This is a genomic window from Aeromicrobium piscarium, from assembly GCF_007421815.1.
Lineage (GTDB): Bacteria > Actinomycetota > Actinomycetes > Propionibacteriales > Nocardioidaceae > Aeromicrobium > Aeromicrobium piscarium.
Genome location: NZ_VLNT01000007.1, coordinates 115,251 through 172,066 on the forward strand (window position 1 = coordinate 115,251; position 56,816 = coordinate 172,066).

Annotated in this window: 55 protein-coding genes and 1 other RNA gene (2 of these 56 cut by a window edge); 32 read left to right on the top strand and 24 right to left on the bottom strand. The window is 68.8% G+C overall.

Features of this window, described 5'->3' with window-relative positions:
* Positions 1-122 carry the final stretch of a hypothetical protein gene (locus FNM00_RS10515; RefSeq protein ID WP_143913392.1) on the top strand. Its footprint begins 202 nt before the window's first position, so 122 of the gene's 324 nt are visible here — the last part of the coding sequence; its start codon lies beyond the left edge, outside the window; the stop codon is at positions 120-122.
* A gap of 62 nt (positions 123-184) precedes the next feature.
* Here the strand turns inward: FNM00_RS10515 and FNM00_RS10520 are convergent, their stop codons facing one another.
* Together FNM00_RS10520 and FNM00_RS10525 are read right to left on the bottom strand one after the other, a co-directional pair.
* Positions 185-2,209: a YhgE/Pip domain-containing protein gene (locus tag FNM00_RS10520; RefSeq protein WP_143913394.1), complete on the bottom strand. Its 2,025-nt coding sequence runs from the start codon at positions 2,207-2,209 to the stop codon at positions 185-187.
* Positions 2,206-4,977, bottom strand: a complete 2,772-nt coding sequence (locus tag FNM00_RS10525) for an MMPL family transporter (protein ID WP_185973095.1) — start codon at positions 4,975-4,977, stop codon at positions 2,206-2,208. Before FNM00_RS10525 ends, FNM00_RS10520 begins: the two co-directional genes overlap by 4 nt.
* A 186-nt stretch (positions 4,978-5,163) precedes the next feature.
* Between FNM00_RS10525 and FNM00_RS10530 the strand changes: the two genes are divergently transcribed.
* The 4 genes from FNM00_RS10530 to FNM00_RS10545 all read left to right on the top strand — a co-directional run bounded on the left by FNM00_RS10530 (position 5,164) and on the right by FNM00_RS10545 (position 8,450).
* Positions 5,164-5,784 carry a TetR/AcrR family transcriptional regulator gene (locus tag FNM00_RS10530; protein WP_143913399.1) on the top strand — a complete coding sequence of 207 codons (621 nt, stop codon included), beginning with the start codon at positions 5,164-5,166 and terminating at the stop codon, positions 5,782-5,784.
* Positions 5,785-5,900: 116 nt separating this feature from the next.
* Positions 5,901-7,025: a Nif3-like dinuclear metal center hexameric protein gene (locus tag FNM00_RS10535; protein ID WP_143913401.1), complete on the top strand. Its 1,125-nt coding sequence runs from the start codon at positions 5,901-5,903 to the stop codon at positions 7,023-7,025.
* A gap of 49 nt (positions 7,026-7,074) precedes the next feature.
* On the top strand, positions 7,075-7,779 hold the full coding sequence (locus FNM00_RS10540; protein ID WP_425456807.1) for a zinc ribbon domain-containing protein: 705 nt from the start codon (positions 7,075-7,077) through the stop codon (positions 7,777-7,779).
* Positions 7,776-8,450 (top strand): histidine phosphatase family protein, encoded by a 675-nt coding sequence (locus tag FNM00_RS10545; protein WP_221933681.1) that lies wholly within the window; start codon positions 7,776-7,778, stop codon positions 8,448-8,450. Before FNM00_RS10540 ends, FNM00_RS10545 begins: the two co-directional genes overlap by 4 nt.
* Before the next feature lie 3 nt (positions 8,451-8,453).
* On the opposite strand, the gene FNM00_RS10550 is transcribed toward FNM00_RS10545, so the two are convergent.
* On the bottom strand, positions 8,454-9,212 hold the full coding sequence (locus FNM00_RS10550) for a YaaA family protein (RefSeq protein ID WP_143913407.1): 759 nt from the start codon (positions 9,210-9,212) through the stop codon (positions 8,454-8,456).
* Between the two features lie 196 nt (positions 9,213-9,408).
* Positions 9,409-9,990 (bottom strand): TMEM165/GDT1 family protein, encoded by a 582-nt coding sequence (locus FNM00_RS10555; RefSeq protein ID WP_143913409.1) that lies wholly within the window; start codon positions 9,988-9,990, stop codon positions 9,409-9,411.
* A 252-nt stretch (positions 9,991-10,242) separates the two neighbouring features.
* Here FNM00_RS10555 and rnpB point away from each other — a divergent pair.
* An RNA gene (gene rnpB, locus FNM00_RS10560) (RNase P RNA component class A) lies at positions 10,243-10,630 on the top strand.
* Positions 10,631-10,700: 70 nt separating this feature from the next.
* On the opposite strand, the gene FNM00_RS10565 is transcribed toward rnpB, so the two are convergent.
* Positions 10,701-11,852, bottom strand: coding sequence for a site-specific integrase (locus FNM00_RS10565; protein ID WP_143913412.1), 1,152 nt, complete (start codon positions 11,850-11,852; stop codon positions 10,701-10,703).
* The gene (locus FNM00_RS10570; RefSeq protein ID WP_143913413.1) at positions 11,852-12,634 is read right to left on the bottom strand and encodes a hypothetical protein; all 783 of its coding nucleotides are present in this window, start codon (positions 12,632-12,634) and stop codon (positions 11,852-11,854) included. The genes FNM00_RS10565 and FNM00_RS10570 overlap by 1 nt, the downstream gene beginning before the upstream one ends.
* A gap of 133 nt (positions 12,635-12,767) precedes the next feature.
* Between FNM00_RS10570 and FNM00_RS10575 the strand changes: the two genes are divergently transcribed.
* The 7 genes from FNM00_RS10575 (at position 12,768) to FNM00_RS10605 (ending at position 17,995) form a co-directional block, all read left to right on the top strand.
* Complete coding sequence (locus FNM00_RS10575; protein ID WP_143913416.1) at positions 12,768-12,953, top strand: helix-turn-helix domain-containing protein; 186 nt, start codon at positions 12,768-12,770, stop codon at positions 12,951-12,953.
* A complete protein-coding gene (locus FNM00_RS10580; RefSeq protein ID WP_143913418.1) occupies positions 12,950-13,402 on the top strand; it encodes a hypothetical protein in 453 nt (150 codons plus the stop codon). Before FNM00_RS10575 ends, FNM00_RS10580 begins: the two co-directional genes overlap by 4 nt.
* Positions 13,399-14,715, top strand: a complete 1,317-nt coding sequence (locus tag FNM00_RS10585) for an AAA family ATPase (protein WP_143913419.1) — start codon at positions 13,399-13,401, stop codon at positions 14,713-14,715. The genes FNM00_RS10580 and FNM00_RS10585 overlap by 4 nt, the downstream gene beginning before the upstream one ends.
* 229 nt (positions 14,716-14,944) lie before the next feature.
* Positions 14,945-15,142 carry a WhiB family transcriptional regulator gene (locus FNM00_RS19540; RefSeq protein WP_425456808.1) on the top strand — a complete coding sequence of 66 codons (198 nt, stop codon included), beginning with the start codon at positions 14,945-14,947 and terminating at the stop codon, positions 15,140-15,142.
* A 199-nt stretch (positions 15,143-15,341) separates the two neighbouring features.
* A complete protein-coding gene (locus FNM00_RS10595) occupies positions 15,342-15,605 on the top strand; it encodes a hypothetical protein (protein WP_143913423.1) in 264 nt (87 codons plus the stop codon).
* 455 nt (positions 15,606-16,060) lie between these two features.
* Positions 16,061-17,239: a phage major capsid protein gene (locus FNM00_RS10600; protein ID WP_185973096.1), complete on the top strand. Its 1,179-nt coding sequence runs from the start codon at positions 16,061-16,063 to the stop codon at positions 17,237-17,239.
* A 342-nt stretch (positions 17,240-17,581) separates the two neighbouring features.
* Positions 17,582-17,995 carry a hypothetical protein gene (locus FNM00_RS10605; protein WP_143913427.1) on the top strand — a complete coding sequence of 138 codons (414 nt, stop codon included), beginning with the start codon at positions 17,582-17,584 and terminating at the stop codon, positions 17,993-17,995.
* A 106-nt stretch (positions 17,996-18,101) separates the two neighbouring features.
* Here FNM00_RS10605 and FNM00_RS10610 read toward each other — a convergent pair whose 3' ends face one another.
* The 5 genes from FNM00_RS10610 to FNM00_RS10630 form a co-directional block, all read right to left on the bottom strand.
* Positions 18,102-18,326 (bottom strand): DUF2188 domain-containing protein, encoded by a 225-nt coding sequence (locus FNM00_RS10610; RefSeq protein ID WP_143913429.1) that lies wholly within the window; start codon positions 18,324-18,326, stop codon positions 18,102-18,104.
* Between the two features lie 317 nt (positions 18,327-18,643).
* Positions 18,644-18,874, bottom strand: a complete 231-nt coding sequence (locus tag FNM00_RS19545) for a DUF3039 domain-containing protein (protein ID WP_143913431.1) — start codon at positions 18,872-18,874, stop codon at positions 18,644-18,646.
* Complete coding sequence (locus FNM00_RS10620) at positions 18,871-19,137, bottom strand: XRE family transcriptional regulator (protein WP_143913433.1); 267 nt, start codon at positions 19,135-19,137, stop codon at positions 18,871-18,873. The genes FNM00_RS19545 and FNM00_RS10620 overlap by 4 nt, the downstream gene beginning before the upstream one ends.
* Complete coding sequence (locus tag FNM00_RS10625; RefSeq protein WP_143913435.1) at positions 19,134-19,406, bottom strand: hypothetical protein; 273 nt, start codon at positions 19,404-19,406, stop codon at positions 19,134-19,136. The genes FNM00_RS10620 and FNM00_RS10625 overlap by 4 nt, the downstream gene beginning before the upstream one ends.
* Before the next feature lie 620 nt (positions 19,407-20,026).
* Positions 20,027-21,274 (bottom strand): ankyrin repeat domain-containing protein, encoded by a 1,248-nt coding sequence (locus FNM00_RS10630; RefSeq protein ID WP_143913437.1) that lies wholly within the window; start codon positions 21,272-21,274, stop codon positions 20,027-20,029.
* 108 nt (positions 21,275-21,382) lie between these two features.
* Here FNM00_RS10630 and FNM00_RS10635 point away from each other — a divergent pair, with 108 nt between their 5' ends.
* The 3 genes from FNM00_RS10635 (at position 21,383) to FNM00_RS10645 (ending at position 24,095) form a co-directional block, all read left to right on the top strand.
* On the top strand, positions 21,383-22,552 hold the full coding sequence (locus FNM00_RS10635; RefSeq protein ID WP_143913439.1) for a sensor histidine kinase: 1,170 nt from the start codon (positions 21,383-21,385) through the stop codon (positions 22,550-22,552).
* Positions 22,549-23,178 (top strand): response regulator, encoded by a 630-nt coding sequence (locus FNM00_RS10640; protein WP_143913441.1) that lies wholly within the window; start codon positions 22,549-22,551, stop codon positions 23,176-23,178. Before FNM00_RS10635 ends, FNM00_RS10640 begins: the two co-directional genes overlap by 4 nt.
* Positions 23,179-23,258: 80 nt before the next feature.
* The gene (locus tag FNM00_RS10645) at positions 23,259-24,095 is read left to right on the top strand and encodes an aldo/keto reductase (RefSeq protein WP_143913443.1); all 837 of its coding nucleotides are present in this window, start codon (positions 23,259-23,261) and stop codon (positions 24,093-24,095) included.
* Between the two features lie 95 nt (positions 24,096-24,190).
* On the opposite strand, the gene map is transcribed toward FNM00_RS10645, so the two are convergent.
* Entirely contained in the window at positions 24,191-25,045 is an 855-nt protein-coding gene (gene map, locus FNM00_RS10650) for a type I methionyl aminopeptidase (RefSeq protein ID WP_143913445.1), read from the bottom strand.
* Positions 25,046-25,109: 64 nt separating this feature from the next.
* Between map and FNM00_RS10655 the strand changes: the two genes are divergently transcribed.
* Entirely contained in the window at positions 25,110-25,922 is an 813-nt protein-coding gene (locus FNM00_RS10655; protein ID WP_143913447.1) for an ion transporter, read from the top strand.
* 4 nt (positions 25,923-25,926) lie between these two features.
* Positions 25,927-26,121 (top strand): hypothetical protein, encoded by a 195-nt coding sequence (locus tag FNM00_RS10660; RefSeq protein WP_143913449.1) that lies wholly within the window; start codon positions 25,927-25,929, stop codon positions 26,119-26,121.
* Between the two features lie 97 nt (positions 26,122-26,218).
* Here FNM00_RS10660 and panB read toward each other — a convergent pair whose 3' ends face one another.
* Positions 26,219-27,088: a 3-methyl-2-oxobutanoate hydroxymethyltransferase gene (panB, locus tag FNM00_RS10665; RefSeq protein ID WP_143913451.1), complete on the bottom strand. Its 870-nt coding sequence runs from the start codon at positions 27,086-27,088 to the stop codon at positions 26,219-26,221.
* A 52-nt stretch (positions 27,089-27,140) separates the two neighbouring features.
* Positions 27,141-28,907, bottom strand: a complete 1,767-nt coding sequence (locus tag FNM00_RS10670) for an NAD+ synthase (protein ID WP_143913453.1) — start codon at positions 28,905-28,907, stop codon at positions 27,141-27,143.
* Positions 28,908-29,122: 215 nt separating this feature from the next.
* On the opposite strand from FNM00_RS10670, the gene FNM00_RS10675 reads away from it, so the two are divergent.
* From FNM00_RS10675 to FNM00_RS10685, 3 genes are read left to right on the top strand one after another with little or no spacing between them, the layout of a single operon-like run.
* The gene (locus FNM00_RS10675; RefSeq protein WP_143913455.1) at positions 29,123-30,460 is read left to right on the top strand and encodes a glutamine synthetase family protein; all 1,338 of its coding nucleotides are present in this window, start codon (positions 29,123-29,125) and stop codon (positions 30,458-30,460) included.
* Positions 30,461-30,464: 4 nt separating this feature from the next.
* Entirely contained in the window at positions 30,465-33,365 is a 2,901-nt protein-coding gene (locus FNM00_RS10680; protein WP_143913457.1) for a bifunctional [glutamine synthetase] adenylyltransferase/[glutamine synthetase]-adenylyl-L-tyrosine phosphorylase, read from the top strand.
* Entirely contained in the window at positions 33,362-33,772 is a 411-nt protein-coding gene (locus FNM00_RS10685; protein WP_221933682.1) for a PaaI family thioesterase, read from the top strand. The genes FNM00_RS10680 and FNM00_RS10685 overlap by 4 nt, the downstream gene beginning before the upstream one ends.
* 199 nt (positions 33,773-33,971) lie before the next feature.
* On the opposite strand, the gene FNM00_RS10690 is transcribed toward FNM00_RS10685, so the two are convergent.
* Genes FNM00_RS10690 through FNM00_RS10710 form a run of 5 tightly spaced genes read right to left on the bottom strand, consistent with a single transcriptional unit; the run spans position 33,972 to position 39,648 of the window.
* Positions 33,972-35,198 carry an SAM-dependent methyltransferase gene (locus tag FNM00_RS10690; protein ID WP_143913459.1) on the bottom strand — a complete coding sequence of 409 codons (1,227 nt, stop codon included), beginning with the start codon at positions 35,196-35,198 and terminating at the stop codon, positions 33,972-33,974.
* Positions 35,195-35,941 (bottom strand): DUF1365 domain-containing protein, encoded by a 747-nt coding sequence (locus tag FNM00_RS10695; RefSeq protein WP_246065152.1) that lies wholly within the window; start codon positions 35,939-35,941, stop codon positions 35,195-35,197. Before FNM00_RS10695 ends, FNM00_RS10690 begins: the two co-directional genes overlap by 4 nt.
* On the bottom strand, positions 35,938-37,218 hold the full coding sequence (locus FNM00_RS10700) for an NAD(P)/FAD-dependent oxidoreductase (protein WP_246065153.1): 1,281 nt from the start codon (positions 37,216-37,218) through the stop codon (positions 35,938-35,940). Before FNM00_RS10700 ends, FNM00_RS10695 begins: the two co-directional genes overlap by 4 nt.
* Complete coding sequence (locus tag FNM00_RS10705) at positions 37,215-38,546, bottom strand: fatty acid desaturase family protein (protein WP_143913463.1); 1,332 nt, start codon at positions 38,544-38,546, stop codon at positions 37,215-37,217. Before FNM00_RS10705 ends, FNM00_RS10700 begins: the two co-directional genes overlap by 4 nt.
* Positions 38,547-38,556: 10 nt before the next feature.
* The gene (locus FNM00_RS10710; protein WP_221933684.1) at positions 38,557-39,648 is read right to left on the bottom strand and encodes a ferredoxin reductase; all 1,092 of its coding nucleotides are present in this window, start codon (positions 39,646-39,648) and stop codon (positions 38,557-38,559) included.
* A 240-nt stretch (positions 39,649-39,888) separates the two neighbouring features.
* Here FNM00_RS10710 and FNM00_RS10715 point away from each other — a divergent pair, with 240 nt between their 5' ends.
* From FNM00_RS10715 to alr, 3 genes are all read left to right on the top strand, one after another.
* A complete protein-coding gene (locus tag FNM00_RS10715; RefSeq protein ID WP_143913465.1) occupies positions 39,889-41,079 on the top strand; it encodes a PucR family transcriptional regulator in 1,191 nt (396 codons plus the stop codon).
* 92 nt (positions 41,080-41,171) lie between these two features.
* Complete coding sequence (locus tag FNM00_RS10720) at positions 41,172-42,407, top strand: NAD(P)/FAD-dependent oxidoreductase (RefSeq protein WP_143913467.1); 1,236 nt, start codon at positions 41,172-41,174, stop codon at positions 42,405-42,407.
* Positions 42,404-43,543: an alanine racemase gene (gene alr, locus FNM00_RS10725; RefSeq protein ID WP_143913468.1), complete on the top strand. Its 1,140-nt coding sequence runs from the start codon at positions 42,404-42,406 to the stop codon at positions 43,541-43,543. Before FNM00_RS10720 ends, alr begins: the two co-directional genes overlap by 4 nt.
* Positions 43,544-43,675: 132 nt before the next feature.
* Here the strand turns inward: alr and dmpG are convergent, their stop codons facing one another.
* The 3 genes from dmpG to FNM00_RS10740 are packed head-to-tail and all read right to left on the bottom strand — an operon-like array spanning position 43,676 to position 46,442.
* On the bottom strand, positions 43,676-44,686 hold the full coding sequence (gene dmpG, locus FNM00_RS10730) for a 4-hydroxy-2-oxovalerate aldolase (RefSeq protein WP_143913470.1): 1,011 nt from the start codon (positions 44,684-44,686) through the stop codon (positions 43,676-43,678).
* Positions 44,683-45,627: an acetaldehyde dehydrogenase (acetylating) gene (locus FNM00_RS10735; RefSeq protein ID WP_143913472.1), complete on the bottom strand. Its 945-nt coding sequence runs from the start codon at positions 45,625-45,627 to the stop codon at positions 44,683-44,685. The genes dmpG and FNM00_RS10735 overlap by 4 nt, the downstream gene beginning before the upstream one ends.
* Positions 45,628-45,635: 8 nt before the next feature.
* Positions 45,636-46,442, bottom strand: a complete 807-nt coding sequence (locus FNM00_RS10740; RefSeq protein ID WP_143913474.1) for a 2-keto-4-pentenoate hydratase — start codon at positions 46,440-46,442, stop codon at positions 45,636-45,638.
* Between the two features lie 70 nt (positions 46,443-46,512).
* Here FNM00_RS10740 and FNM00_RS10745 point away from each other — a divergent pair, with 70 nt between their 5' ends.
* The 6 genes from FNM00_RS10745 (at position 46,513) to FNM00_RS10770 (ending at position 53,049) form a co-directional block, all read left to right on the top strand.
* Positions 46,513-47,283 carry an IclR family transcriptional regulator gene (locus FNM00_RS10745; protein ID WP_143913476.1) on the top strand — a complete coding sequence of 257 codons (771 nt, stop codon included), beginning with the start codon at positions 46,513-46,515 and terminating at the stop codon, positions 47,281-47,283.
* Positions 47,284-47,706: 423 nt separating this feature from the next.
* Positions 47,707-48,336 carry a TetR family transcriptional regulator gene (locus FNM00_RS10750; RefSeq protein WP_143913478.1) on the top strand — a complete coding sequence of 210 codons (630 nt, stop codon included), beginning with the start codon at positions 47,707-47,709 and terminating at the stop codon, positions 48,334-48,336.
* A 189-nt stretch (positions 48,337-48,525) separates the two neighbouring features.
* The gene (locus FNM00_RS10755; protein WP_143913480.1) at positions 48,526-49,827 is read left to right on the top strand and encodes a sensor histidine kinase; all 1,302 of its coding nucleotides are present in this window, start codon (positions 48,526-48,528) and stop codon (positions 49,825-49,827) included.
* Positions 49,824-50,462, top strand: a complete 639-nt coding sequence (locus FNM00_RS10760; protein ID WP_143913482.1) for a LuxR C-terminal-related transcriptional regulator — start codon at positions 49,824-49,826, stop codon at positions 50,460-50,462. Before FNM00_RS10755 ends, FNM00_RS10760 begins: the two co-directional genes overlap by 4 nt.
* Positions 50,463-50,555: 93 nt before the next feature.
* The gene (locus FNM00_RS10765; protein WP_143913484.1) at positions 50,556-51,536 is read left to right on the top strand and encodes a phosphotriesterase family protein; all 981 of its coding nucleotides are present in this window, start codon (positions 50,556-50,558) and stop codon (positions 51,534-51,536) included.
* Between the two features lie 4 nt (positions 51,537-51,540).
* Positions 51,541-53,049, top strand: a complete 1,509-nt coding sequence (locus FNM00_RS10770) for a long-chain-fatty-acid--CoA ligase (RefSeq protein WP_143913486.1) — start codon at positions 51,541-51,543, stop codon at positions 53,047-53,049.
* A 71-nt stretch (positions 53,050-53,120) separates the two neighbouring features.
* Here the strand turns inward: FNM00_RS10770 and FNM00_RS10775 are convergent, their stop codons facing one another.
* Positions 53,121-53,861, bottom strand: coding sequence for an alpha/beta fold hydrolase (locus tag FNM00_RS10775; protein WP_143913487.1), 741 nt, complete (start codon positions 53,859-53,861; stop codon positions 53,121-53,123).
* A 73-nt stretch (positions 53,862-53,934) separates the two neighbouring features.
* Between FNM00_RS10775 and FNM00_RS10780 the strand changes: the two genes are divergently transcribed.
* Positions 53,935-54,624, top strand: a complete 690-nt coding sequence (locus FNM00_RS10780) for a helix-turn-helix transcriptional regulator (protein WP_143913489.1) — start codon at positions 53,935-53,937, stop codon at positions 54,622-54,624.
* A gap of 7 nt (positions 54,625-54,631) precedes the next feature.
* On the opposite strand, the gene FNM00_RS10785 is transcribed toward FNM00_RS10780, so the two are convergent.
* Positions 54,632-56,554, bottom strand: a complete 1,923-nt coding sequence (locus FNM00_RS10785) for an MFS transporter (protein WP_221933686.1) — start codon at positions 56,552-56,554, stop codon at positions 54,632-54,634.
* 198 nt (positions 56,555-56,752) lie between these two features.
* Here FNM00_RS10785 and FNM00_RS10790 point away from each other — a divergent pair, with 198 nt between their 5' ends.
* Positions 56,753-56,816 carry the 5' portion of a substrate-binding domain-containing protein gene (locus FNM00_RS10790; protein WP_143913491.1) on the top strand. It continues 920 nt past the right edge of the window, so 64 of the gene's 984 nt are visible here — the first part of the coding sequence; the start codon lies at positions 56,753-56,755; its stop codon lies off the right edge, out of view.

Consider the following 56,816-nt stretch of genomic DNA (forward strand, 5'->3'; position numbering starts at 1 on the left):
CCGACGATTCCCGCGATCGTTGCGCTGGCGGCGGGCCGCTGACCCCACCGTCTAACGGTGGCCCGGTGCGCGAGCCGATGGCGGTAGGCCTTCAACCCTTCGTCGCGAGTGGGGGGGGGTAGGTCAGCAACGTTATCGAGCCGTCATGGGGTTGATGGTCTACCTCCATCGAGGGGGGACCGAGTCAGGCCGGTCGCAGGAGCCAGCTGGCGACATCGGAACGACGTCGCTGAGCTGCCCAAGCCGACAGGCCGAGACCGACGAGACCCCAGGCGACGAGGGCGAGGGGAGCTTCGAGCGATGCCGTGCCGGTCTGCTCCGCTCGCAATCCCTCCAGGAGCGGGGTGAGCGGTGAGATCGTGTACAGCAGGCGCACACCCTCGCTCGCCGCCTCGGGGACGCGGACGGCCAGGGTAGCGACGGCGGCGAGCAGGGCGATCGCCGCCGCGCCGAGCCGGCCGACGGCGGCCGTGAGTCCCTGCCCGAGGGCGGTCAGAGCGAGGGTCCCGAGGATCGCCAGAGCGATGAAACGGGCCGAGGAGGCAGCGCCGAGGCCGTTCGTGAGGGCCAGCGCCACCAGAGCCGCACTCACCGCCGTCACGGTGAGGACGGCCGCCGGCAGGAGACGGCTGCCGACGATCTGCCGCAACGGCGAACCGGCCAGCAGGGTTTCGCGGCCGAGGGGTGCGCGGAAGGACCACACCAGAGCCGCGGCGGCGAGCGCCGCGACGACGATCGCGGACGGCACCGGCAGGGCGGCCGGGGAGATCCGATGGCTGGTGGCGCTCTCCGCGGTCACCGGTCGCGCTGCGACCCGGCTGAGCTGCTCGCGTTCGTCATCGGAATAGGCGGGAAGCTGCTCGACGCCCTCATCGAGACCGTCCGCGAGCTCACGGCCTCCGGCCGCCAGCTGCTCACTGCCGTCGGCGAGCTCCCCGCTTCCCGCACGCGCCTGGCCAGCTCCCTCGCGGAGCTGGACGGCACCGTCGGCGGCGGCGCGGGCGCCACCGGCGAGTTGGGCAGTGCCGTCGGCGAGCTCATCGGCGCCTCCCCGGGCGGCCGCGGTGCCGTCCGCCAACTGTCCGATACCGGCCGTGAGCTGAGGAGCCTCTGCCGCGAGGCGGGCGGTCGCGTCGCTCAGCTGCTGCAGCCCGGCTGCGAGCTGTCCGGTACCGGCCGTGAGCTCGCCGACGCGCCCGCGTGCGGCCTGGATATCGGCGTTGACCTGTTCGGCCTCGGCGACGATCGAGTCGACCGTGGCGCAGACATCGGCCGGGAGACCGGCGCCGGCGCATTCGCTCGACCAACCGATGATCAGGTCCGTCAGGTGCTGTGCGATCTCGAACAGCGGAGCGACGCTGTCGGCGATCTCCTGGACGCCGGCATCCAACCGATCCGCCCCGGCCCGCAGCTCCTGCGCTCCCGCATCGAGCTGAGCAGTCTGTGCCGGCAGTTCGGCGGTACGGTCCCGTAACTCCTGCGCGCCGCCGTCGAGTCGCGCGAGGCCCTGCGCGAGCTGCGCCGACCCCGTCGCCGCCTGTGACGAGCCGTCGGCGAGTCGGGTGGTTCCGTCGGCGAGCTCACCCGCACCGTTCTCCAGCTGACCGATCCCGGTGGCGAGCTGCCCGGCGCCCTCGGCCAGGTCGCGCTGCCCGTCGGCGAGCGTCGTCGCGCCGCGCGCCGCCTCGGCGAGCGACCCGCGGATGGTCCCGAGGGACACCAGGACGTTGTCGACGAAGGTCTCGGTGACCTGGGCGTTGAGCGCCGCGAGGGCCGCGTCAGTGACCGTCTGCGCGAGCTCGCCGGCCACAGGGTTGACGGCATCAGAGGTCTGGATCCGCAGGTGGGCGTGCCGCACGTCGGCTGGCGCTCCAGCGGGAGAGACGGCCGCGGCCGAGGTGTCGGAGCCGATGATCAGCACGGCGCCGTAGGTGCCGTCGTCCAGTCCGCTCTCGGCGTCGGCACGGTTGGTGATCGTCCAGTCGAAGGCATCGTCGTCGGTCAGCTCGGCGGCGAGCAGCCGACCGACCGCGACGGGTTGCTCCGTGCCGTCGTCGGCGGTGACCGAGACGATCTCGTCCTCGTTGACGACGGCTGCGCGCACATCGTCCGTACCGCCGGTGGCCCCCGCGCCGACGGCGGCGAGGGCGACGACGAGGGGCACCGCGAGGGCGATGATCAGCGCGGCTCGAGGGTGAGGGACGTTCATACGGTCATCAACTCCGGTATCGGGTCGAGGGAGAGCGTGGCGACCCCGGCGCCCGACAGCGCGCCCGGGGCGGCCGTGGCGACGAGCAGTCGGTCGGGAGTCAGGAGGTCGTGGCAGGCGCCCACGACGCGCAGAGCGTGGTCCTCGCCGAGATCGGCGAGGTCGACGACCATCACGTGAGCCGTCGACACGGCGACAGCCAGGACGATGCGGATCGGGGTGCTGAGATCGACGACCCTGTCGGCGAGATTCGGCACCGGACCGAGGCCCCGGGCGGCGAGGCTCGTGGCGACCTCCGTCAACAGCGCCTCCGGGTCAGTCGAGCCGAGCTCCGCCATCCAAGCGCCGACACTGCGACGGCGGCTGATGTCGCCGGCGGGGAGCAGCGCGGACCGGCGCCGGAGACGCGACGCGTCGAAGGGGAGCACCAGGTCGTCGACACGCACGGTCCCGGTCGCCTGCGGCGCCCGTCCGGACAAGGTCAGGGCGACGAAGGCGCGGTCCCGCGAAGACCCCTCGATCACGACGCAGGAGTCCGGGGTCCGCCAGCTGTCGATGACGTGGCCCGAGGGCAGGGTCAGCGACTCGATGGCCACCCGGCTGCCGTCGGCCGGCCAGTCGGCACGAGCGACGCGCTCGTGGAGGGCCTCACCCTCCACGTCCAGCCGGGGCAGCGAGCGGTCCAGCGACGACGGGATCCACCAGGCCCGGGAGCCGAGGAGCTTCATGACGGCGGGCACCAGGATCATCCGCACCACGAAGGCGTCGACGAACACCCCGATGGCGAGGGCGAAGGCGATCGGCTTGACCATGGCATCGCTCTCGGGCACGAAGGCGATGAACACGGCCAGCATCACGACGGCTGCTGCCGTCACAACCCGCCCGCTCGTCGCGAAGCCTGCCTCGATGGCACGATCCGCGTCGCCGTCCCGCGCGAACTCCTCCTTCATCCGCGAGACGAGGAACAGCTCGTAGTCCATCGCCAGCCCGAAGAGCACGCCCATCAGCAGGATCGGCAGGAAGCTGATCACCGGTCCGATGTGGTCCACGCCCAGCAGGTCGGCGGCCCAGCCGCGCTGGAACACCAACACCACGGCCCCGAAGGAGACGCCGACGCTGAGCAGATAGCCGAGCGCCGCCTTGACGGGGACGACGACGGAGCGGAAGACGGTCGTCAGGAGCAGGAGCGTCAGCACCACCACGAAGGCGCCGAAGGGCAGCAGCGTGTCCGACAGCTGCTCGGAGACATCGATCTCCATCGCGGTCTGCCCGGTCACGGCGGTGGTGACGTCATAGTCGCGCTCGAACCGGGGCGCGGCCTCGCGCAGCCGCTCGACCAGTTCGGCCGTCGCCGGGTCGTCGGCCGCGGTCGACGGGAAGAACTGGACCACGCCGGTGTCGGCAGTGGGATTCGGGGTGGCCAGGGCGACGGTCTCCACGCCCTCGAAGGCCGCGACCTCCTCGCCCAGCCGGTCCATCAATCCGACGGGATCGAGCGAGTCGATGATGTCCGCGGTCAGGAGGATAGGGCTATTGAAACCAGGGCCGAAGTGCTCGTCCACGAGGTCGTAGGCGGCACGTTCGGTGGTCCCCTCCTCAGCCGTGCCGTTCCCGGGCAGCGCGAGCGCGAGATCGCGACCGGGCAGCGCGAGCGCACCCAGGGCGAGCACGACCACCACCACGGTCACCCACGGCGCGGTCGTGACGGCACGGACCCAGCGACGGGCGATCGGTGCGCGTCCGCTCCCGGCGCTGCGCGGGCGGAGCCGTTCGCCGGCCAGCCCCATCAACGCGGGGAGCAGCGTGATCGCGACGACGACCGCGATCGCCACCGAGGCCGAGGCGGTGACGCCCATCCAGGTCAGGAACGGGATGCGGGCGATCGCGAGCCCGGCGAGGGCGATGAGGGTCGTGATGCCGGCGAAGACCACGGCGGAGCCACCGGTCGCGACCGCCCGCCCGCTCGCCTCGTCCGGCTCCGCTCCACGGCCGAGCTCCTCACGTTGGCGGGAGACGATGAAGAGGGCGTAGTCGATCCCGACCGCGAGGCCGATCATCAAGGCGAGCAGTGGCGTCGGGGAGGCCAGATGGGTCACGGCGGTGAGCGCCCAGATGAGGCTCATCGTCACGCCGACGCCGATCAGCGCGGTGAGGACCGGCATGAAGGCGGCCCGTCCCGACCCGAGCGCGATCCACAGCACGACGAAGGCGACGACCACACCCGCGGCCTCCATCCAGGTGATCGTCGGACCGGTGTTCATGAAGGCGCCACCGCCCAGCTCGACCTCGGCCCCGGCGGCTTCCAGCGGCTCGGTCGCGGTCCGCAGGTCCGTCTTGACCTGATCGGTGATGTCCGACGGCCCTCCGGAGAACTGCACCTGGATGATCGCGGCGTCGCCGGCCGCGTTGACGGTGCCGTCCACCAGGTCGTCGAAGGGGGAGAGCGCGTCGTCCACCAACGGCATCTGGTCCAGGCGTTCGAGGGTGGCATCGGCAGCCTCGCGCAGGGCCGGATCGTCGACCCGGCTTCCCTCCGGCGCGATGTAGACGATCTGCGCGGAGATCCCGGCGATCTGCGGGAAGGTCCGGGTCAGGGTGTCCAGCGCCTCCTGTCCCTCGGTGCCCGGCAGCGTGAAGTCGTCGTGGGTGCCTTCGCCGACCGTGGCGGCAAGGCCCGCGGCGGCGGCCAGCACCACGAGCCAGCCGGCGACGACGCGGCCGGCATGGCGATGACACCAACGGCCGAGGGAGTAGAGCGCAGCGGACATGCCTCGACGATACATATCTGTATCGAATACGTCCATGTATCGAACGAGGCATCCGTGTGCCGTTGCGCACAGTACGGTTCGCCGGTGGAATGGTCGCTGCGGGACGAGGGGCGACCCGTCCGGCGGCTACGCTCGTCTTGCCGCGGAGGCACATTCCGTGCCGCGGCAGTGGGAAGGAGAACGCCGATGGCGGTTCACGACGGCACCCGGCGGCGGGCCACGACCCGTGCGCGGCTGTTGGACGCCGCCCGCGAGGTACTGGCGGACACGGGGATTCAGGGCGCCACCGTCGAGCAGATCTGCGAGCGCGCCGGATTCACCCGCGGCGCCTTCTACTCCAACTACGACTCCAAGGACGAGCTGGTCGTCGACCTGTTCAACCGGGAGAAGGAGCGGATGGTCGCGGCCCTGCGCGGGGCGGTCGATGCCGAGCTGCGTCACGGCGACCTCGGGTCGATCGCCAAGATCCTGGAACACTTCACCTCCGTCGAGCCGATCGACCGCACGTGGTTCCTGGTGCACCATGAGTTCGTCATCCACGCGGTCCGGCACCGTCGGATCGCGGACGCCTATGTGGAGCTGTGGGAGCAGACCCACGAGGAGTTCGCCGAGATCATCGCGATGGCGTGCGAGGGTCTCGGGCGCCGGCTGACCATCGATCTCCAAGCGGCGACCCGGCTCATGCTCGGCCTCTTCGACACGTCCCTGCGCGACACCTTCGTCCGCGACGATGCGCCTGTGGCGGACCTGACCATCCTCCAAGAGCAGATTCCCGCCCTCGTCCAATCCCTCAGCGAACCCCTCTGACTCCCGGTCTGGCTTTCCGTCCGGGTTGTGGCCCTTCGAGAGAGGTTCAGGGGGCCATAGGCCGGCGAAAGCCGGACGGAGTCGGGGGTCGCCCGGACGTCACTTAGAGTGGCTGCGTGCCCACCTTGCTCGACGTCATCGCCGTCCTCGACCAGCTCTACGATCCGTCCTGGGCGGACGACTGGGATGCCGTCGGCACCGTCGCCGGGGATCCAGAGGCCGAGGTCCGCACGATCCTGTTCGCCGTCGATCCGGTGCAGGCCGTCGCCGACGAGGCGGTCCTGGTCGGAGCTGACCTGGTCGTCACCCACCACCCGCTGTACCTGAAGGGCACCACGTCCGTGGCCGCGACCGATCCCAAGGGTCGCGTGATCCACACGCTGCTCAGCAACGGCATCGCCCTGCACACCTGTCACACCAATGCCGACTCGCCACCGCTCGGCGTCTCCGAGTCGATGGCCGAGGCGATCGGCCTGCGCGACATCCGCCCCCTCGACGACGATCTCGACGCCGGCCCGGACAAATGGGTGGTCTTCGCCCCCGTCGACGTCGCCGACGAGGTCGCCACCGCGATGCACGATGCCGGTGCCGGCCATATCGGCGACTACGACCGCGCCCAGTTCCAGTCACGCGGCACCGGCTCCTTCCGGCCGCTCGACGGCGCGACCCCGGCGATCGGCGAGGTCGGCGCGGTCGAATACGTCGACGAGATCCGCATCGAGATGGTCGCCCCGCGACGGCTGCGCGATCAGGTGCGCCGCGCGATGGTCCGTGCCCATCCCTATGAGGAGGTCGCCTACGACCTCATCGAGACGGCCGCGTCGCCCAGCGGCCGGGGGAGCGGGCGCATCGGCGTCCTCGACGAGCCGATGAGCCTGTGGGCGTTCGCCGAGAACGTCAAGGCCTCGCTCCCGCACCACTCGGGGGCGACGCGCATCGCCGGCGAGCTCGATCGAGAGGTGCGCACGGTCGCCCTGTGCGGCGGGTCGGGCGACTTCCTGCTGGCGCGGGCGGACGCCGCGGGCGCCGATGTCTACGTCACCTCGGACCTGCGCCATCACCCGGTGAGTGAGCATCGCGAACGTCCCGGAGCGTGTGCGGTGGTCGACGTGCCGCACTGGGCAGCGGAATGGACCTGGCTGCCGGTGGCCGCGCGCGAGGTCCGAGCCCGTTTGGGCGGTACGGTGGAGACCCACGTCTCGACCATCGTGACTGATCCGTGGTCCGCCACGCTGAGCTGAGGAGCCTACGCTGAAAGCTGAACCGTCCGCCCAGCAGACCCTGCTCGATCTGCAGGCGAAGGACTCTGTCATCGCCCAGTTGAACCACCGACGTGTCTCGCTGCCCGAGAACGCGCGCATCGGCGAGCTCGATGCGGAGGTCGCGACCCTCGACGGCCGTCGAATCGAGGCCTCCACGCGAGTCTCCGATCTCGAACGCGAGCAGAAGCAGGCCGACCAGGACGTGGAACTCGTCAAGACCCGCCGTGCCCGCAATGAGGAGCGGCTGAACTCCGGCGCCGTCACCAATCCGAAGGATCTCGAGGGCCTGCAGCACGAGATCGTCGCACTCGATCGTCGCATCGGCACCCTCGAGGATGCCGAGCTCGAGGTGATGGAGGCGCTCGAGGAAGCCCAAGGTCAGCTCGACGAGGTCGTCAAGGCACTGGAGGAGCTTCGCGTTCAACACGATGAGGTCGCCGCTCGCCGCGACACCGCCCTCGGTGAGATCGACGCCGAGCTGTCGGATGCCGAGGCGGGGCGCGGCGCGCTCGCGGCGCGGGTTCCCGATGATCTCCTCGCGCTGTACGAGAAGCTGCGGGCCAACCAGGGCGGGGTCGGTGCCGCGTTGCTCCGCGCCAAGCGCTGCGAAGGGTGCCGGCTGGAGCTCAACGGCGCCGACCTGCGCGAGCTGTCGCAGGCACCGGACGATGAGGTGCTGCGCTGCCCCGAGTGCAGTCGCATCCTGGTCCGTACGTCCGAGTCCGGGCTGTGACGCCGGCCGGCGACACCGCCGGCCGGAGCGCGCCGGCTCGGGGCTGGAGTGCGCCGTCGAACGAGGCCACCACCCTGATCCTCGTACGCCACGGCGTCACCGGTCTCACCGAGCGCAAGGCATTCAGCGGTAGCGGAGGCGAGGACCCGGAGCTCACCGCGGCCGGTCACGAGCAGGCCGTGCGCGCCGCCGACTGGCTGGCCGCCAGGGGTGAGGTCGATGCTGTGGTGACGTCGCCGCTGCGACGCACCCGTCAGACTGCCGAGCATGTGGCCGGGCGGTTCGGGGTGCGGGCGCTGGTCGAAGAGGACCTGATGGAGACGTCCTTCGGCGACTGGGACGGGTTCACCTTCGGTGAGATCCGCGAGAGGTGGCCTGCGGAGCTGACGGCGTGGCTGGCGTCGACCGACATCGCCCCGCCCGGCGGCGAGTCCTTCGAGGAGGTCGCGACCCGGGTCGAGCGCGCGAGGGAGCGACTGGTGTCCCGGTTCGCGGGGCAGACCGTCGTCGTGGTGACCCATGTCAGCCCGATCAAGCTGCTCGTCGCCCGGGCCCTGGGCGCCCCGATCAGGTCGGTCTACGCGATGGAGCTGGCGCCCGCGTCGATCAGCACGGTGGCCTGGTGGCGGGACGGCAACGCGAGCCTGCGGGCCTTCAACGCGGTGCCCTGACGGTCAGAGCTCGGCGACGACGAGATCCAGTCGGGAGCCGTCGAGCTCGACCGTCCATCCGAGGTCGCGGAGCGCGTCCGCCAGATCGTCGGGATGCTTGGCATCGATATCTTCGCTGAGCAGGCGACGGACCACGCGCCCCTTGGTCGCCTTGTTGAAGTGGCTGACGACGCTGCGCTTGCCGTCCTTCTCGTGCAGCACCCGCATCGTCGCCGAGGTGACGCCGGCGGGTGGCTTGCCGAGGTTCACGTAGCCTCCCGACCGCAGGTCGACCACGAGGTGGCCGTCGGCGAGCTCCTCGATCGCGGTGGGGAGGAGCGGCTTCCACCGTGAGGCGACGGTGCCGAGCCGGGGGAGCGAGACCCCGGCGGAGAGCCGATAGGCGGGGATCGGGTCGCCGGGGCGGACGAGGCCGAAGAGGGCCGAGGTGATCGCGAGGGTCTGATCGGCTCGGGAACGCTCGTCGTCGGTGAAGGAGGCGGGGTCGAGATGCTCGAACAGCACGCCGGTGTAGACGGTGTCGGCCCGAGCCGTCGGCTCCTCGAGCAGGGCGGAGTTACGGGCTACGGCCTCGGCCTGAGTCGCACCCAGCCCGAGCACTTCCATCGCCCGCTGCTCGCGGCCGGAGCAGAGTCTCACCAGCGCCTTGAGCAGTTGCTCGCGCTGCCGGTTCAGCTGCGGCAGGGAGAGCGCGGTCAGATCCAGGGGTGCGCCGTCGGCCGGGCGGGTCTTGCCCTCGGATGGCGGAAGGAGGATCAGCACCCTGCGAGCCTACCGATGCGCGCAGCCGGCCCACCTGGTGGCGGTAGGCCATCAACCTCACGTCCCCGGTGGCGGTACCTGGTCAACCTCACGTCCCCGGTGGGGGTAGACCATCAACGTCATCGAGGCTCGATGAGGTTGATGGTCTACCGCCACTCAGGGCGAGAGGTTGACCAGGTACCGCTCCCGGAGGGTGTCAGACGGTTCGGACACCCTCGATGATCAGGATCACGGCGAAGATCGCGAAGGCGGCCGCCGCACCGTACTTGATGAACTTCTCCGGCAGGCGCTTGCCGAGCAGGAAGCCGACGACGATGGCCAGGGCATCGGCCGCGACCATCCCGACCGTGCTGCCGATCCACACCCCGAACCAGTCCTCGCGCACGGCCAGCGTGATGGTGGCGAGCATCGTCTTGTCCCCGAGCTCGGCGAGGAAGAAGGCGACACCGACGGCGACGAGCGCTTTGCCGGTGCTCTTGCGCGCCTTGTCGGCCTCGTCCTCGGTCAGCTCGTCACCGCGCAGAGTCCAGAGCGCGAAGGCGATGAAGGCGACGCCCGCGGCGATCGAGATCCAGCCTTGATAGTCCGAGAACGCCTCACCGACCCAGTAGCCGATGCCCACCGATGCCAGGTGCACGATCGCGGTGGCGGCGGTGATGCCGATGAGCACATCGCGCGCACGGTACCGGGAGGCGAAGGTCATGGCCATCAGCTGGCTCTTGTCGCCCAACTCGGCCACGAAGATCACCACGGTGCTGAGCACCAGTGCTTCCCACATGAAAAAAGCTCCTCGTCCGGGTCCGGACGAAGAGCCGCGTTCGACGAGTCCTCGACCGGACTCGTGAATACAACGATCCGGTCGAAAGTCTCGTCCGCCAGTGACCTGGCCCGCTGCACCGGACCGGCCGGAGCCGTTCAGTATGTCGACGCAGCGATTGGGGACTACTCCCTTTCGAATCGCCACGTTATCAGGGCGGCGGGCCGCGGTGCACCGTGATCTGGGTCGCACGAGTACGATCGGACTCGCGAATGAGCCGGCCGGGCGGCCGCGGCATCGGTGACGATGTCGAGGAAAGTCCGGACTCCGCAGGGCACGGTGGTGGCTAACGGCCACCCACGGCGACGTGCGGGACAGTGCCACAGAGAGCAGACCGCCAGCGGCCCCTGTCGATGACAGGGGTGCGGGTAAGGGTGAAACGGTGAGGTAAGAGCTCACCAGCGCGGCGGGCGACCGTCGTGGCTCGGTAAACCCCACCGGGAGCAAGACCAAGAGGGCCTTCGGGCCTGCGCTGACGGGCGGCCCGTCCGATGTCAGCGGGTAGGTTGCACCGAGGCGCGCAGTGATGCGCGTCCCAGATGGATGGTCGCCCCTCGCCTCCGGGCGAGGACAGAATCCGGCTTATAGGCCGGCTCATTCGCCCCACGGCCTCTGACCTGCGCAAACTCTTCGTGACCCTGCGAGTAGTCCGCAGAGAGTCCGCAGCAAGGTCACGAAGTCTTCTCGGTCGCACCACCTCCTTCGATTCGGTGGCTGAACGCCGCGTCGACGGCCGCGCGGGTCGTGTCGTCGGAGTCCGGCCACAGGTGGCTGTAGGTGTCCAGGGTCTCGGCGGCACTCGCGTGTCCCAGCCGAGCCTGGACGGTCTTGACGCTCTCGCCGTGGCGAATCAGCAGTGAGGCGTAGAGGTGTCGCAGGTCGTGAAAGCGCGTGCCCTCGGGGAGGCCGGCGGACTTGACTGCTGGCCGCCAGACCGCATCGCTGAACCGCGACCGCCGGTAGGGCGCACCCTCCGGGGCGCTGAACACGAGCTGTTCGCCATCGAGGTCGGCGGTGCCGTGCGCGGCAACGTGAGCAGCCAGCGCGTCGACAACGACCTGGGGGAGCGGGACGTCGCGCACGCTCGCGTCCGTCTTCGGTCGGACCAGCTTCGGCCCCGCTTCGAGATACTGGAGCTGGCGGTTGACGGTGACCGTGCGACGCAGGAAGTCGATGCGATCGATGGTGAGGCCGAACGTCTCGCCCTGCCGCAGCCCGGTTCCGGCCGTGAGGGTGACGAGCGCCTTGAGGTGCTCGGGCATCGCCTCGGTGAGCCGGTCGAGCTGATCCATCGTCATCGGGATGACCTTGGACTTCTCCGGCTTCGGCAAGCGGGTGTCAGCGCATGGGTTGGAGGCGATCTTGCGATCCCTCACCGCCGCAGCGAACACGCCGTGAATCATCCCGTGGACGACCGCGATCGTCCGGGGCTGAAGCGCCCCGCCGTTCTTCCGGTCGGACTCGGGATCTGGCGTAGCGAGCCGCTGGACCCACGCCTGCACGTCACTCGGTTTGATATTGGCGATCGGTACGTCACCGAAGGCCGGATAGACGTGATTGCGGAACTGGCTCTCGGTGCGCTGGCGCGTGGTCTCGCGGTGCGGCTGTGCGCGACGCCATTGCTCGGCGTACTCCCTCAACGTGGTCTTGCCGGCGTTCGGGTTGACGTACTGCCCGGTGACGATCGAGGTAGTAACTTCGTCGAGCCATCGCTGAGCATCGACCTTGCGGTCGAAATGCTTCGCGTGCTCCTTGTTGGCGTTGTCCCGGTAGCGGGCGCGCCACTTGCCGTTGGGTCGTTTTGCAATGCTCTTACTCGCCATCAGCCTGCCTCTCCTTTGGTTCGGGCGGCTCGTCGACGTTCGCGCTGGGACTGGTTCCTGGCATGCTGAGGGCTGCAGAACTTTGCTCCCCGTCGTCCCTCGCGCTGCGCGGCGCGGCCAATCTGGCGCTTAAACCTTCGACCACAGGTCTCGTCAGCGCAGTAGCTGTAGGGGAGACTCTCGGCCAAGTCGTTGAAGATCAGGACGCAGGCCACTTCGAACGTTGACGCGATCGCTAGACGTGCGTCGGTCCCCGCAGGGACGACAACTGGATGCACCACTTTGAGCCCCCTATTCAACAAGTCGGAGAACACTCGCCAGCCCCCGTCCTCAACATCGGCATCCAGGATCTCGCCGTTGAGCCTCTCGTCCGTGTCCCTCAAGTCGAAGGCCCCCGCGTGCTGCCAAATGGGCCCTACGGGTTCCCCTCGTAGCGCAGCCTCGGCATGGTCAGCCAGCAGGCGAATGAGCGTGACGCCGTGTGCAAGCTGCCGCAGTGATGCCTGCGTGGACCGGAGACCTGGCACGGGCGCAAACGGAAGATCCATTCGACTCTCGGCCAGCGGGGCTGACGGGTCGACGGGGCTGACGGCGTGTCTCGGATCGCCGTAGGACTCTACGAATGACACGAGCTGGTCGGCGTCATCGACATCGAAGTCGAATACCTCCCGGAGGTGCATTTCCCGGGGCGCTTCTCGAGACGTTTCACCCATTAGCTGCTCGGTGCCGTGTTGCTCGAACCAGTCGATGTGATCCGCGTGGCAGGTGATCGGATCTCTCACGCGGAGTAGCGGAACGGGGAGGGGGTCGGGCGGACGAAGTGAGTAGCGAAAGTGAGGCTCAGCCATGCTTCACATCTTGACGGACGATGAATAGCGTTGTCAAAACATAATCGCTACTCAGGCAGGAGAAGTTATGACGCTCCCGAAGTTCCTCACCACAGAGGAGTTGGCCGAGCTGGTGCGCCAACCCCCGGAGACCGTTCGCTACTGGCGTCACGTCGGGAAGGGACCTGCGTCGTTCAAGCTCGGCCGTCGTGTGTTGTACGAGCGCACTGACGTGGAGGCCTGGATAACCGAGGCGAAGGCGGGTGCCGTGTGACCACTGAAGTGAAAAGCCGCCCCAGGGGCGAATCTGGGGCGGCGAAGAAGCTCGGAGACGGTGGCTTCACGGTCAACGATACCGATGTTCAGCGTAAGTCGTTCGCCCTCGCGAAGATTAACGCGGGTCGCGGTCCGATCCCGAAGTACGGTTCGGCGGAGTGGGTGCTGTTGCCCGCCGACGATCCTCGTCGTGAGGCCGCGATGGCGATCGCTGCCGAGGCCTGGTTCTCCGAGGGTCAGCCCGACGTCATCGCCGGTCGCTTCTTCACCGAGCTGTACGCCGCCAGCAAAGCCGCCAAGGTCGCCGAGGACGAGGACTACCAGGCTGCCGTGGCTGCGCACCGCGAGTACTGGTCGAAGGCTGCTGCTCGTCGTGCCGGCCGGTATCCGGTTCGGCGTACCAGCAATGTGGTGCCGTTGCGGCCGTCCGGTGGCGATGCGGCGTGAGCGAGGATTTCGAGCTTCAGCGTCAGATGCGGGTGACGTGGGCCGATGGGATCGAGCCGGAGCCGGTGGTATGGGCCTGGCGTGATGCCGCCGAGGGCCGGATACCGGCGGGGTCGTTGTCGGTGGCCGCTGGCCGTGAGGGGACTGGCAAGTCGTCGTTCGGTATCTGGCTGGCTGCCCAGATCACCAACGGCCGGTTGCCGGGCTCGTTCGCCGGTCGGCCTCGACGGGTGTTCTACGTCGCGGTGGAGGACTCGTGGAGGCACACGCTCGTGCCGCGGCTGCTGGCTGCTGGTGCTGATCTGTCGTTGGTGGGCCGGCTGGATGTGGTCACCGAGATCGGGGACGAGGTGGTGCTGACGCTGCCAAGCGACAACAGCCTGTTCGAGACCGCCATCGCCGAGCACGACATCGCGCTGGTGGTGATCGACCCACTCATGAGCGTGATCGGTGGCCGGATCGACACCCACCGTGAACGGGACGTGCGGACCGCGCTCGATCCGTTGGCGAAGATCGCTGACCGGACCGGCTCGGTGGTCCTCGGCATCGCTCACTTCAACAAGGGCGCTGGTGCCGACGCCGCGAGTCTGATCACCGGGTCGGGTGCGTTCAAGAACGTCCCTCGTTCGGTGTTCGGATTTGCTCGTGATGAGTCCGACGAACAGGGTGGCCGGGTCATGTCCCAGGTCAAGAACAGCCTGGGCCGCGACGATCTGCCGAGCCTCGGTTACCGGATCGAGGGCACCACCATCACCACCGCCAAGGGTCCGGCCGAGACCGGCACCTTCGTGTTCACCGGCGTGTCCGAGAGGTCGGTCGGAGACGTGCTCCGCGACAGCCGCCTCGACCCCGAGGAACATGACGAGCGCCGCGATGCAGCCAGCTGGCTAATCGCCTACCTGACCGAGTGCGGCGGTGAGGCACCGTCCAGGGACGTCTTCAAGGCCGGGAAGGATGCCGGCGGATGGAGCCAGCAGTCGCTGCGGCGGGCCAGGGGCGTGCGGGTCAAGTCGTTCAAGGAGGGGATGAGCGCCGGCTGGGTCTGGAAACTGACCGACGCGATCTTGCCCGAAGATGACACGAAGATGACGAAGGTTACAGGGGCCGAGAACCCGGCATCTTCGGCACCTTCGGTGTCACCTTCTACTGCCGAACCGCCCGAAGGGTGCACGAAGAGTGCGAAGAGTGCAGAGCCTGAGAGTTCGCACCCTTCGCACCCTTCGGAGCCGGACGTCCTCGACGAGCTGGTGGCCGGATTCGGTGAGAACTCGAACGTCGTGCCACTGCGCGGCGAGGGAGGCGACGCGTCATGACCGTATTGCTGACGGACTGCCGGCGCTGCGCCATCGGGCTCGTCTGCTGCTACCGGGCTCAGCTCGGTGGTGACTCTGCCTGTTGCCCGGACTGCACCCACCGGCTCGAAGGGGTGACTAAGCGGTGACAGTCCCCAACTACCGGACGACCCCGGCACGGGCGGAAGCACTGGCTGAGCTGTACGTCGCGATCGGCCGAGCTGACGACAAGGGCGAAGTCGTGCCCTGCGTGGCCTCGTCCTCGGGATGGTGGCTGTCCGATGACGCCGAGGAACAGGAAGCGGCGGCGTGGCGGTGCATGCAGTGCCCGGTGATCACGAGCTGCGCGGGCTACATCGAACATCACGGCGAGCTGGCCGGGGTCTGGGCCGGGATCACACAGGGGGATCGCACAAAGAGGACGAGGAAGACGGGAGAACCATCATGACCGCGCGTTCACACACCCGCAGCCGTGAGCGGCGTAAGCGGTTCCGGGCGAACAGTCGCCGGATTGGCCGGGAGCGTCACGAGTTCGTTGAGGTGACGTTCCAGCAACTCGCTCGAATGCTCGTCGATGAGGGCAAGGCATCGCGAGCGATTCTCGGCCCTCAGATACCCACACATCACAGGAAGCAAGGAGACGACGCATGACCGAAAGACTGACTGCCAACGTCAGGCCCGTTGACCACACGCGGAGCTTGCGCGTGCTGTTGGCTTGGCTGACAGGCGACAAGCTCGCGCTGGACTATGTCCTGGAGGAGGTCATGGACGAACCCGCCGGCGTGCCCGGCCTGCTGTTCGCGCTGACCGGGTTCACTGCCGAGCTGACCGACAAGTGCTTGCCGGATGCCGTTGAGCAGTTGCGCGCCTCGCTGGCCGCGCAGGTTGGCGACGAGGAGGCCGACCAGTGAGCGCCGCAGGGTGGCTGCGCTCGGCTACAACACCGGCCGACGATCCAACAGAGCGCATCATCGGTACCTCTGGCGAAGGCAGGGTACTGGTGGTCACAGCGACCGACGAGGACGGTGACCCGACCGAGTACACGTGGATGTCCCCGGCCGTCGCCGACCACTACGACGTGCGGGTGTGGTGGCAGTGACTTCGCCAGCGATTGGTGGGATGATGAAGGCAGCGTCGATGAGACAAGACCCTTATCAAGGGACGAGGAGCCGCGAGGCCAAGTTCCGAGGAACGAGAGTCGAGGATCGAGTCAACGTCAGAGGTACGGCCAGCGGTAGCCAATCCGTCCGCCTTCTGACCTCGCCAGATGCAGCAGACGCCAGCGGTAGCCAATCCGTCCGTGATCGAAGCGCACTGGCCGACATCGAACTCCGCCTACGGGCGCAGACTCCATAGGAGAACTCTCATGAGCACCATCACGTCACTCGAAGCACAGCGCTCGCAGGTGCTTCTCAAGGGCCAGGCAGTCATCGACCGAGCCAAGGCCGAGAACCGCGATCTCACCGCGAGCGAGATCAAGCAGGTCGATGAGGTACACGACCTCGTGCGCGGCGAGATCGATCCTGCCATCATCGCCGCGAAGAAGAAGGCCAAGGACTCGTCCGCGCTGTTCGACGCGATCGGTGCGCTCGGCAACGATGAATCGACCAGCGATGCCTTCCGCTTGTTCGGTCGCGGCGCTAAGTCGCACGCAGCGAACGTCGCCGAACGAATGCTGGACCGCTCCGCTTTGGGTGACGGCCGCAAGGCACTGTTGACCGGAGCCTCGGTTGAGCTTGATCCTGGTGCCGCCAGCATCAGCCTCGATATCCACAACGACCCCCGCCTGCCTCTGACATTCCTGGAGCTGCTGCCCGGTGTCCGCCGTGAAGCTGCCCAGTACGTGTACATGCAGCAGGTCGGCCGCGATAACCAAGCGGCCATTGTCCCGGCGGGTGAAGCCAAGCCGACCAGCATCTACAGTGCCGGACCCAAGCAGGGTTCGCTGCAGGTCTTCGCCCACATGTCCGAGCCGATCGACCAGTATCTGCTCAGCGACGTCTCGACACTGAGCAACTTCCTGCAGGCCGAGATGCTCTACGGCCTGCAGGTCGCCGTCGAGGACGAGGTACTCAACGGCGACGGCAGCGCCGGCCATCTGACGGGCCTGCTGCAGACCTCCGGCATTCAGGTCCAGACCCCGGCCGCTGATGCCCTGACGACGCTGCGCGCGGCGGCGACCAAGATCGAGGTGCTGGGCTTCAACGCCAATGCCTTCGTGCTCAACCCGCTTGACTGGGAGGCGATCGAAACCGCCCGCAACAGCTCCGGGTCCTTCGACCTCGGTGGCCCGGTGGACCGGGCAGCCCGCACCGTGTGGGGCACCCAGGTCACCCTCTCCACCCGCCTGCCCCAGGGCACCGGAGTTGCACTGGACACGCAAGTCGTCTCGGTCGACTACGACTCGACCGGAGTGAAGTTCGAGGCTGGCACTGTTGGCGAGGACTTCTTGCGCAACCAGATCCGGTTCCGCAACGAGGGGCGCTTCGGAGTCGCGGTCTATCAGCCCGCTGGCGTCGTTCAGATCACCCTCAGCGACGACTGAGGGACACGCGGTGTCAACGTCACCCTCAGCCGATCCTTTTGACCTTCTCTCGGTGGTAGGGAGCGATGGCCGATAGCGGACCCTTCCAGTCCCCGCAGTGACTCGACCAGCACCGCAACGATGGGGCCGCCGACCTGGACTCGCTACGAGTCAGGTCGGCGGCCCTGCCACTTCGTTCCTGACCGCGACCCGAGGGGTAGTGGGGGTTCCGATCACTGGAGCGGACCCCGGTTCGACTGCCGCCGTCAGTCCTCCTACACACACGGCATTTTTTTGCAACGGACTCCCCGCACTTGACCCAAATGAAGTACGTGCGACGGCAGTGTTAGGTACGATCCCAGGGTGATCCGTGCCGCAGCGCTGAGCCTCGTCACTATGCTGCTGGTTGCCGGCTGCGGCACAGACGAGCGGGAAGCCGACTCCGATACTCAGCAGACACCCTCGACGCCCGCTGAGCCAGATTCTGCTTGGGAGGGGATCGAGGGACAACGTGTCACGCCTTCTGCCTCGTGCTTGGTCGCGATGCAAGCCGCGGCGGATGAGCCCGACAGCGATCGGGCCGATACCTTGATCAGAACCTCGCTCGATGAATGCTCCGGCGTAGACGAATGGCTTTCCGCGTTAGATGAACACCCCGGAGCCCTCGGCCTGACCGAGCACGCCGTCATCGGAGCGCTGGACCTTCGCGCGGCGTGCTTCCCATCACCTGATTCCACCGTCTGCCAGGACGCGAACGCGCGCGGCGTTACGCCCTGAACTGATCCCTCCACTCGTCACGTAGGACGAGCCGCGAATGGTCATCGCAGAATGAACGAGACCCCGAGGTATTTCCCCTTACCTCGGGGTCTCGTCACGTCAGGGCTCAGCCCTTGACGTTGCGCGGATCGTTCCCGTAGGAGTTCTTCGCGCCGATCGTGCCGTCCTTCTTCTTGATGAAGTGCTCGACCTCATCTCGCTTCGCAGCTGCACGACCATTCGCCTGCTGCTCGGCCTTCGTTCCACCGGCGCTGAACGCCCGGCTCGAACCTTGACGCCTGCTCTTCCACGTACCGTCTTCGTAGTACGTATCGATGTCACCCTTAGCCATCTCCCTCACCTCCTTTCGCTGGTTTGCGTTGAGCAGACCACACCGGCACGCTCAAATGCAGATGACACACGGAGGGACCATTCCGCTAACAGCGAACACCGAGTTACAGCAATGTCCGCGTGCGGAGCTGACCGCGAGAACCTTTTTCGCGGTGTCACGAAAAAGTCCGCCCCGCGCACGCGACATCAATTGCGGTTGCCGCAATTGATCACCCCGGCCCCGCACGTGGGGCAGGCGCCTCGCCTGACCACCGCGACCCGCTAACCTCGTGACGTTCTTCTCAAACGTACGAAACGGTCAGCGGGTCGCGGAAGGTGTCATGACCGGAGCAGCTCGTACCGCTCAGCGCACCTTGGGCAGGTGTTCGGCGTCCCACCCTGGCCCGTCCCGACAGGATCGGCGACTATGCGGCCACGGGCCCCGCATAGGGCCATGATCTTCACGCCGTCAACGACCGACCGCAGAATGTCGTCCTTGGGGTAGTAGTGGTGGACCTTCTTGCGCTTCGTGGCCGAGGTGGTCCGCTGGGTGACGGTCGCCGCGCTCATGCCACACCTGCCGGGGTGATCGTCCGGACGATGTTGAGGGCCTGCTCGATCAGATACCCGACGGGCAGGTTCAGCGCGGACTCGATCGCGACCAGATCGGTGACGGTGAAGCCGTCAATGCCGTCCAGGCCTTCGGCCATGTTGCCCGCGTCGATACCGGACCACTCGACGAGCTGATCCTCGGTGACCTCCTGAGCGTCCCTCGCGCGGCGGACCTCCGACGCGATCGCCCAGTTCACCGCCTCACGAAACTGAGGACTCATGCCGTCTCACCCCGCTCAATCCCGTCGAGAACGAACGAAGCGCGGAACAGCGCGTGCCCCAGCTCCCGCAGACCCTCGGCGGTCAGCTCGTCATCGGTCGGTGCGTCGAGGAACGCCACCGGGGCTTCATCCCTGACTCCCTGAGCCAGCGAGACCCTGTAGCCCCCAGGCCCCAGCTCGATCACGCCGTTGCACTGCTCATCCTCGGGATGCTCTGACAGGAAGTGATCGTCACACCACGATGGGCAGGTCATCGTCGCGGCGCTCATGCGACCCACCGCCCGAACTCATCGCGGCCCATCGCAGTCAGGCACTCGCCTAACTCCGCGCGAGCCTCCGACCTCGACGCGAACCCGCCGAATGTGATCTCGCCGCACTCGCAGCACGCGGCGAAGCCGTCACTGCGAGGAACTGCCTCGACCTGATGTTGTGTAGCTCGTTCCATGTCTCCATCTCCTTGCTTCCGATACAGAGCTGTCCGCAGACAGTCCGCAAAACGGTTCAAAACGGTATGCGTCAGCAAATGCTCACCAACGCCTGAAATCAATGTTTGTGCAGGTCAGAAGGTTTATCCATGGATAACCAACGGTAGTCATCGGAAGCTCATCAATATCCGGCTTATAGGTCGGCTCATTCGCCCTTAGGCTCTGACCTGTCCGGAGCTCGCCTGATGTCGTCGGCTGCCTCGCACGGAGGATGTGTTTCGGCGGTTGTCATAGCTACCACGGAGGCACATCCTTCGTGCAACCACGAAAGCACATCGTCCGTCCGGCCCCGTCGCGCCTGACGCCTCCGGTGAGCGGCACGCCCGTGCCCGACCCGAGTGGTCCTGGCCTCGCGGGGAGGGCTGCCCAGATCTCGACCATCGCGCCAGCGCCCACCGGGTAGGTCAGCCCGCCGTGACTGACCGCAGTGATGTCGCGATCTGGTCGTAGCCGCGCTGCTCGGCATGTGCCAGTGCCGTCATCCCGTCGTTGTCGGTGATCGACGGATCGGCACCGGCCTCCAGCAGAATGTCGACGATCCGCTGGTGAGCCTCGCCGCCGTCCCCGAGGATCACTGCCTCCAGCAGGGCCGTCCACCCCAACTGATTCACGTGATCGACATCGATCCCCGTCTGCACCACACGACGGACGTAGTCCACATGTCCGCGCTCGCTCGCCGGGATCACCGAGACGCCGCCGAAGCGGTTGACGATGGTGAGATCCGGTTCCGCCGGCAACAGTGTCTCGAGCATCGCGACACTCCCCGTCACCCCGGTGAGGAGCCAGGCCGTGTCGTGACGGTCGTCGAGCACATCGGGATCGGCGCCGAGCGCCACCAGCACTCGCGCGGCAGCCACGTGGTCGCCGATCGAGGCGTGCAGCAACGCCGTGCGGCCATCCTCGCCCCGCGCATCGATGTCCGCTCCCGCGCGGAGCGCCCGAGCGACGAGATCCGCATCGCCATCGGCAGCCGCGCGCAACAGGGTCGCATTCGCATCACCCTCCGCGACAGGCGCCGTCGTGGCCTCGAAGACGCCCACGAGGCCGGTGAAGCCGCGCTGCCCGGCCAGCTGCGTCGGCGTGAGACCCTGGCGATCCGAGCGACGGTCCGCTGTCGCCCCAGCGGCGATCAGCACTCGTACGGTCGTCGCGTAGTCCGCATCGTCACGCCCGAGCCACGCCGCCTCGTGGATGGCCTGATAGCCCAGATTGTTGACGTGATCGAGGTCGACACCGGTCCGTACCAGATCACCCACCACGTTCGCATGACCGCGCTCGGCGGCCCGGATCAGCGCAGTGCCCTCGAAGGAGTCCAGTGCCGTGACATCGGCCCCGGCGTCGAGGGCGAGCCGCAGGATGTCGAGATGGCCCTCACTCGCCGCGATCAGGAAGGACGACTGCTGTGTCTCGTCCTGGTGGTCGACGTCCGCCCCGCGCTCGATCAGATCGGTGACCGCGGGCACGTCGTTCGCCCAGGTGGCCTCGATCAACGCGGTATCGAGGTCCTCCTGGGACAGCTCTTCGGCGGGTGCCGTGCTCACGGAAGGAATCGTCTCAGCCGGCGGAACGGCGGCCGGCGTCGTGTCCGCACAGGCGGCGAGCAGCGCACCCAGCGCCAGCGTGACGAGCGGGAAGGAGACCGATGACCTCATGGGCCAAGCCTCTCGCGGTATCCAGCGGCGCAGCACCGTCGCTCGGCCATCGCGCGATAGCCGAAGGGATGATGCCGAGCGCGCCGCCTCCGCGTAATCTCGGCTCCCATGGACCAGGTGCGACGCGGTGTGCTCGGTGCCGTCGGCGGCCTCGACCGGTGGCTCGCAGGCGTCACCGCCGTCTTCGTCCTCGCCGCCACCGTCCGGTACATCGATCGCCACGATCCCGGCCCGGTGCTGGCTGCCGCGGTCGTGCTCACCATCGCGGTGGTGTGGTGGGCCGCGCGTCATCCCCGCCGGCCTGCCGTCGACGCGGCCTTCGCCATGGTCGTCGTGGCCCTCTGGGCGGGCCTGACCTTCGCTGCCCCCTCCTTCGCCTGGGTCGCCGTGCCCCTGGCGTTCATCGTCTTGCGGTCACTGCCGCAACCGTCGGGCGGCGCGGTGGTCCTGGCGATGGCCCTCGTCGTCGTCATCGCCGGATCGCGTTTGAGCGACCGTTTCGACCCCACGCTGATCGTCGGACCGCTGGGCCTCGCGGGCATCGCCGTCGCCGCATATCACGGGCTGCAGCGTGAGTCCGAACGCCGACAGTCGCTCCTCGACGAGCTCACCGCGGCGCAGGAGCTCCTGGTCGCCGAGCAACGCACCGTCGGAGCGTTGCGCGAGCGCACCCGCCTGGCGCGCGAGATCCACGACTCGGTGGGACAGGGCCTCTCCAGCATCGTGTTGCTGCTCGACGCGGCACGCCGGTCCTGGGAGAGCGACCCGGATCGTGCCCGCGAGAACGTCACGATGGCCGAGGGCAGTGCGCGGCACGAGCTCGTCGAGGTGCGGCGCGTGATCGGCGACCTCGCACCAGCCGCTATCCACACGGGCGAGCAGCTGGTCGGCGCGATCGACGCACTGCTGCGCCGCGACGCGCCCCCGGAGATCGAGGTCGAGCTGCGGGTCGACGGCGACCGCGAGTCGCTGGCGCCAGGCGTCGTCCACACGGTGCTCGCCACCGTGCGGGGCGCCGTCGCCAACAGCGTCGAACACGCGCGGGCGTCGAGGATCGTCGTGACGCTGGTCTTCCACCCCGGCCGGCTCACCCTGGACGTGCACGACGACGGGCGCGGCTTCGATCCCGCAGGCGTCGGGTCGGCGGGGGAGCGCGGCCGCGGCCTCGGCGGCCTGCGATCCCGGGCTGAAGAAGGCGGCGGTGAGGTCATGATCGAGTCCACCGTCGGCGAGGGCACCACGGTGAGCCTGCACCTGCCGCTCGAGGAGGACGCATGATCCGGATCGTGCTCGTCGACGACCATCCCGTGGTCCGGGCCGGAGTGCGGGCGCTGCTCGACGGCGAACCGGGGCTCTCGGTCGTCGGTGAGGCGGGCGATGCATCATCGGCGATACGTCTGATCGACACCGCCGCACCCGATGTCGTGGTCGTCGACCTCAACCTCGGGGCTGGGGACGACGGCATCGAGCTGACGCGCGCCGTACGCGCTCGCGTGCCCGCACCCGAGGTGCTGATCCTCACGACCTACGACACCGAGGCCGATGTCGTCCGCTCGCTCGACGCGGGAGCCCGCGGCTATCTGCTCAAGGACGTCCCTGCCGACGAGCTGTTCTCGGCGATCAGGCGCACGGCGCGCGGCGAACCGGTGCTGGCGGCGCAAGCGGCAGCCACCTTGGTGCGCCGGTCCACGGCCCCCGAGGGAGCCGTCACCGAACGTGAGGTCGAGGTGCTGGAGCTCCTCGCGCGCGGATCGTCCAATCGTGATCTCGCCCGCGCGCTCTTCATCTCCGAGGCCACGGTCAAGTCCCACCTCGCGCACCTCTACACGAAGCTCGGGGTCGACAGCCGAGCCGCAGCGGTCTCCGTGGCGATCGAGCGTCGGATCATCAGGCACCGCGGCTGACCTATTCCCGCGCGATGCCGCGAGAAAGGTCACCACCGGCCACCGTGCCGTCTGCCGCGGCGCGAGCTAGCGTCGCAGACATGGCTTCTGTACCCACCATCACGCTCAACAACGGGGTCGAGATCCCCCAGCTCGGATTCGGCACCTATCAGGTCCCGCCCGAGGACACCAAGGCCCGCGTGCTCGATGCCTTCGAGGCCGGCTACCGCCACATCGACACCGCACAGATGTACGGCAACGAGGAGGGCGTCGGCGAGGCCGTCACCGCATCCGGTCTGGCCCGCGACGATGTCTTCGTGACCAGCAAGCTCAATAACAACAATCACGAGCCTGATCGCGTGCACGCCTCGCTGGACGAGTCGCTGGAGAAGCTGGGCCTCGAACGCCTCGACCTCTTCCTGATCCACTGGCCGCTGCCGGGCATCGACATCGACTTCGTCGACACCTGGAAGGCCATGGAGGAGGCTTACCGCGCGGGCAAGACGCGCGCCATCGGCGTCTCCAACTTCCAGGCGCACCATCTTCGCCGGCTGATCGGCGAGACCACGATCATCCCGGCGGTCAACCAGATCGAGGTGCACCCCTTCCTCACGCAGGACGACCTGCGGGCCGTCAACGCCGAGCACGAGGTCGCCACGGAGGCGTGGTCGCCGCTCGCGCAGGGTCAGGTCTTCGAGAACGAGGCGATCAACGCCATCGCCGAGAGCATCGGTCGGGCGCCCGCGCAGGTCGTGCTCCGTTGGGCGATCCAGCGCGGCGACATCGTGTTCCCGAAGGCGTCCTCGCCCGAGCGGGTCGCACAGAACTTCGACCTGTTCGGCTTCGAGCTCTCCGATGCCGATATGGCCTCCATCTCGGCCCTGAACGAGGACCGTCGCGTAGGCCCCGATCCGGACACCTTCAACTACGTCCCGTAGGAGATCCCTCGCCTTGGACCGAGATGTGCTCCCCGATCGTCAACCCACGCCTAGCCCGGGTGACGAATGGGGAGCACATCTCGGTTCTGGCCGGGTCAGGGCAGGGTGAGGACCTCCGCGCCGTCGTCGGTGACGAGGAGGGTGTGCTCGAACTGGGCGGTGCGGCGGTGGTCGCGGGTGACCGCGGTCCACCCGTCGTCCCAGAGGTCCCACTCGATGGTCCCGAGCGTCAGCATCGGCTCGATCGTGAACGTCATGCCGGGGACGATCAGGGTGTCGGCGCTCGGATCGTCGTAGTGCGGCACGATGAGCCCGTCGTGGAAGGCCGGTCCCACTCCGTGCCCGGTGAAGTCACGCACGACGCCGTACCCGAAGCGGCGCGCGTACGCCTCGATCACGCGGCCGATCACGTTCAGCTGACGACCCGGGCGCACCGCGTTGATCGCGCGTCGCAGCGACTCTCGCGTGCGCTCCACCAGCAGTCGCGACTCCTCGTCGACCTCCCCGACGAGGTAGGTCTTGTTGGTGTCGCCGTGGACGCCGCCGATATAGGCCGTGATGTCGATATTGACGATGTCGCCGTCGGCGAGTGGCCGGTCGTCGGGGATCCCGTGGCAGATCACCTCGTTGATGCTGCTGCACAGGCTCTTGGGATAGCCGCGGTAGCCGAGGGTCGACGGGTAGGCGCTGTGGTCGAGCAGGAACTCGTGGCCGACGCGATCCAGCTCGTCGGTGGTCACGCCCGGCGCGATCGCGACCTCGACCGCGTCGAGGGCCTGTGCGGCGATCCTTCCCGCGACGCGCATGGCCTCGATCATCTCGGCATCGCGCACCGAGGGCCCGCGATAGGGGAGCGGCGCGGCCTGGCCGACGTATTCAGGCAGGTCGATGGACGAGGGGACCGGCCGCTGAGGCGAGACATGTCCGGGCAGGATCGAGGGAGCGAGCACCGGGCGATCCTATCGGGCACGTCATCGGCGAGAATGGTCCGCGATCGCCGACGAAAGGTCCCGTATGCCGCAGGCCGACGCTCTCACCGCCCGTGAGCGGGTCCGCCGCCTCGTCGACTCCGGTGCCTTCCAGCGCGTGATCGTCGTGCTGATCGTCCTGAACGCCGCCGCTCTGGGCCTGGAGACCTCACCGGAGATCATGGAGCGTTGGGGCGGCATCGTCGACAGCGTCGCCTGGCTGACGGTCGGGGTCTTCGTCGTCGAGATCGGCCTGCGGATCTTCGCCCACCGGGCTGACTTCTTCCGCGATCCGTGGAGCCTGTTCGACCTCTTCGTCGTGGCGATAGCGCTGATCCCGGACTCCGGGGCCTTCGGCGTCCTGCGCGTGCTGCGGGTCCTCCGGGTTCTGCGGCTGCTGTCGACCGTGCGATCCATGCGACGCGTCGTCGGCGCCCTCATCGCCACCATCCCGGGCATGCTGTCGGTCGGGACGCTGCTGATCATGATCCTCTACATCGCGGCGGTGATGGCGACGCAGATGTTCGGCGGGGTGGCTCCCGAGGCCTTCGGGTCGCTACCGCGGGCCCTCGTCTCGATGTTCCAGATCATGACCGTCGACAACTGGACCGTGGTGATCGGTCCGGTGGTCGAGGTGTACCCCTGGGCCTGGCTCTTCTTCATCGGCTATCTGCTGATCACCGCGTATGTGGTGTTGAACCTGTTCATCGCCGTCGCTGTGGAGGCCTTGGACCACCAGCGCGGCGACGAGCCCGATGAGACGACGGTGGCCATCACCGAGCTCCGCGACGAGGTCCACCGTCTGCGCGAGCGACTCGACTCCTCGTCCGGCGACCGCAGCGACGATGCGGCACGATGAGCCCATGAACGACGTGAAGCCCCAGTACTACTACTGCGTCAAGCACCATCGGGTCGAGGGCGAGGACGGCTGCCGCGCGATCGACCGGCTCGGCCCCTATGACACGCGAGAAGAGGCCGAGCGCGCCCTCGAGACCGCCGAGGCCCGTAACGAGGAATGGGACAACGACCCGGTCTGGAACGATCCCGAGGACGACTGACCCCGAGGGCCCTCCGGGCGCGACTTTCGCCGGGCTGTGGCCCCTGGTCGCGTCGCCGCGGGGCCACAACCCGGCAAAAGGTGAACCGGAGCCTCTGTCAGCTGTCGAAGGAGTGCTCGGCGGCCGGGAACGTGCCGCTGGCGACATCGTCCGCGTACTCACGCGCGGCCTCGAGCATCACACCGTGCAGATCCGCGTACTTCTTGACGAATCGCGGCGCACGCCCCGTGTTGAGGCCCATCGCGTCCTGCCAGACGAGGACCTGCGCATCGCAGCCCGCTCCGGCGCCGATGCCGATCGTCGGGATCGTGAGCTCGGCGGTGACCTGTTGGGCGATCGGGGCGGGCACCATCTCCATGACCACCGAGAAGGCGCCGGCCTCCTGCACGGCGTGGGCGTCGGCGAGCAGTCGTTCGGCCGCCTCCCCGCGTCCCTGGACCCGGTAGCCGCCGAGGGCGTGCTCGGACTGCGGCGTGAACCCGATGTGGGCCATCACCGGCACGCCCCCCTCGGTCAGCTTGGAGATCTGGGGCGCCATCTCCGCACCCCCCTCGAGCTTGACCGCCTGCACGCCGGCCTCCTTCAAGAACCGGACCGCGGTGTCATAGGCCTGCTCGGGTGAGCGCTGGAAGGATCCGAAGGGCAGATCTCCGACGACGAGCGCACGCGGCGCGGACCGTGCCACGGCACGGGCGAGCGGGATCAGCTCGTCGACCGTGACCGGCAAGGACGTCGGATTGGCGAAGACATTGTTGGACGCCGAGTCGCCGACGAGGAGCACGGGGATGCCGGCCTCGTCGAAGACACTCGCCGCGCCTTGGTCGTACGCGGTCAGCATCGCCCAGCGATGTCCTTCGGCCTTCCACTTCTGAAGATGGTGCGTGCGCACCTTCTTGACCGATGGGTCGGTGGTGGGTCCGCCGCCGTAGGGCGAGGGCTCCTCGGCAGGGGTCAGTGCGGTGTTCATCTGGTGATCTCCTTCTCGCGGCCCCGGGCGGGGTCCACGGACGAGATTCAGACTACAAGTCCTCGCGCCACCGGTTGGTGATGGGGACGCGCCGGTCGCGACCGAAGTTGCGGCGGCTGATCTTCGGTCCCGGCGGGTACTGACGGCGCTTGTACTCGGCGCGATCCACGAGCGTCACGACACGCTGCACGAGTTCTGGGGCGAAGCCCTCGGCCACGACGGCACCGGCCCCGAGGTCGCGCTCGACATAGGCGTCCAGGATGGCGTCGAGCACGTCGTACTCGGGCAGCGAGTCGGTGTCGAGCTGGCCGGGGCGCAGCTCGGCCGAGGGTGGCTTGCTGATGGCGTTCTCGGGGATAGGCGGCGTCTCACCGCGCGACTCGGCATAGGCATTGCGCCACCTCGACACCTCCCAGACGAGGGTCTTGGGCAGGTCCTTGATCGGCGCGTAGCCGCCGACCGCGTCGCCGTAGATGGTCGAGTAGCCCGTGGCGAGCTCCGACTTGTTGCCGCAGGCCAGCACTAGGTGGCCGTGCTGATTGGACAGTCCCATCCAGATGACCGCCCGGATGCGCGCCTGCAGATTCTCCTCGGCGAGCCCGTCGAGGTGGAGGGCCGCCTGATAGGCGTCGAAGATCGGCGCGATGGCGACGGTGTCGAGCGCGAGGCCGGTGCGGCGGGCGAGCTCCTCGGCATCGGACCGGGAGTGATCGGTCGACCACTCGCTGGGATTGGAGACGCCGAAGACCCGGTCCGGGCCGAGGGCGTCGACCGCGATCGCGCCCACGAGGGTGGAGTCGATGCCGCCCGACAACCCCATCAGCACGGAACGGAAGCCGTTCTTGTCCACATAGTCGCGTAGGCCCAGGACGATCGCCCAGTAGCGTTCGCCGACGTCGTCCCAGCGTTCGGCGACTGTGGGCGCGATCGGCTCATAGGGGGCGACGGGATCGCTGCCGATGATGGAGCGCTCGACCAGCAGGCCGTGGAAGCGGGTGCCCGGCTCGGGCATGGGGGCGGTCGCCGCCGGCAGGTCCAGATCGACCACGAGCAGCTCGGTCTCGAACTGCGCCGCGCGGGCCACGAGCTCGCCGGCGGCATCGACCACGAGGGAGTCGCCGTCGAAGACGAGCTCGTCCTGACCGCCGACGAGGTTGACATAGGCCAGGGCGCACTCACCCTCCCGCGCCCGGCGCGCGCACAGATCGAGCCGCGCGTCGTCCTTCGCCGCCTCGTAGGGGGAGCCGTTGAGCACGACCAGCAGTCCGGCCTCGGCGGCCTTCGCGGCGGCCGAGGGTCCGTCCTGCCAGATGTCCTCGCAGATCGCGAGCGCGATGTCGACGCCGCCCACCTGCACGATCTGGGTCTCGTCGCCCGGGACGAAGTTGCGGAACTCGTCGAACACGCCGTAGTTGGGAAGGTGGTGCTTGTCGTACCGGGTCACGACCCGGCCGCCGGTGATGACCGAGGCGGAGTTGGTGGGAGCGTTCTTCGGGATGCCGAGCCGGTCGGGCATCGCCTCCAGCTCCCGCGGCTTGGCGCTGTCGAGGTGCCCGAGGATGACGACCAGCTCGCCGAGCCCCTCGTCGACGAGGCGTCCGGGCAGCGCGGCGAGGGCCTCCTGGGAGCGGTGGATGAACGACAGGCGTCCGGCGAGGTCCTCGACCGGGTAACCGGTGAGCGCCATCTCGGGGAAGACGACGACGTGGGCACCACGGGCGGCGGCCTCCCGCGCGGTGCTCACGATGATCTCGGCATTGCCGTCGATATCGCCGACGGTGGGATTGACCTGAGCGAGGGCGAGACGCAGTTGGGGCACGACACCAGCCTAGGGCTCCCCCAGCGAGGGCGGTGACCTACGCACGTCTCCACTCCATGGGCGGTGGGATAGGCACGTCTCGAGCACACGAAGAGGTGCCTATCGCACCGCTGGCCTGCGGGAGGGGTGCGTAAGTCACCGCCCCGCGGGGGTGAGGAGAGGATGCGGGTGCCGGCAGCGCGCCCGAGGCCGTGGCCCACCCCTAGACTGGCCGCATGGGTAAGCAGGAGGAGTTCGTACTGCGGGCGCTCGAGGAGCGCGACGTGCGTTTTGTGCGCTTGTGGTTCACCGATGTGCTCGGCTCGCTCAAGTCGGTGGCGATCGCCCCGGCCGAGCTGGAGGGCGCCTTCGGCGAGGGCATCGGCTTCGATGGCTCGGCCATCGAGGGCTTCGCCCGCGTGCACGAGGCCGACATGCTCGCCAAGCCCGACCCGTCGACCTTCCAGATCCTGCCGTGGCGCGGCGAGACACCGGCCACCGCGCGCATGTTCTGCGACATCCTGATGCCCGACGGCAGTTCCTCGTACGCCGACCCGCGCCACGTGCTCAAGCGCGCGCTCGGCAAGGCGGCCGATGCCGGCTTCACGTTCTACACCCACCCCGAGATCGAGTTCTTCCTGCTCAAGGGCAAGCCCGGCCGCGGGGAGCAGCCGGTGCCCGTCGACGACAGCGGCTACTTCGACCACACCGCGCAGGGCGGCGGCCAGGACTTCCGGCGCGAGGTCATCACGATGCTCGAGTCGATGGGCATCTCGGTCGAGTTCAGCCACCATGAGGGCGGACCCGGGCAGCAGGAGATTGACCTGCGGTACGCCGACGCGCTCTCCACGGCCGACAACATCATGACCTTCCGCACCGTCGTCCGCGAGGTCGCCTTGAGTCAGGGCAAGTGGGCCTCGTTCATGCCCAAGCCGTTCTCGGAGCATCCCGGGTCGGGCATGCACACCCACGTCTCGCTCTTCGAGGGCGACGAGAACGCCTTCTACGAGGCGGGCGCGGAGTACCAGCTGAGCAAGACCGGCCGCCAGTTCATCGCCGGAGTCCTGGAGCACACGCCCGAGATCACCGCCGTCACGAACCAGTGGGTCAACTCCTACAAGCGACTCGCGTGGGGCGGTGAGGCGCCGAGCTACGTGTGCTGGGGGCACAACAACCGGTCCGCGCTGGTGCGCGTCCCGATGTACAAGCCGCACAAGAGCGGCTCGGCGCGCATCGAGCTGCGCGCGGTCGACTCGGCGTGCAACCCGTACCTCGCGTTCGCGCTCATCCTCGCGGCGGGCCTCAAGGGGATCGAGGGAGGCTACGAGCTGCCGCCGGAGGCGGAGGACAATGTGTGGTCGCTCAGCGAGAACGAGCGCAAGGCTCTCGGCATCTCGCCGCTGCCGCGCAATCTCGACGAGGCGATCCGCGTCATGGAGACCAGCGAGCTGGTCGCCGAGACGCTCGGCGAGCACGTCTTCGACTTCTTCCTGCGCAACAAGCGCGCGGAATGGCAGGACTACCGCTCGCAGGTGACCCAGTTCGAGATCGACCGCCTCATGCCGATCGTCTGACGCCGTGGAACTGTCTCGTCTCGGATTCCGCTCGCCGGAGGCGGCCGCCGCGCGGCTCGCGGAGATCGACGGGTGCCCCGACGACCTCGTCGAGCAGGTCGCGCAGGTCGCCGATCCCGACACCTGCCTGGCCTCGCTCGCTAGGATCGCCGAGCACATCGACGGCGGCGCTCCCGCGCTGGTGGCGCTGCTGAGCGGTGACGAGGAACTGCGTTTGCGCCTGCTGGTCGTGCTCGGCACCAGCGAGGCCCTGGGCGACTTTCTCGCCCGCCATCCCGAGTACGTCACCGACCTCGCCGAGGGTGAACTGCTGACCCGGCCCGCGACCATCGACGAGTACCGAGTATGGATGCGCACGGCCACGGACGCCGACGAGCTGCGCGTGCAATACCACCGGGCGCTGCTGCGCATCGCCGCGCGTGATCTGACGGCACTCACGAGCTTCGCCGAGTCTTCCGGAGAGTTGGCCGATCTCGCCATCGCCACCCTGGACGGCGCGTTGGCGATCGTCCAGGGCGAGGAGGAGAAGTCCGAGCTGACCAGGCTGTCCATCATGGCGATGGGCAAGACCGGCGGCCACGAGCTCAACTACGTCAGCGATGTCGACGTCATCTTCGTGTACGAGGCGGCCGAGGACGCCGACGACAACGCCGCCCTCGTCGTCGCCACGCGGATGGCCTCGGCGGTCATGCGGATGTGCCGCGAGCACACGCCGGAGGGCACCATCTGGGAGGTCGACGCCAACCTGCGGCCCGAGGGCAAGAACGGCCCGCTCGTGCGCTCGCTCGGCAGTCACGTCGCCTACTACGAGAAGTGGGCGAGCACCTGGGAGTTCCAGGCCCTGCTCAAGGCCCGCTACGCGGCCGGCGACGCCGAGCTGGCGCAGCGGTATCTCGACGAGCTGGAACCGATGGTGTGGTTCGCCAGCACGCGCCCGAACTTCGTCTCCGATGTGCGTTCGATGCGCAAGCGCGTCGTGGACAACATCCCGCACACCGAGCGCGAGCGGCAGCTCAAGCTCGGCCGCGGGGGACTCCGCGATGTCGAGTTCGCGGTGCAGATGCTGCAGCTCGTGCACGGCCGCGCTGACCCGTCCGTGCGCGACCGCACGACCGTGCTCGCCCTGCACGCGCTGACCGAGGGCGGCTATGTCGGGCGCCGCGACGGCGCGGCGCTGGAGGAGGCCTACGAGTTCCTGCGCACGCTGGAACACCGCATCCAGCTGTTCCGTCTCCGCCGCACCCACATCGTGCCCGAGGACTCCGAGGATCTGCGACGGATCGGGCGCAGCATGGGGTACCGGCAGAACCCGGTCGACAGCCTGACCAAGGAATGGCAGGCGCACCGCCGGGTCGTCAGCCGGCTGCACGAGAAGCTGTTCTACCGTCCGCTGCTCGACGCGGTGGCGAGCCTGCCGACGGAGGGCTTGCGGCTGACGCAGCTCGCCGCGGAGCAGCGGCTCGCGGCACTCGGCTTCGCCGATCCCGCGGGCGCGATGAAGCACATCGAGGCGCTCACGTCCGGGGTGTCGCGTCGTGCGGCGATCCAGCAGTCGCTGCTCCCGGCGATGCTCTCGTGGTTCGCCGAGTCGCCCGACCCCGACTCGGGACTGCTGGCGTTCCGCTCGATCTCCGAGGAGCTCGGGGAATCGCACTGGTACCTGCGCAAGCTCCGCGACGAAGGTGTGGCAGCCGAGCAGCTCGCCAGCCTGCTGTCGTCGAGCACCTATGTCACCCAGCTGATCACGCGGGCTCCCGATGTGGTCGCGCTCCTCGGCGACGACAGCGAGCTCGTCCCGCACGACCTGGACCGGCTGTCCACCGAGATGGCCCTCGCGGCCAAGCGGCACGACGTCCCCGATGACGCGATCAAGGCGATCCGCCGGGTGCGTCGCCGTGAGCTCGCCCGGGTCTCGATGGCCGATGTGCTCCGGATGCTCGATGTCGTCGCGGTGGGTGAGGCGCTCACCGCCATCAACACGGCGACCCTGCAGGCGGCGCTCGATGTGGCGATGGCGGCCTATGAGCAGCAGAAGGGCCCGGTCACGGTCCGCATGGCGGTCGTCCTGATGGGCCGCCTCGGCGGTTTCGAGGCCGGCTACGGCTCGGACGCCGATGTCATGTTCGTCCACGAGCCGTTGGAGGGTGCGGCCGACTCCGACGCGACCGCCTGTGCCACCTGGGTCGCTCAGACACTCCGTCAGCAGTTGGCGGTGGCCGGGGCGGAGCCGCCGCTGCAGGTCGACGCCGATCTGCGGCCCGAGGGCAAGAACGGTCCGCTGGTCCGGTCGCTGGCCTCCTATGCCGCCTACTACGCCAAGTGGTCAGACACCTGGGAGGCGCAGGCGCTGCTGCGGGCCACCGCGGGTGTCGGCGATGCGGACCTCTGCCGGCGGTACACCGAGCTCATCGATCCCTTGCGCTACCCCGAGGACGGTCTCAGCGAGCGCGAGATCCGCGAGATCCGCAGGATCAAGGCGCGGGTGGACGCCGAGCGGCTGCCCCGCGGCGCCAATCCGAACACCCACCTGAAGCTCGGTCGTGGCGGCCTCGCCGATATCGAATGGACGGCTCAGCTCCTGCAGCTCGAGCACGCCGGTCGCCTGCCGTCGTTGCGGACGACGCGGACGATCGCGGCGATCGACGCGGCCGCGGAGGAGGGCCTGCTGGAGCGCGAGGACGCGGACACCCTCATCGAGGCATGGACGATGGTCAGCCGGATCCGCAACGGCGTCGTGCTCATGCGCGCCAAGGGCGCGGAGTCGATGGTCGAGGCCAACGACGATCGGGCCCGGCTGGCTCACCTCATCGGCGACGGCGCGGACCGTTCCGAGGAGCTCGTGGACCAGTACCGCAAGATCACCCGGCAGGCTCGCAAGATCGTCGAGAAGGTGTTCTGGGAGTGAGCTCGATCGATGCCGACACCGCGCGGCAGGTGCTGGACGCACAGCCCTTCAGCCGAATGGTCGGCACCCGGCTCGCCGCGGTGTCCGAGACGACGGTGACGCTCGAACTCGAGCCCCGCGAGGATCTGCTGCAGCAGTACGGCTTCGTACACGGGGGAGTGCTGGCCTATCTCGCCGACAATGCGCTCACCTATGCCGGGGCCCTCGGCCTCGGGCCGAGTGTGCTCACCAGCGGCATGACCCTCGACTACGTGGCCCCGGCCCGTGCCGAGGGTGTGCTGCGAGCGGTGGGCACGCTGGTGTCCGCTGGTCGTACGAAGGCCACGGTTCGCTGCGATATCACGCAGGACGACCGCCTGGTCGCCACCGCCCTCGGCACCATCCTCGCCACCCGCCGCGACGCGTGAGGGTCAGCCGTCGCGGAGATCATGCTTGCGGGCGTGGTCTCGACTCGGCCGTCGTCCGTCGCTCGGGTCCCGCGGTGGTCGAGTAGCCGAAGGCCGTTCACGGCCGGCGCGCATCGAGGCCACTGTTGCGGGTGTGGTTTCGATACGCTTCCTCGTTCCTCGGTCGCTACTCAACCACCGACTGGCCCGCACTCGGTGGTCAGCGGGTGAAGGTGAGCTGGCGGACGTCGAGATAGCCGCTGGCGAACCCGGCCTCGGAGTAGGCGAGGTAGAACTCCCACATCCGGCGGAAGGTCTCGTCGAATCCGTCGGTACGGATCGTGTCCCAGTTGGTCGTGAAGCGTTCGCGCCAGAGCCGCAGGGTACGGGCGTAATCGGGCTGGAGGCTGTGCTGGGTGACCAGACGCAGTCGGGTCTGCTGCCCGGTGACCTGCTCGATCGCCTCGACCGACGGGATCAGGCCGCCGGGGAACACGTACTTCTGGATCCAGCCGAACGAGCGGCGGGTCGCGAGCATGCGCTGATGGGGCATGAGGATCGCTTGGATCGCGACCCGGCCACCGGGTGCCAGCCGGGCGTCGAGTGTGCGGAAGTAGGTCGGCCAGTACTCCTCGCCCACGGCCTCGATCATCTCCACGCTCACGATCGCGTCATAGGAGCCGTCGACCTCGCGATAGTCCTGGATGCGCACCTCGATCCGATCGGACAGCTCCGCCTCCTCGATCCGCTGCCGGGCGAGTTGAGCCTGCTCGTGGCTGAGCGTGATGGTCGTGACCTGAGCCCCGCGACGTGCCGCCCGGATCGCCAGTGCGCCCCAGCCCGTGCCGATCTCCAGTACGCGAGAGTCCTCGCCGACCCGGGCGGCGTCGAGGATGCGCTCCATCTTGCGCTCTTGCGCCGTCTCGAGGGACTCATCGGAGCGCTCGAAGGAGGCCGCCGAATAGGACATGGTCGGATCGAGGAAGTTCTCGAAGAGATGATTCGAGAGGTCGTAGTGGGCCTCGATATTGTTCCGCGAGCCGGCGGTGGTGTTGCGCTGCTGCTCCGGCAGGTTCTCGTCCACGAAGCGGCGGAAGCGCTGCAGCCATTCGGGAACCAGGCGGGTCAGCCGGCTGGCGAACGGGGTGAGCAGATCACCGAGGTCCGAGCCCGGCCCTGTGGTCCATTCGCCGGCCATGTACGCCTCGCCGAGGCCGATCTTGGTGTCCGTGCCGAGCCGGGCGAACAGAGCCTGCGGCCGGACCACGCGCAGCTCGGGGGAGCCGGATCCGCCCGCGCCCCAGACGGTGCCGTCGGGGAAGGTCACGCGCACCGGCAGCTGGCTCACGGACGTCCGCAGGATCGCGCGTGCGGCGGCGGCGCGGACGGGCGCTTTGGGGATGTGCGCGAGTGCGGGAAAGCGCGGACCGACGGTGATCGCAGTCATGAGACGACCTCCTGATGTGATTCCTGGTCCCGCGACGGGCGCGGGACGATGGGGAGACGTTTGAGCCACAGCACGATGCCGTGAACCCGGATGAGGGCGCTGACGCGCCAGGTCATGAGGGGATGAGTGAGCGCTGTGCGCAGTAGCTCACCGAGGGTGTAGGGGCGCAGCGTTCCGTGGAAGCCCGCACTGAACGGCGGCTCGCCCTCGCGGTGCAGCGTGATGGTGGTCGTGACCGTGGTCGGACCGATCCGGCAGCGCACCTCGTAGCGGCCCTGCAGGTCGTAGAAGGGCGAGACGTAGAAGTCCTTCTCGACCTCGGCTCGACCCTTCTCGTCGGGGAAGAGCACATAGGCATGCCGTTCGCCGTAGGTGTTGTGCACCTCGGCGACCACGCAGCGCACCGTGTGGGAGCGGCGATCGATCACCCAGTACACCGACAGCGGGTTGAAGACGTGCCCGAGGGAACGGGCGGCCGCGAGCATCAGGATGCGGTCGTCCCTCGCGTCGACCCCGTGCTCGGCCAGCAGCGCCCGGATATTGGCGGCGATCGTCGAGGATGGATCGCCGAGGTGGTCGCGCGTGCGGAAGGATGCGAGCGGCCGCAGCCAGCGGGGGAGGCGGGGCAGCTCGTCGACGTCGACGAGCCATTGGTACAGCCGGTGCCGCAAGGCGTGCCGTTTCGGGGTGCGGCGCACGTGGCTGACCTGCCCGATGACGAGCGCCGGAATCGTTCCGCTCACCACGACACCCCCACGTGCTCGGCAGCGGCGACGCCGGAGCGACAGCCGTCCTCGTGGAAGCCCCACCCGTGGTAGGCGCCCGCATAGGTGGTCACCGGCGTGGACAGCTCGCTCAGCCGGCCCTGAGCGGCGACGGATGAGGGCGTGTAGACCGGGTGGGTGTACGTCATCCGCGCGATCGTCGACCCCGGCGCCGGTCGGGTGCCGTCATTGAGGGTCACGAGATAGGGGCGCGACTCGTCGATGCCCTGCAGACGATTCATCCAATAGGTGACGACGGGGGGATGGTCGCCGCCCGAGCATCCGTCCATCCGGTAGTTCCATGCGGACTTCGCGTCCCGCGCGTCGGGGAGGACCGAGGAGTCGCGGTGCAAGGTCACCTCGTTGCGTGAATAGCCGAAGGCACCCAGGACGTCCTTCTCCTCGGGCGTGGGATCGGCGAGCAGGCTCAGTGCGTCATCGGCATGCGTGGCGATGACGACGCGGTCGACGTGGTCGACGCCGCGGTCGGTCGTGATGTCGGCGCCGCCGGCCGTCGGGCGGGCGATGGCGCGCACCGGCGTGCCGGCGGCACTGCCCTCCAGGCGGTCCACGATCGCGTCGACATAGGTCCGCGATCCGCCCTCGACGGTGAACCACTGCGGCGAGTCGCGCAACGACAGGAACCCGTGGTGGTGCAGGAAGGTGAAGAGATACCGGGCGGGGTAGTCCAGTGCGGTCGCGGTGCCCGACGACCAGACACAGGCGACCACCGGGATCGCATAGTGCTGGACGAAGTAGTCGCCGAAGCCGTGTCGGCTGAGGAAGGAGCCGTAGGTGAGGTCGTCATCGGTCTCCAGCAGAGCCAGGGCCGCGCGCTGGAAGCGCTTGACGTCGAGCAGCATCCGGACGAAGCGCGGGTCGACGAGCCGGCGTCGCTGCGCGAGGATGCCGCGAGCCCCTCGGCCACCGGCGTACTCCACGCCGCATCCCTCGCAGCGGATGCTCATCGACATCTCGGTGGGCTGCACCGCGATGCCCAGTTCGGTGAAGAGCCGCCGCAGCAGTGGATAGGTGCGGTCGTTGTGGACGATGAACCCGGTGTCCACACGGTCGGTGCCGACCGTGTGGGTGTGCGCGTGGCCGCCGAAGCGGTCGTCGGCCTCGTAGAGGGTCACGTCGTACCGATCGCGCAGCAGATAGGCGGCCGTCAGCCCCGATATCCCGGCGCCGACGACCGCGACCGTCTCCTTGCTCATATCGGGAGTTCGGAGACGGTCGCGGTACGGATGGGTCACACGGTCAAGTGTTCCCGATCGTCCTGCTCTGCGCGCGCTGCAGCGGCGGCGCGCTTGGCGCGGCGCAGTGCCTTGGACTCCGGGGAGTTGCCGACCTTGTACGGATCATCGGGCTTGTGCGAGAGCTTGTGCAGCTGGCGGGCGACGCTGCCGATCTGACGGCTGAGCCGGCCGGAGTTGTAGCGCAGGCCGTACTTGTCGACCAGGTGCTTCACGTCGACCGAGACCTCGCGGTAGCGGCGAGCGGGGATATCGGGGAACAGGTGGTGCTCGATCTGGTGGCTGAGATTGCCGGTCAGGACGTGGAACAGCGGCGTGCCCGAGATATTCGCCGAGCCGAGGATCTGGCGCAGGTACCACTGGCCGCGGGTCTCGTTCTTGGCGTCCTCCTCCTGGAAGGTCTCGACCTCGGCGGGGAAGTGCCCGCAGAAGATGACCAGGAAGGTCCAGATGTTGCGGATGATGTTGGCGACCACATTGGCGCCCAGGACCGCGAGCGGCACCCACCAGGCGGTGACGAAGGCGAGGGGCAGCGACAGCAGCGGGAAGAGCGCGTAGTCCTTGAACACCTGGCGGCGGATCTTGGCATACGCACGCTTCTTGCGGGCCTGGAACTCCTTCTTGGAGAGGCGCCCGGAGAGGTACTCGTCGAGCTCGACGCCGTGGTACATGACGCCCCACTCGAAGACGAGCATGAGGATGAAGGCCAGCGGCAGATTGAAGCGGTGGCTGGGATACCACGGCTGGTCGCTGTCGATGCGGAACATGTTGTAGCCGATGTCCCGGTCCATGCCGTGGATATTCGTGTACGTGTGGTGGATGTAGTTGTGGCCGTGCTTCCACTCGCTGGCGGGGGCCACGTTGTCCCACTCGTAGCGCTTGCCGTCGACCAGCGGATCGTTCATCCAGTCGTACTGGCCGTGCATGACATTGTGGCCGATCTCCATGTTCTCGATGATCTTGGCCAAGCCGAGCAGCACGATGCCGGCGACGAGCATCCCCACCCAGGCGAAGGTCGCGACCGGGAGCAGGAGTGGAAAGGAGAACAGCGTGATCCGGCCCAGCACCTCGAAGGATCGCTGGACCTTGATGACGCGACGGATGTAGTCGGCATCGGTCTGGCCGAGGTCGTCGAGCACGCGCTGGCGCACCTCATCGAGTTCGCGACCGAACTCCTCGAGCTGCTCATAGGACATGTAGTCCAGGCCGATGGTCGACGGGCGGGTGGGATCGTCCTCGGCGACGAGCGGCACGGGGGCCCGGTTGTGGTCGCTGGCGCTGAGCGGCTCGATCGGAGCGGGCTTGGTACGGCGTCGGAGCAGTTTCATCGGATTCCTCTCACAGATCGACGGCGACATCGCCGACGGGGATCTGGACACAGGGCTTGATGGTCTCGTCGGTATCGGCGCAGATCTCGCCACTGATGACGTGGCGGACGGCGCCGTGCAGCTTCTTGACCGCGCAGGTGTTGCAGACACCCATGCGACAGCCGTAGGCAGGGGAGAGACCGGCTGCTTCGGCCTGCTCCAGGATCGTGGTGCCGGTGTTCTCGGCGCGGGTGCCGCTGGCCTCGAAGGTGACCTCGCCGGTGGCGTCGGCGGCATCCAGGTCGACGGCGGGGACCTTGAAGTACTCCATCCGCAGCTGGTCGCTCGCGCCCAGCTCGGTGTAGGTGTCCCGGACGGTGGCGATGAGCCCGGCCGGACCGCAGACATAGGTCAGGGTGTCGGACGGATCGATGCCGAGGTGCTTGAGATGATCGACGGTGAAGCGCCCGGTGAGCTCGGCGCCCGCCTCCGGCTCACGCGTGTAGATGCGGACCATGCGGACATTCGGAGCACCGGCGAGGCGGTCGAGCTCGTCGCTGAACATCTCGTCGTCGCGGGAGCGGGCGTAGTGCACGAAGACGATCTCGCCGTCGTGCTCGCGGTCCAGCAGGGTCTTGAGCATGCTCATGACGGGGGTGATGCCCGAGCCGCCGCTGACCAGCAGGACGCGCTCGGGGACCTCGTCGGGCAGGACGAACTCGCCCTGGGCCTGCGACATGTAGATGATCGTGCGATCGGCGAGCCGGCCGCCGTGCAGGAACTGCGACACGAAGCCGTCGGGGTGGGCCTTGACCGAGACGCTGATGAGTCCGTCGCGGCGTTCGGCCGAGTCCGAGAGTGAGAAGCAACGCACGCGACGGGTGCCGTCGACCTCGACGCCGAACTCGACGTGCTGGCCCGGCGTGAAGCCCTTCCAGGCGCCATTGGGGCGCAGCCACACGGTGCTGGCCGCGCCGGTCTCGGCCTCCACGCGCACGACGCGCGCACGTACGGCATCGGCGGTCCACATCGGATGGAGGTACTCGAGGTAGTGGTCGACGGTGTGCGGCGACGTCAGGCGCGCGACCGGCGCTGAGGCCAAGATGCGGCGGACGGCTCCCACGGCGACTCCTCTCTGACAGCGGCGATGTCACGGTTGCGTGAACATCTGTTCACTCAACATACGGGGTCATGAGCACTGCTGGCAAGAAGACACACTGAGAAAGCCGTCACAGGTGTTCACTGAAGTGGACCGGTCGATGGTCGGCCGGGCATGGCGCGCGGCCGGATCGGCATTGGACGCAGACGTCCGGGGTTCTTAGGCTTACGCCATCCTCAGACCATCGATGGACGGGAGCGTGCGTTGACCTCTCCGGGAGTTCCGGCTGTGGCGCGCCACGACGGCGGTGACCTGTTCGATCTGGCCGGCCGCCTGGCGGGCGAGGTGGGCGCGCCCATCACGATCGAGGATCCGCAGACGGTGGTGCTCGCCTACTCCGTGGGATCGCAGGACGTCGATGAGGCCCGCGTGGGCACCATCCTCGGACGCCGGATCCCCGACCGCTATCGCACCGCGCTCGCCGAGGCCGGGGTCTTCGACCGGCTCGCCTCCTCCGACGAGGTCATCGTCGTCGAGCTGGATCGGTTGCGGATGGTGCCGCGCGCGGTGGTAGCGGTGCGCGACCGCGACGGGCGACTGCTGGGGTCGATCTGGGCGGCCGTGAGCGAGCCCCCGAGTCCTGGGCAGGTCGATGCGCTCCGAGCGGCGGTGCCGGCAGTGGCCCGTCGGCTCCGCCGGGCGCGGTATGCCGCCGAGCCCGACCGGCAGGTGCGAGCCGAGCTGCTCGAGGACCTCCTCACCGGAGACGCGCGGGCCGGGAGCCTCGTGCCGATGCTTGCCATGCGCGGTCCGTGGCGGGTCGCGGTGGTCCGTGGGGGAACGGAGTCGGGTCCCCGCCAGATCCATGCCGCGCTCGACGCCCATCTCGCCGCGATGGCCCCGTCTGCCCTGTGCGCGGCCCTCGGACGCGATGTCTACGCGCTGCTGAGCGCCCCCGATGCCATGCGCCTGCTGAACGACTTCGTCCTACGCTATGAGCGACGCGACCACGTCGCGGTCGGCATCGGATCGCTTGCGGAGCACGCGGAGCAGCTGTCCGCATCGCGGGCCGCGGCCGAGGACGTGGTGGAGAGCCTCTGGCGGCGGGGGCGCACGGGGACCGTCGCGACCTTGGAGGCCGCCTTCGCCGATGTGCTGGTCGACCGGGTCGCGCCCTTCCTGGCCGCCCATCGCGGGGCAAGCCCGCTGACCCGGCTGATCGACCACGACGAGCAGCACGACTCCGGCCTGGTCGACGTGGTCCGGGCAGTCTTGGAGTGCCAGGACATCGCTGGAGCCGCGCAGGCGCTGCACGTGCATCCGAACACCGTGCGTAACCGGCTGCGGCGCGCCGCGGAGCGCTGCGACGTGCGCCTCGACGACCCCGACACGAGACTGGCGCTCAGCATCGCCTTGCGGCTGCACGATCGGGACCGTCGCTCCGACGCCCCCTGACCGCTCCGGGTTGTCCGATCGCACAAGCGAGCCGCGGAACGATGGGCGTCAGCGCACTGACAGCCCGGGCCGCCGGCGGGGATGCTGAGGCCATGTCACAGCATCCCGATCAGGTCATCGTCGTCGGGGCGGGGATCGTCGGCCTCTCCACGGCGTGGTTCCTGCAGCAGCGAGGCGTCGAGGTCACGGTGGTGGAGCGCGACGCCGTCGCCGCCGGCTCGTCCTGGGGCAACGCCGGCTGGCTCGCTCCGGCCCTGACGATGCCGCTGCCCGATCCGGCGATCCTCTCCACGGGGGTGCGGGCGGCGTTGAGCCCCTCCTCGCCGGTGTACGTGCCCTTCGCGGTCGATCCCCGACTGTGGCGCTTCCTCGCCGGATTCCTCCGGCACTGCACGCCGCGCCGATGGCGGAGCGCCATGAGCGTGTTCAATGAGGCCAATGCCCAGGCCCTCGCCGCCTATGACGAAGTCCCCGGCGCGCCGACCAAGTCCGCTGAACCCTTCCTGGCCGCCTTCGACTCCGCTCAGGACCGTCAGGTGCTCGTGGACGAGTTCGCCCACGCGGGAGGGACGGTCGACTACGAGCTGCTGGACGCCGACGCCGTGCACCGGCTCGAACCGCTGCTCTCGCGGGAGGTCACCCACGGCATGCGGATCCATGACCAGCGCTTCATCAACCCCGGCGATTACATCGGCGCCCTCGCCGACGCGGTCATCGCCGCGGGCGGCTCGATCCGCACCGGTGCGGATGTCCAACGGATCCTCGATACCGGCAACGGCGCCGAGGTGCGCCTGGCGAGCGGTGAGTCGCTGCGCGCCGACCGGGTCGTGATCGCCAACGGCGCCTGGATGAGCGATCTCGCCCGGTCCTTCGGTGTCAAGGCGGTCGTCCAGGCCGGACGCGGCTACAGCTTCACGGTCCGTCCCTGGCGCGTGCCGTCAGGTCCGGTCTACTTCCCCGCACAGCGGGTGGCGTGCACGCCGCTGGGCGACGCCGCGGCGGGACTGCGGGTCGCGGGCATGATGGAGTTCCGCTCGCCCGATGCGCCGCTGGATCCGCGACGCATCGACGCCATCGTGGCGGCGGCGGGCCGGATGTTCGAGGGCGTCGACTGGTCCTCGCGGACCGATGAGTGGGTGGGCTCGCGTCCGTGCACTGCCGACGGCCTGCCGCTGGTCGGAGCGACCTCCTCGCCGAGGGTGTTCGTTGCCGGTGGGCACGGGATGTGGGGCGTGGCGCTGGGTCCCTTGACCGGCAGATTGCTGGCCGAGCAGATCACCACCGGGGTCGCTCCCGGCCTGCTGCGGGCCTTCGATCCGCTGCGATGAGCCCACTGCCCGCTCCACAGGCATCCGCGGAGGCGCTGATCGACCTGGAGGCCTACCGAGAGAATCTGCTGCGTATCGGCCACCTCGTGGGGTCCGCCGAGCTGATGGCCGTGCTCAAGGCCGATGCCTATGGCCACGGCATGGAGGCGTGTGCGCGGGTCCTGCCCGAAGCGGGGGTCACTTCCGCCGGGGTCGCGACACCGGCGGAAGCCCTGACCTTGCGGCGCAGCATGGCTGAGGGCAGCGTGATGTGCTGGTTGACGACTCCCGCCGACGATCTGGCGCCGGCGATCGCGGCCGGTGTCGAGCTGTCGGCCTCCGGGATCGCCGAGCTCGATCAGCTCGCCGACGCCGCCGGCAGGGCCGGCCGGCGGGCATCGGTCCATCTCAAGATCGACACCGGGATGAGCCGCGCCGGTGCGCCGCTCGGCCTGTGGCGCGACCTGGTGCGCGGGGCGCTGTCCTGGCAGGACCGCGGACGGATCGAGGTGGTCGGCATCTGGACCCATCTGGCGTGTGCCGACGACCCGACTGATCCACGTACCGACCGCCAGGCCGTCGTCTTCGACGAGGCGGTGGCTGAGGCCCGCGAGCTGGGGGCCGACCCGCGGTGGACGCATCTGGCGAACTCCGCCGCGGCGCTCTCGCGACCGGATCTGCGACGCGATCTCGTGCGGGTCGGGTTGGCCTCCTATGGTGTGAGCCCGCAGCCCGAGCACCGGTCGGCCGCGTCCTGGGGGCTGCGTCCGGTGATGACCGTGCGCGCCGTGGTCGCTCAGGTCAAGCGGCTGGCCGCGGGGGACCACGTGTCCTATGGGAACTCCTGGCGGGCCGACCGCCCCACGACGGTGGCGCTGGTGCCGGTCGGCTACGCCGACGGCATCCCTCGCCAGCTGTCGAATCGCGGCCGGGCGGCATTGCGGGGCCGCGTACACCGGATCATCGGACGCGTCTGCATGGATCAGCTGGTCCTGGACCTCGGCGACTCGACTGCCGAGCGTGGCGACGTGGTGACCTTGTTCGGTGCCGGCGAGGCCGCGCCGAGCGCCCAGGAATGGGCCGACGCAGCGGACACCATCGGCTACGACATCGTCAGCGGGGTACGCGGACGGATCGTCCGTCGCCAGCTGGGGTGACTCCGTCAGGCGGATCGGCCCTCCAGCCCACGGACGGAACCTTCGCTGCGCGGCACGCGCTGGCAGCCGGATGAGGTGAGCTCCACCGCCGCGGAGCTCACCCGTCGACTGCGCCCTGGCTCTCGATGAGTCCTACGGCGTGCCCGCCAAGGTGAGGGCGACGTCGATGATCATGTCCTCCTGGCCGCCGACGAGTCCTCGCTGGCCGCATTCGGTGAGGATGTCGCGAACGTCGACCCCGTAGCGCGCCGAGGCGTTCTCCGCGTGCCGTAGGAAGGAGGAGTAGACACCCGCATAGCCGAGGGTCAGCGTCTCCCGGTCGACCCGGACCGGTCGGTCCTGCAAGGGGCGGACGAGGTCATCGGCGGCGTCCTGCAGCCCGAAGAGGTCGCAGCGGTGCTCGAAGTCCGAGAGGTTCGCGACCGCGATGAAGGCCTCGATCGGGCAGTTCCCGGCCCCGGCGCCGTGCCCGGCGAGGGAGGCGTCGACGCGGAAGACGCCGTTCTGGACGGCGACGACGGAGTTCGCCACCGAGAGTGAGAGATTCTCGTGGGCGTGGATGCCGATCTCGGTGGCCGGGTCGAGCACGTCGCGATAGGCGCGGACGCGGGCCTCGACATCGGCCATGGTCAACCGTCCGCCGGAGTCGGTGATGTAGACGCAGTGGGCGCCGTAGGACTCCATCAGCTTGGCCTGCTCGGCCAGCTTCTCGGGCGGGGCCATGTGCGAGAGCATGAGGAAGCCCGAGACGTCCATGCCGATCTCGCGGGCTGCGGCGATGTGCTGGGCGGAGATATCGGCCTCGGTGCAGTGCGTGGCGATCCGCACGGAACGCACGCCCAGGTCCCAGGCGGTCTTCAGCTCGTGGATCGTGCCGACTCCGGGCAGCAGCAGCGTGGTGAGCCGGGCGTTACCGATCACCTCGGCGGCGGCCTCGATCCATGCCCAGTCGCTGTGCGATCCAGGCCCGTAGTTCAGGGACGATCCGGCGAGACCGTCGCCGTGGGCGACTTCGATCGCGTCGACTCCGGCGGCGTCGAGGGCCGCGACGATCCGTCGGACGTCGGCGGGATCGATGCGGTGGCGGACGGCGTGCATCCCGTCGCGCAGGGTGACGTCCTGGACGAAGATCGGCGAGCTCATCGGGCGACTCCCTGCTGTGAACGGATGGCGATCTGCTCCGCGACCTGGACGCCGGCGGAGGTCATGATGTCGAGATTGCCCGCATAGGCCGGTAGATAGTCGGCGGCCCCCTCGACCTCGAGGAAGACCGACACCTGATGTGTCGGGCGCCGGGCGCCCGGCTCGAGGAGGGTCTGGACAGGCTGGTCGGCGGGGACGGGGCTGACCTGCACCTGCTGTTTGAGCCGGTATCCCGGCACATAGGCGGCGACCGCGGCCACCATCGCCTCGACGGACGAGCGGATGCTCTCGGTCGGATCGCCGTCCTCGGCCCCGATGAGCGCGAAGACCGTGTCGCGCATGATGAGCGGCGGTTCGGCGGGGTTGAGGATGATGATCGCCTTGCCGCGGGTCGCGCCGCCGACCGAGACGATGGCCGACGAGGTGGTCTCGGTGAACTCGTCGATATTGGCGCGGGTGCCGGGTCCGGCGCTGCGGGAGGCGATCGAGGCGACGATCTCGGCGTAGCCGACATCGGCGACCTGGCTGATGGCCGCGACGATGGGAATCGTCGCCTGGCCGCCGCAGGTCACCATGTTGACATCGGGGGCGTCGAGGTGCTGCTCGAGGTTGACCGCCGGCACGACATACGGGCCGATCGCGGCAGGGGTGAGGTCGATCATGCGCTTGCCCGGCAGAGCCTCGGCGTTGGCGACGTGGGCCTTGGCGCTGGTCGCGTCGAAGACGATGTCGATCTGGTCGGCATCGGGCAGCGCGAGGAGCCCGGCCACGCCCTCGTGCGTGGTGGCCACGCCGTGGCGCCGGGCGCGGGCGAGCCCATCGGAGTCGGGGTCGATGCCGACCATCGCGCTCATCTCGAGGTGGTGCGAACGCAGCACCTTGATCATCAGGTCGGTGCCGATATTGCCCGATCCGATGACGGCGACCTTGGTTCTCTGCATGGTGGTCCTTACTGGGCGGAGGAGGGACTGAAGCCGATGGTGACCTCGCCGAGGCCGGAGAGCGTCGCGGTCACGGTGTCGCCGGGTCCGACGGCGTGCATGGGGCCGAGGGCGCCGGACAGGACGACCTCCCCGGCGCGGAGAGGCGCTCCGAGGCCGCGCACCTGGCGGGCCAGCCAGACGACGGCCTCGATCGGATCGCCGAGACAGGCGGTGCCGTCGCCGGAGGAGACCTCGGTGCCGTCGACCGTCATCCGCATCGTCACCTCGCGCGGCTCGACCTCGTCCAAGGAGCGGTGTCCGGTGCCGAGGACGTAGGCGCCCGCCGAGGCATTGTCGGCGACGGTGTCGCCGAAGGTGATGTCCCAGTTCGCGATCCGGCTCCCACAGATCTCGAGCGCGGGATGGACCCGGCCGATGGCGGCGCGGACCTGCGCGGCGTCCAGGGGCCCCTCGGCCAGATCGGCATCCAGAACGAAGGCCACCTCGGCCTCGACCTTGGGCTGCATGACCTGCGCGAAGTCGATCGTGGCGCCGTCGTCGTAGGCCATGTCCTCGAACAGCACACCGAAGTCGGGACGGTCCACACCGAGCTGGCGCTGGACCGCCGGGGAGGTCAGGCCGATCTTGCGCCCGACGACCGTCACACCGGCCGCGAGCCGGTCGGCGTTCACCAGCCGCTGCGTCGCGTACGCGGCCGAGATGTCGTCGCTGCCGATGAGATCGCGCACCGGGGTGGTGGGCCGGCCGGTGCGCAGCGCTCCGCGCAGTCGATCCGCCGCCTCGGCGATCCCGGTCGAGGGTGTGTTGTCCATGGAGCTCAGCCTGCTGGGCGGCGCCTCGGCGGGTCCATCTCGGCGTTCCACTCAGCGGTACGCTGAGCGCATGACGCACGAGCTGGACACGGTCCTGGGCAAGGTCATGGCGATCCTGGAGGCGTTCTCGGCCACCGAGACCCAGGTCAGCCTCGCCGAGCTCGCCCGGCGCACCGACCTGCCGAAGACCACCGTCCACCGGGTCGCCGGCGACATGACGCGGCACCGATTGCTCGAGCGGACCTCCGCGGGCTACCGGCTCTCGGGGACGCTCTTCGAGCTCGGGATGCGAGCGGCGGTGGAGCGCGGGCTGCTGGAGGTCGCCATGCCCTTCCTTCAGGACCTCTACGAGCGCACCCACGAGATGGTGCACCTCGGTGTGCTCGACGGCCACGAGGTGGTCTACGTGGCCAAGATCGGCGGCCACCGGCAGGCGCGCTCGCCGTCGCGGACCGGCGGCCGCATGCCGCTGCACTGCACCGCGATCGGCAAGGCCCTGCTGGCCTACGGCGATGCCGAGCTGCGGCGGAGCGTGCTGGAGTCCCCGTTGCCGCGCCGCACACCCCGGACCGTGGTGGCGCCCGGGCTGCTGGCGAGCCAGCTCGTGGCCGTGGTCGAGACCGGCGTGGCCTTTGAACGGGAGGAGTCGACGACGGGCCTGCTGTGCGTGGCCTCCGCGGTGCTCGATGTCGATGGGCGCGGCGCGGTCGCGGCGATCAGCGTCACGGGCCCTGTGGGCCGGTTCAGGCCCGAGGCCCATGTCTCCTCGGTGAAGGCGGCCGCCTCCGGGCTCGGCAGCGTGCTCGCTCGCCGGAGCGGGGAGGCGAGACCTCCCGCCTAGTGACGTGGGTGGGCGGTGACCTGCGCACCCCTCCCTCGGCGGGGCGGTGACCTGCGCACCCCTCCCTCGGCGGGGCGGTGACCTGCGCACCTCTCCCTCGGCGGGGCGGTGACCTGCGCACCTCTCGATCGAGTTGAGACGTGCGTAGCCCACCGCCCCGCTTGTGCAGAGGTGCGTCACTCACCGGGAGGTATCGGCCGGGCCGCTGCTGACGGAGGATGTGCTTTCGTGGCTGCTGGGGCAACCGCAGACGCACATCCTGCGTCGGCCGCTCACGAAGGATGTGCCTGGGTGGTCGCTATGGCAACCACGAAAGCACATCTTTCGTGCGGGCGAGCAGAGCCAAGCCCCGACACTCTCGCCGACGCTGTCGCAGGGCTATGCAGGGGCGGGGCCCGCGTACCAACCATCTACTGTGGGGGCATGTCCGATTCGGCCGCGCTTTCACGCCAGGAGCAGAAGGAGCGCACCCGTGCGGCCCTGCTCGATGCGGCGCTCGAATTGAGCCAGCGCAGCGGCTTCGCGCAGATCAGCCTGCGGCAGGTCGCTAAGGAGGCCGGGGTCGTGCCGGCGGCCTTCTACCGGCACTTCGCGTCGATGGACGATCTCGGGCTCGCTCTGGTCGAGCGATCCTTCGCCACGCTGCGGCGGATGATCCGCGATGCGCAGCGCGACCCGGATGTCTTCAACCGGATCATCGATGCCGCCGCGGACGTGCTGGTCGAGGCGGTCAAGGAGCACAAGGCACACTTCGCCTTCGTGGCTCGTGAGCGGGTCGGCGGGTCGGCCGCGGTGCGTGAGGCGATCGCCCACGAGCTCGACCTCTTCGTGTCCGAGCTCTCGGTGGTGCTCGCGCGGCTGCCCAATATCGAGAACTGGAGCAGCGACGACGTCCACATGGTGGCCCGGCTGTTCGTGCGCAATATGGTCGCGAATGCCGAGGAGGTCGTCGAGATGCCCGACGGACGGCCTGACCTGGAGGCGCAGATCAAGGAAGGCGCGCGCCGGCAGATGCGCCTCATCGTCCTCGGCTTCGAGAAGTGGCACAGCTGATACATCGCCCACCGGCCGGCCCCGACGCGCTGCGGGACGGATGCGCGCTGCGGGACCGATGATGATGCAGTGCGGTCGTCATGGCAGCCGGAAAGCATCATCGTCCGTCCGGCGTTCGCCGCGGGGACCGCTCCGAAGTGTCGGGACAACCCGATCGTCATCGGGCCTTCCCGTTCCTAGGGTTGAGACATGGCCGAGACCGTGACACCGCCGACGACAGCGCCGACCACTCTCGCGCCCCCACGGGGCGCCCGTCGGGTGCTGCTCGAGACCGCCTACGGCCTGAGCGCGATCGTGCTCGGCATCGTGGCGCTGGTGCTGGTGCTCTCCCTGACCGCACTCGGACTGGCGCTGATCGTGGTCGTCGGCGGGGTCCTCGTCCTGGCGCTGGCCGCCATCGTGGCGCGGGGCTTCGCCGCGGCAGAGCGGCAGCGGCTGCGGTCCATGCTGGGCCGTGAGGCGCCCACGCCCCGCTACCTGCGGTCCCGCCCGGACGACGGTCTCTGGCGCCGCTGCCTCACACCGCTGCGGGACCCGCAGACCTGGCTCGACATCGTCTGGGGCGTGATCGGCTGGATCACCGGGACCTTCGCCTTCGCTCTGACCGTCGTCTGGTGGGTCGGCGCGCTCGGCGGACTCACCTACTGGTTCTGGCAACGCTGGATCCCGGTCGACGATGAGGGAACCGGTCTGGCCGAGCTGCTCGGCCTCGGCGAGGGCCGCGCGGCCGAGAGCTGGCTGAACCTGGTGCTCGGCGTCCTGTTCCTGGTGACGCTGCCGCTGGCGGTCCGGGCCGGTGCGCTGCTGCACGCGAGCCTGGCTGCGGTGCTGCTGTGCAGTCGCGCCGAGCTGCAGGGCGAGGTCGCGCGCGCGGAGGACGGGCGTGCGGCCGCCCGCGACGCCGAGGCCGAGTCCCTGCGCCGGCTCGAACGGGACATCCACGACGGGCCGCAGCAGCGCCTGGTCCGGCTGACGATGGACCTCGGGCGCGCCAAGCGGCAGGTGTCGGAGGACCCGGAGCTGGCGGCGCAGCGGATCGACGACGCGCTCATGCAGGCGCGGGAGACCGTGGCCGAGCTGCGGTCGCTCTCGCGTGGCATCGCGCCGCCGCTTCTGGTCGACCGGGGCCTGTCGGCGGCGGTACGGGAGCTGGCGGTGCAGAGCATCGTGCCGGTGACCGTGACGACCCGGGCGGTGGACGGGCTGGCGCCGCACGTCGAGACCGCCGCCTATTTCGTCGTGGCCGAGGCGCTCGCCAATGTCGGCAAGCACAGTGGTGCGTCGTCCGCGAGCGTGACGGTGGCCGCGGACGGCGACGACCTCCTCGTCCGGGTCGAGGATGACGGCATCGGGGGAGCGCACCCGGCCAAGGGGCTCGGCCTGGCGGGGCTCCGGCAGCGGCTCGCGGCCGTCGACGGCGCCCTGGAGGTGTCCTCTCCCGAGGGCGGGCCGACGGCGGTCGTCGCGCGGATCCCCGTGGACCGCCGATGAGGATCGTGATCGCGGACGACTCGGTCCTGCTGCGCGAGGGGCTTCAGCTGGTCCTCGCCGACGCCGGCCACAAGGTCGTCGCCGCCGTCGGTGACGGACCCGCCTTCGTGACCGCGATGCTCGACGAGCGCCCGGACCTCGGGATCGTCGACGTCCGGATGCCCCCGAGCCACAGCGACGAGGGGTTGCGCGCGGCCGTGGAGGTGCGCCAGTCGCGTCCCGAGGCCCGACTGCTGGTGCTCTCGCAGTACGTCGAGTTGTCCTATGCCGACGAGCTGCTGGCCACGGGCGACGCGGGCGTCGGCTACCTGCTCAAGGACCGGGTCAGCGACCTCGACATGTTCTTCGAGGCACTTGCCAATGTGGCGGACGGGGGGACCGTTCTCGATCCGCTCGTGGTGCGTCAGCTGATGGGCCGCAACCACGACCCGCTGGCCGGTCTCACCCCGCGCGAGCGCGAGGTGCTCTCGGGCATGGCGGAGGGCAAGTCGAATGCGGCGATCGCCGCGGCGTTGTTCGTCTCGGTCGCTGCGGTCGAGAAGCACACCCAGCGGATCTTCGCCAAGCTCGACCTCTATCCCGATGACGACGCGGCGCATCGTCGGGTCAGCGCCGTCCTGCGGTTCCTGCGCTGACGGCGTACGCGACACACGAGGCACCTCCGCCCTGTGACCGGGGTCACTGGCGTGCGATAGTCATCGCATCGTCCTGCCTGCGAAGGAGTGCTCATGTCCGAGATCCAGACCGTCCGAGGGCCCGTCGACACCGCCGAACTCGGTGTCACCCTGATGCACGAGCATGTGTTCGTGCTGAGCCCGGAGATCCAGGCCAATTTCCCCGAGGAATGGGGGTCGGAATCCGAGCGGGTCGAGGACGCCGTCGCCAAGCTCCAGCGCGCGTACGACGCCGGGGTGCGGACGATCGTCGATCCGACCGTGATCGGGCTCGGGCGTTACATCCCGCGGATCCAGGAGATCGCGGCGAGGGTGCCGATCCAGCTCATCGTCGCGACGGGGGTCTACACCTATGAGGACGTGCCGCACTACTTCCACTACCGCGGACCGGCGCTGAACGACGCCGTCGGTGCCGAGGTGCCCGAGCCGATGGTGGACATGTTCCTCAGCGACATCCGCGAGGGCATCGCCGGTACCGGGGTCAAGGCCGGCATGCTCAAGTGCGCCATCGACGCCCCGGGCGCGACGCCCGGTGTCGAGCGGATCATGCGCGCGATCGCCGCGGCCCACCACCAGACGGGCACGCCAATCACCGTGCACACGCACCCCGACACCAAGGCAGGCCTGGAGGTCAAGCGGATCCTGTGCGACGAGGAGGGTGTCGATCCGCGGCGCATCGTGCTCGGACACAGCGGCGACACCACGGACGTGGACCACCTCGCCGAGCTGGCCGACCTGGGCTTCGTGCTGGGCATGGACCGCTTCGGCATCAACCTCGACACCACCTTCGAGGCCCGTGCCGACACCCTCATCGCGATGGTCGAGCGGGGGTACACCGACCAGATGGTGCTCTCCCAGGACGCCTCCTGCTATATCGACTGGGTCGATCCGGAGGTGATGGCCTTCCTGCCGCAGTGGCACTACACGCACCTGTTCGAGGACGTCTTCCCGTATGTGCTGGAGCGCGGGGTCACGCAGGAGCAGATCGACACGATGCTCAACGACGTGCCCCGTCGGTTCCTCGAGGGGCGGTGACCCGGTGTCCTTCAACCTGGCGACGATGCTGCGCGAGTCCGCTGTCGCGACCCCGGACAAGCCCCTCGTCCATATCGGTGACCAGTCGCTGACCTTCGCCCAGGTCGACGGGGCCTCGGGCCGGTTCGCGGCGACCTTGCTGGCCCGTGGCTTCGCTCCCGGCGAGGCGGTGGCCGTGCAGCTGCCGAATGTGCCGCAGTTCCTGATCGCCTACTTCGGCATCCTCAAGTCCGGCCTGCGGATGGTGCCGCTGAACCCGCTGCTCACGCCCCGCGAGATCGCCTACTTCCTGTCCGACAGCGGGGCGCGGGCGCTGGTGACCTACGAGTCCTTCGCGGAGGCGGCGCTCGGCGGGGCGGCCGGTGTCGATCACGAGGTCGGCGTCTTCGTGGTCGGTGGTGAGGCGCAAGGTGCCGAGCCCTTCGAGCGACTCCTCGCCGAGGAGGACACCGGCGATATCCGGGCGATGTCGCCCGATGACACCGCGGTGATCCTCTACACGAGCGGCACCACGGGACAGCCCAAGGGCGCGGAGCTCACGCACTTCCAGCTCTATATGAACTGCACGGTGGCTGGGGAGCTGTTCGAGCTGCGTCCCGATGACGTGTCGATGGCGGTGCTGCCGCTGTTCCACGTCTTCGGGCTGTCGAGTGTCCTGAACATCTCGGTGCGGTTCGGCGCCTCGATGGTGCTGGTGCCGCGTTTCGAGGCGACAGCGGTGCTCGACGCGATCGAACGGCATCGGGTCACGATCTTCTCCGGTGTGCCGACGATGTACTTCGCCTTGCTGCAGGAGGAGGTGGCGGGTCGTGATCTGTCGAGCCTGCGTTCGGCGGTCTCGGGCGGGGCCTCGATCCCCGGCGAGGTGATCCGCGCCTTCGAGGAGAAGTTCCCCGGCGTGGTCGTCCTGGAGGGCTACGGCCTGTCGGAGACCGCGAGCACGACGACCTTCAATGTGAGCGCCGCCGAGCGTAAGGTGCTCTCGATCGGCAAGCCGATCTGGGGTGTGGAGGTCAGGATCCTCGATCCCGAGGGCACCGAGCTGCCGCCGGGGGAGGAGCATGTCGGTGAGATCGTCATTCGCGGGCACAACGTGATGAAGGCCTACTTCAACCGCCCGGAGGCGACCGCGGCCGCGCTGCGGGACGGTTGGTTCCGCACCGGCGATCTCGGCTATCGCGACGAGGAGGGCTACTTCTTCGTCGTAGACCGGCTCAAGGACCTCGTCATCCGCGGCGGGTACAACGTGTACCCGCGTGAGGTCGAGGAGGTGCTCTACGAGCATCCCGCGATCGCCGAGGCCGCGGTGGTCGGCCGCCCCGACGAGCGGCTCGGCGAGGAGATCCTGGCCTTCGTGGCGCTCTCGCCGGGGGCGGAGGCTGCGCCCGAGGAGATCGTCGAGTTCTGCCGTGAACGGTTGGCGGCCTATAAGTACCCGCGTGAGGTGCGGATCATCGACGCCCTGCCGAAGGGGGCGACCGGCAAGATCCTCAAGCGGGAGTTGAACCGTTAACCGCTGAATCGGTCGACGTCGAGAAGGGGCCAGCCGGATCCGGCTGGCCCGTTCTGGATCATCGGCGCAGGTCAGCCGGTGTGCGTTGCCGCAGACCCGATGACCTCGGCGAGGTCGCGGGCGCGGCTCCACATCGGCCAATGGCCCGTCGGGAGATCGATGGCGTCGATGGTCCGGAGTTTCGCGACCTCGGCGAACAGAGGATGTCCTTCTCGAGCCAGGTCCAGGACCTGCGCGCTCGATATCGAGCAGCACACCAGCGTGGTCGGGACATCATGGCGGGCATCATTCGTGAGCTCGACGGTCTGGCGCAGCACGGGGCCCGGCTCGGGGACTGCCCTGGAGCGGAACTGGTCGAGGGCCTCCGTGCTCAGGCCGTCGAGGCTCGCCTGCTGTGAGAGGACCTCGAAGGGCGGAAGGGGAAGCTCGGCCATGTCCTCGGGGAAGTCCGCGGCGAAGGCGCTTCCGGTCGCCATCGGGCCGGAGTCGACCCACACCACGCGATGGACGAGCTCAGGATGCCGGTCGAGGACGAGGCTGACGGGGGCATTGGCTCCGCTGTGAGCGACGAGGGTCGCGGGCTGCTCCTTCGAGACATCGAGTCGGGCGAGGGGGTCGGTGATTGCTCGGGCTTGGTCGTCGAGGGTCCTGGTCGTACGAGCGGGGTCGTCCCCGTCGAGGCCGGGAAGCGTGATCGCGGCGGCGCGAGCGTGGTCGGTCTCCAGATGGTCGAGGACCTCGTCCCAGGCCCAGGCGCCGAGCCAGTGGCCGGCGACGAGGACGATGATCGGGTTATTCGTTTCGGTTGCCATGACAACACTCTCGTAGTCCCTGCGGACAACGGGATGTCACTATCTATGTCATGAATGTGCCGAGGTCCGAGCGGTGAAACGCGCCGAACGGCTCCATGCCCTCTCCGAGATGCTGCGCCGCAGCGGCGCGCGAGGCGTCTCCGCCGAAAGGCTGGCGAGGGAGTTCGAGGTCTCCGCGCGCACGGTCAAGCGGGATCTCGATGCGCTGGAGAAGAGCGGCACGCCGATCTGGTCTCGTCCCGGCCCAGGTGGTGGATATGGGGTGACCGCAGGCACCTCCCTGCCGCCGGTCAGCCTGTCCTCGGCGCAGGCTGTGGCGCTCATGGCGGCCGTGTCGGCCGCACCCGATACCCCCTACGCGGATCTGGCGGCGGCCGGGGTTCGGAAGATCGTGGATGTCCTCGATCCCAGGACCCGAGGGCGTGCCGATCAGCTGGCCGACCGCATCTGGGTCGACGCACCTCCCTCAGCCTCGCGGGCCGTCAGGTCGGCGCTGGAGGAGGCGATGGTCGAACAACGGGTGATCCGCATCCGGTACACCTCGCGAGGGGGCGCCGCGACCACCCGTGATGTCGAGCCTGTGCTGTTCGCCTCCAGAAGCGGCCAGTGGTACCTGGTCGGCTGGTGCCGACTGCGCGACGCGATGCGGTGGTTCACGGTCTCGCACATCGAGCGGGCCAGCGTCACTAAGAGCCTTTGTACGGGCCACACCGTCCACGAGGTCGGAGTGCCCCCGGTGAACGCCAAGCCGGTGCACGGCTGACGGGAGGTCAGTGGTCCGCGGACACCTCGGCCGGGTCCTTCGCGAGCTCGATGTCGAAGCGGATGCTTTCGACGCCGACGACGAGTTTGCGTGAGGCGGCATCGCGGCTGCTGGGCCGGACGGCCGTGACCACATAGGGCCCCGCGCCGGGCAGTGGCACGCGATAGCGTCCGTGTTCGTCGCACCTCGTGGTCTGGACGAGTCCGCCGGACCCGTGGGCGAGGGCCACGGTCGCGTCGCCACAGGGTTCGCCCGCGTGGGTGACGCAGCCGTGGAGGGTCAGCTCCTCGCCGAGGCGCAGCACCGGCCCTGCCCCGTGTCCGGCGTAGTCGACGACCCGGGACGCGGGGCTCCAGCCAAGGGCGTTCACGGTGAAGACATAGGTGCCCGCTCCCGGGAGGACGACGGAGTAGCAGCGGTCCGGTCCGGTGGGGCTCCAGTCGACCTGGTCGCCATCGAGGGTCAGGACCGACACGAGGGAGGGGCGCTCGCGTTCAGAGCCGGGGAAGACCACCTCGCCGCGCACGACGACCTCCTGCCCCTGCGCCTCGCTGCCGCGGGCGGCGGAGGTGGTCGGGCGGGCGGCCGGGATGGCCAGGGCGAGGAAGACCGCGATCGTGGCGATGACGGCGGACGTCCAGGCCACCGCATCGATGCCGGCACGGGTCGGCAGGAGGGTCCCGCCGACCTCGGCGACGCTCGCCGCGAGGATCGCCGCGCAGCCCGCGCTCGCGACGGAGGATCCGAGGGTGCGGACGAGGGTGTTGAGGCCGTTGGCCGACGCGGTCTCGGTGATCGGCACGGCGCTCATGATGAGGGTGGGCAATGAGGCGAAGGCGATCGCGGTGCCGGCGCCGACCACGGTCGAGCCGATGATCACCTGGAGGACCGATTCGGAGAAAGGCACGCGGGCGGCGTAGCCGACGGCCATGACCCCTGCGCCGAGGATCAGGGTGAGACGCCCGCCGATGCGATCGAGGAGGCGGCCGGTGATCGGCGCCATCGCGGCCATCACCAGGCCCATGGGAATCATCGCGAGACCGGCTGTGCCGGCGTCGAGCCCGAGTCCGGCCCCGCTGGCGACGGGCAGTTGCAGCGACTGCGTCGTCAGCATCATATTGGCGAACATCGCGAAGCCGACGAAGAGCGAGGCGATATTGGTGGTCAGCACGGTGCGCTGGCGGGCGATCCGCAGGTCCACCATCGGCTGGCTGCGGCGCAGCTGGGTGGGGAACCAGATCACCAGGGTGAGCGCCGAGAGGCCGAGGAGTCCGAGCACGAGCGGGCTGTCCCAGCCCCACTGTCCGGCCTTCGTGAGCGGGAGCAGGAGGGCGACGATGGCGATCGAGAAGAGGATCGCGCCGAGGATGTCGAAGCGACCCGATGTGCGCACCGAGGACTCGTCGATGAACAGGGCGATCGTGATGACGAGCACGAGCCCGGCCACGGCGCTGAACCAGAAGATCGAGTGCCAGCCCAGGTGCTGGTAGAGCACGCCGGACAGCGGCAGGCCGAGGCCGGAGCCGATGCCCATGGTGGCGCTCATCAGGGCGACCGCCGTGCCCACGCGCTCCTTCGGCAGCTCGTCGCGCAGGATGCTGATGCCCACGGCGATCAGCGAGGCCGCGAAGCCCTGCATGGCCCGGCCGAGGATGAGCATCGCGAAGCCGGCCTCGAGGGCACAGATCACCGAGCCGATCACCATGATCGTGAGCACGACCATGAGCATCCGGCGTTTGCCGTACATGTCGGCCATGCGGGCGACGATGGGCGTGGACACCGCGGAGCAGAGGATGGTGGCGGTGATCAGCCAGGAGGCGTCCTCGGTGGTGACATCGAGCAGTCCGGGGAGGTCGGCGATCAGCGGGATGATCAACGTGAACTGCATCGCCGAGACGAGACCGCCGCAGGAGATGACGGCGATGGTCACCCACGGTGGCACTCGATGGGCGAACACGGCTGCCTCCAGACGGTGAGGGGTTTCAGGTGAACCGTACACCGGTGCCTGCGGGCGCCTCGCAGTCTCCCCATTCGCGATAAAAACATTAATTAGTAATTAATCTTGACATGGGCCGTGTCCGTCATCACACTGGTGTCCGAAGGTGACACCCGTGACACAAGAGGACACATGCGCGAAACGATCAAGATCTCCGCTGCCGGCCTGCTGGTGCTGGCGATGGCCGTCCTGGCGG

Coding starts and splice junctions, on each gene's coding strand:
- FNM00_RS10555 (WP_143913409.1), bottom strand. CDS start 9,990: ATGTGGGAAGCACTGGTGCTCAGCACCGTGGTGATCTTCGTGGCCGAG.
- FNM00_RS10625 (WP_143913435.1), bottom strand. CDS start 19,406: ATGAGCGCCGCGACGATGACCTGCCCATCGTGGTGTGACGATCACTTC.
- FNM00_RS10630 (WP_143913437.1), bottom strand. CDS start 21,274: ATGAGGTCATCGGTCTCCTTCCCGCTCGTCACGCTGGCGCTGGGTGCG.
- FNM00_RS10610 (WP_143913429.1), bottom strand. CDS start 18,326: ATGGCTAAGGGTGACATCGATACGTACTACGAAGACGGTACGTGGAAG.
- FNM00_RS10660 (WP_143913449.1), top strand. CDS start 25,927: ATGAACGACGTGAAGCCCCAGTACTACTACTGCGTCAAGCACCATCGG.
- FNM00_RS10525 (WP_185973095.1), bottom strand. CDS start 4,977: ATGTCCGCTGCGCTCTACTCCCTCGGCCGTTGGTGTCATCGCCATGCC.
- FNM00_RS10600 (WP_185973096.1), top strand. CDS start 16,061: ATGAGCACCATCACGTCACTCGAAGCACAGCGCTCGCAGGTGCTTCTC.
- FNM00_RS10720 (WP_143913467.1), top strand. CDS start 41,172: ATGTCACAGCATCCCGATCAGGTCATCGTCGTCGGGGCGGGGATCGTC.
- FNM00_RS10640 (WP_143913441.1), top strand. CDS start 22,549: ATGATCCGGATCGTGCTCGTCGACGACCATCCCGTGGTCCGGGCCGGA.
- FNM00_RS10745 (WP_143913476.1), top strand. CDS start 46,513: ATGACGCACGAGCTGGACACGGTCCTGGGCAAGGTCATGGCGATCCTG.
- FNM00_RS19545 (WP_143913431.1), bottom strand. CDS start 18,874: ATGAGCGCGGCGACCGTCACCCAGCGGACCACCTCGGCCACGAAGCGC.
- FNM00_RS10735 (WP_143913472.1), bottom strand. CDS start 45,627: ATGCAGAGAACCAAGGTCGCCGTCATCGGATCGGGCAATATCGGCACC.
- FNM00_RS10765 (WP_143913484.1), top strand. CDS start 50,556: ATGTCCGAGATCCAGACCGTCCGAGGGCCCGTCGACACCGCCGAACTC.
- FNM00_RS10620 (WP_143913433.1), bottom strand. CDS start 19,137: ATGAGTCCTCAGTTTCGTGAGGCGGTGAACTGGGCGATCGCGTCGGAG.
- FNM00_RS10575 (WP_143913416.1), top strand. CDS start 12,768: ATGACGCTCCCGAAGTTCCTCACCACAGAGGAGTTGGCCGAGCTGGTG.
- FNM00_RS10750 (WP_143913478.1), top strand. CDS start 47,707: ATGTCCGATTCGGCCGCGCTTTCACGCCAGGAGCAGAAGGAGCGCACC.
- FNM00_RS10565 (WP_143913412.1), bottom strand. CDS start 11,852: ATGGCGAGTAAGAGCATTGCAAAACGACCCAACGGCAAGTGGCGCGCC.
- FNM00_RS10520 (WP_143913394.1), bottom strand. CDS start 2,209: ATGAACGTCCCTCACCCTCGAGCCGCGCTGATCATCGCCCTCGCGGTG.
- FNM00_RS10645 (WP_143913443.1), top strand. CDS start 23,259: ATGGCTTCTGTACCCACCATCACGCTCAACAACGGGGTCGAGATCCCC.
- FNM00_RS10675 (WP_143913455.1), top strand. CDS start 29,123: ATGGGTAAGCAGGAGGAGTTCGTACTGCGGGCGCTCGAGGAGCGCGAC.
- FNM00_RS10655 (WP_143913447.1), top strand. CDS start 25,110: ATGCCGCAGGCCGACGCTCTCACCGCCCGTGAGCGGGTCCGCCGCCTC.
- FNM00_RS10755 (WP_143913480.1), top strand. CDS start 48,526: ATGGCCGAGACCGTGACACCGCCGACGACAGCGCCGACCACTCTCGCG.
- alr (WP_143913468.1), top strand. CDS start 42,404: ATGAGCCCACTGCCCGCTCCACAGGCATCCGCGGAGGCGCTGATCGAC.
- FNM00_RS10760 (WP_143913482.1), top strand. CDS start 49,824: ATGAGGATCGTGATCGCGGACGACTCGGTCCTGCTGCGCGAGGGGCTT.
- FNM00_RS10635 (WP_143913439.1), top strand. CDS start 21,383: ATGGACCAGGTGCGACGCGGTGTGCTCGGTGCCGTCGGCGGCCTCGAC.
- FNM00_RS10775 (WP_143913487.1), bottom strand. CDS start 53,861: ATGGCAACCGAAACGAATAACCCGATCATCGTCCTCGTCGCCGGCCAC.
- FNM00_RS10595 (WP_143913423.1), top strand. CDS start 15,342: ATGACCGAAAGACTGACTGCCAACGTCAGGCCCGTTGACCACACGCGG.
- FNM00_RS10690 (WP_143913459.1), bottom strand. CDS start 35,198: ATGACTGCGATCACCGTCGGTCCGCGCTTTCCCGCACTCGCGCACATC.
- FNM00_RS10740 (WP_143913474.1), bottom strand. CDS start 46,442: ATGGACAACACACCCTCGACCGGGATCGCCGAGGCGGCGGATCGACTG.
- panB (WP_143913451.1), bottom strand. CDS start 27,088: ATGAACACCGCACTGACCCCTGCCGAGGAGCCCTCGCCCTACGGCGGC.
- FNM00_RS10705 (WP_143913463.1), bottom strand. CDS start 38,546: ATGAAACTGCTCCGACGCCGTACCAAGCCCGCTCCGATCGAGCCGCTC.
- dmpG (WP_143913470.1), bottom strand. CDS start 44,686: ATGAGCTCGCCGATCTTCGTCCAGGACGTCACCCTGCGCGACGGGATG.
- FNM00_RS10530 (WP_143913399.1), top strand. CDS start 5,164: ATGGCGGTTCACGACGGCACCCGGCGGCGGGCCACGACCCGTGCGCGG.